The following is a 56,825-nucleotide window of genomic DNA, read 5'->3' as shown; positions in this document are numbered from 1 at the left end:
GCTCGGCGAGGTCTGCACCCTGGTGGCGCTGGTGTCGTTCGACGACGTGACGGGGTTCCGCGACGGCAGCGACATCGCCAACTACGGGCCGAACGATCCGCTGCGCAAGAAGCTGCGCAAACCGCTGGTCTCCGGCGCGCTGACCGAGCGGGAGGCGCTGGGCTTCGGCTGGGCCGCCGCCGGGTGCGGGGCGCTGCTGTGGCTGGCGGCCGCCGTCGTCGCCCCGCACCGTCCGATGTGGACGATCGTGGTGATCGCGGTGACCTTCGTGATCGCGCTGCAGTACTCCTACGGGCTCAAGCTCAGCTACCACGGCTTCCAGGAGGCGTTCCTCGTCGCGCTGGGCACCGTGCTGGTGCTCGCCCCGTACGGGCTGGCGACCGGCGAGTTCTCCGGGTTCGTGCTGGTGCAGGCGGTGCTGTTCGGCCTCGGGCCGCTCATGTTCGGGGTGTACTCCAACACCAACGACGTCGCGGGCGACCGGGCGGTGGGCCGGCCGACGGTGGCGGCGCTGACCTCGCCGCGCGGCAACGCGCTGTTCATCGGGGCGCTGTCGCTGGGCGAGTTCCTGCTGTGCCTGGGCGCGTCGGTCAGCGGGGTGGCGCCGTGGTGGTTCGCGGTGCTGCTGCTGCCCGGCAACGCGCTGCGCGCCCGGCAGTACCAGCTCGGGTTCCGCGCCGGTGACATCATGCGCGCCCGCAGGCTCGGGTTCCGGGTGCACCGGCTGTACGTGGTGCTGCTGGTCGCGGCGAACCTGCTCGCGGCGTTCGGGGGTGCCACCGGATGAGCGACGAGCTGGACGTAGCCGTGGTGGGTGCGGGCATGGCCGGGCTCACCGCCGCCACCGAGCTGACCCGCGCCGGGCTCGACGTCCGCGTGTACGAGGCCGCCGAGCACGTCGGCGGACGCACCGCGAGCGCCCGCGTCGACGGGTACACCATCGACACCGGCGCCGAGCAGCTGTCGCCCCGCGGCTACCGCGCGACGTGGGAGCTGCTGGCCCGGGTCGGCGTCGAGGACCACGAGATCCCGCTGATCAGCAGCCCGATCTCGATGTGGCGGGACGGCCGCGCGCACCCCGGGGTCGCCGAACCGCGCGGGCTGCTCACCGGTGCCGGGCTGTCCCCGCTGGCCCGGGTGGACCTGGCCCGGTTCCAGATGTGGCTGTCCCGCCGCCGCGGCGAGTTCGCCACCGACGACCCGCAGCACACCCCGCTGGCCGACAGCTCCGTCGCCGACTTCGCCCGCCGGTACCACCCGGACCTGCACGACTACCTGCTGCAACCCGTCGCGGGCACCTTCTTCGGCTGGGACACCGAACGGTCCTCGGCGGCGGTGATGGTGTCGCTGCTGCTGGCGGTCGGCGACGCGTCGAACTGGCGGACCTACCGCGGCGGCATGGACACCTTGGCGCGGCGGCTCGCCGCCGGGCTGGACGTGCGGACCGGGCAGCGGGTGCACCAGGTCGTCTCCACCGGCTCCGCGGCCCGGCTGCACGTCGGCGACGAGGTGGTGGCGGCGCGCGCGGTGCTGCTGTGCGTGCCCGCACCGGTCGCCGCGCGGCTGCACCCGGGCGCACCGGAAGCGGAGGCGGCGTACCTGGAGGCCTGCACGTTCACCCCGGCGCTGAAGGTGAGCTGCCTGCTGGACCGGCCGCTGGCGCCGGAGCACGGCGCCCCGCCGTACGTGCTGCTCACCCCGGAGGCCGAGGACGAGGTGCTCTCGGCGATCCTGTTCGACCACCAGAAGCATCCGGACCGGGCACCGGCCGGCGCGGGACTGCTCACGCTGATGCCGAACGCGCGCACCACGGCGGGCCTGCTGGACCTGCCGGACGAGGAGGTCGTGGCGCGGCTGACCGGTGCCGCGGCCCGATACCTGCCGGAGCTGCTCGCGGCGAACCGCCGCAACTTCGTGCACCGCCACCCGCACGGCCTGCCGGAGGCCACCCCGCAGGCGCTGGGCCTGCGGTCCCGGTTCATGGCGCGCCGCTTGCGCCCCGTCGACTACGCCGGGGACTGGGTGATGCTGCGCCCCGCCAGCGAGGGCGCGGTGCGTTCCGGCGCGCTGGCCGCCTCCCGGGTGCTGAGCAGGCTGCGCGCCCCGTTGAGCATTCCGACCCAGGCGAGGAGCCGACGCATTGAAACCGCATGACATGGGCGTCCTGTTCGACGAGTGCGCGCGGCGCGGCACCGCGACGGCGGTGCGGCTGGACCGGCCGTTCGACATCGCGCCGGACGGCGGCTCGTCCTACGGGGTCGCGGAGCTCGCCGACCTGGTGCGGACCGCGGCCGGGTGGCTCGCGGCGGCCGGTGCGGGGCGCGGGGACCGGGTGGCGATCGTCAAGGAGAACCACTGGGACTACGACCTGCTGGCGTGCGCGGCGGTGCGGATCGGGGCGGTGCCCGCGCAGCTGTCCGCGGAGCTGTCGACGACGGCGCTGGAGCAGCTGCTCAAGCGGCTGGACGCGGCGGTGCTGGTGACCTCCGGTGCGCTGGTGCGGCGGTGCGCGGAGCAGGGCCTGGACCTGGTGTCCGCCGCGCGCACCGCGCTGCTGCTCGACGGGGAGGCGCCGGGCGCGGTGCGGCTGGACGAGGTGCGCGGCCGGTCCGCTCCGGCGCCGCGGCTGCGCCCGGACGACGCACCGCTGGTCATCAACCACACCTCGGGGACGACGGGCGTGCCGAAGCTGGTGGTGCACTCCACCCGCACGATCATCGGGCAGCTGGCGCGGTTCGAGTCGAATCCGGTGCCGGTGATCGGGGTGCGCCCCGACGACGTGGTGGTCAACGCGAGTTCCTACGCGCACGGCCGGACGTTCTGCTGGACCGCGGTGGCGCTGAGCAGGCAGCCGCGCGAGCTGGTGGTGCTCAGCTCGGCCGATCCGGACCGGGTCGATCCGGTGCTGCGCGCCTACCCGCCGACGATCGTGGAGGCGCTGCCCGCGTCCTACGTGCGGTTCCGGGCGCTGACCGAGCGGCTGGACAACCCGTTCCGCCGGGTGCGGCTGTTCATCAGCACCTACGACGCGGTGCACCCGCCGACGATCCGCGCCTACCTGCACGCCTCCGCGCACCGGCGTCCGCTGTGGATGCAGGGCTGGGGGCAGACGGAGACGGGGCCGCTGACGTTCCGCTTCCACACCAGGCGTTCCGCTGCCGGGGCGCGGAACCTGGGCCGCCCGATCCCGGTGAAGACGCGGCTGCGGGTCGTGGACCCGGACACCTTCGAGCCGGTGCCGCGCGGCACGCCGGGCCTGGTGTTCGCGCGGACCGCGGCGCGCTGCCTGGACTACGCGGGCGAATCGGAGCGCTGGGCGGCGAAGGCGCGCGGGCCGTGGTGGAACACCGGTGACATCGGCGTGCACCACCGGGACGGCCACGTGTCGCTGCTGGACCGCGAGGTGGACCGGACGCCGCGGCTGAGCTGCCTGGGGACCGAGGACGTGCTGGAGGACCGGCTGCCGCAGGCGCTGGAGTGCGTGCTGCTGGGCCGTCCCGGCGACCTCCCGCTGCCGGTGGTGGTGACCGCGGACGGAGCGCTGCCGAGCGGAGCGTGGCGCCGCGCGATCCGCGGACTGCCCGCGCTGGCCGAACCGGTGGTGCTGACGTGGGATGCGGTGCCGCGCACCGGTACCGGGAAGGTCCGGCGCGCCCTGCTGCTGGAGCGGCTCACCGGGAACACCGACACGCCCGGATCCGGCCGGTGGACGTGACGGTCCGGACGCGCGGAGGAGGAAGCCGGTGGTGACCGGGATCTACGTCTTCGATCAGCGGCGGGCGCACGGGCGGCACCGGCACCTGTCGGCGGCGCACGACCCGCTCACCCGCGCCCGCCTCGCGGAGACCGGGGTGGGTGACGGGTGGCACTGCCTGGACGTGGGTGCGGGCGACGGCGAGATCGCGCGGTGGCTCGCGGACCGGGTGGCGCCCTCCGGCAGCGTGCTGGCCACGGATGTGCGGCCGAACCCGCGGTCGCGGCCGCCGGTCGTCGAGCACGACGTCGTCACCGATCCGCTGTCCGAGGAGGCGTTCGACCTGGTGGTGGCGCGCCTGGTGCTGCGCCACCTGCCCGAGCGGGAGGCGGTGCTGGCGAAGCTGGTGAGTGCGCTGAAACCGGGCGGGTGGTTGCAGATCGACGAGTTCGACACGTCCTACGAGCCGCTGCTGCTGGCCGGGGACGCGGAATCGGCGCTGCTGTACGAGAAGTTCCTCGCGGCGAAGGCGACCGCGATGCGGGCGGCGGGGGTGGGCACCGACTGGGGCAGGCAGGTGCCGCTGGCGATGCACCTGGCCGGGCTGGTCGAGATCGACCCGCATCCGCAGGTGCAGCTGCGCCACCCGGGCAGCCCGGACCTGCTGCTGCTCGTGCAATCCACTGTGGACATGCACGCGGAGCTGGTGTCGGCCGGGATGACCGCGGGGGAACTGGACCAGGTGCGGGAGATCGTGCGGCACCCGGACTTCCGCGCGACGTCCTGCCTGATGTACTCGGTGCACGGCCGGAAGCCGGCGCGGTGAGCGGGGTACCCACCTCGACGCGCTCGGTGGCGCGGGTCGCCGCCGAGGTCCGCGACGTCCTGACCGGCGGGCCGGTCGACCCCGCTGTGCGCTGCGAGATCGACTGGTCCGGGCCGGTGCGGGCGGTGCTGCCGGACGAGGCCGCGGTGCAGGCGGCCTGCGGCATCATGCACGTGCACGGCAGGGCCGCCGGGCGTCCCGCCGCGCTGGGCGTCGACTACGCCTCGGTCGTCGCGGGCGTGCTGGCGAGCCAGGGCGAACTGGCGGCGGCGATCGCGCGGGCCCGGGGCGCGCGGATGGCACGGGTGCGCACCTCGGTGGCGGCGGCCGCGCTGCTCAGCGTGCAGCAGTACCTGGCGGTCGCGGCCACCGACGCCGACACCGCCGAGGACGCGGAACCGCGGCCGGAGCCCGGTGGGGCGCGGCCGCCGTTCACCACCGCCGACGGGGTGCGTTGCGAGCTGGAGACGCTCGACGCGGACCCGTGGCTGCGGTTCTGGCAGGCTCTCGGTGCCGAGCACGCCGCGATCGCGCGCGGCTGGGGCCCGTTCCAGCGGCGCTTCGGCACGGCGTGCTGCGCGCTACCGCCCGCCCTGCACGCGGCGGTGGGCCGCGCCCGGTTCGCCGAGGTGCTGGCCGCGGCGGCGGAGTCCGGAGTGGCGGTGCTGCCGGTCCGGGAGGATCCGGTGCCGCCGTGGGAGGTTCCCGCCTGCACCACCGCTCCCCTGGGCCGGCCCGGTGCCGCCCTCCGCCCGCGCGGTGGCCCCGCGCCCCTCGACGGCCTCGTCGTGGTCGAGTCGACCCGGCGGGTGCAGGGCCCGGTCACCGGGCACGTGCTGCGGATGCTCGGCGCCGAGGTGATCCGCGTCGAACCGCCCGGGGGCGATCCGATGCGCGGCATCCCGCCGACCGCCGGGGGCACCTCGGTGCGCTACCGCTCGCTCAACGACGGCAAGCGGGTCGTCGAGGTGGACATCAAGTCCGCCGCCGGGCGGCGGGAGCTGCGCGAGCTGGTGGCGGGCGCCGAGGTGTTCGTGCACAACTGGGCGCCGGGCAAGGCCGCGCAGCTCGGGCTGGACTCCGCCGACCTGGCGCGCGCCCGGCCCGGGCTGGTCTACGCGTGGGCGTCCGGGTGGGGCGAGGCGGCCGGGCCGAATCCGCCGCTGGGCACGGATTTCCTGGTGCAGGCGGGCGGCGGGCTGGCCGCGGCGCTGTCCCCCGCGGGCGACCCGGTGCGCCCGTCGCTGATGACGTTGACCGATGTGCTCGGCGGGCTGGTGTGCGCGCAGGGCGTGCTGGGCGCGCTGCTGCACCGGGTGCGCACCGGGGAGGGCTCACGAGTGGACACCTCGCTGTTCTCCGCGGCCGGGCTGGTGCCCCGGCCCGGCCGGCGCGCGCCCGATCCGCTCGCGGCTCCATTGTGGACTGAGGACGGTTTCGCCGTGCTGCCGCCGGGAATCGACCCCGCCACCGCGGCCGCCGCGTTCGGTCCCGGCGACCTCACCACCCGGTTCCGCACGCGCCCCACCGCCGAGTGGGTCCGCCGCGGCGCCGAATCCGGGGTCGTCGTCACCCCGGTGTGCGCGGACCTGCGCGAGCTGACCACCGACGACCGGTTCGCCGCCGCGCTGGGCCGCGCCGACGACCACGTGTTCCCGTTACCTCCCTGGGAGTTCTCATGATCGACAGCACCGATCGGGTCGCCATCGGCGACCTGGTGCCCGCCGCGCTGCGCGCGCGGTGGGTCCGGGACGGGCACTGCCCGGGCCGCGACGTGCACGCCCTGTTCCGCGAGCAGGTCCGCGCCCATCCGCACCGGGAAGCGGTGCTCGACGCCGACGGCGTGCTGGACTACGCGGCGCTGGACCGCGAGGTGGACCGGGTCGCGGCGGCCCTGGACCGCGCGGGGATCGGCGCGGGCGACGTCGTCGGCATCCGGCTGCCCAACGGCAGTCGGATGGCCATCGCGGAACTCGCCGTCGCCGCCGTCGGCGGTGTGGTCCTCGCCTACCCGGCGGGGCGCGGATTCCGGGACACCCGCAGCCTGCTGGGCCGGTCCCGGGCGGCCGCGGCGATCTTCGGCACCACCGAGGACGCCGACGACGCACGTGCACTCCCCTACCTGCGCCGCGCCTTCACCTTCGGTGCCGGGGAATCCGGCCCGCGGTCGCTGGACGACGCCCCGGCGGCGCGGTGGGCGGCGCGGGAGCACGACCCGGAAGCGCCGGTGCGCATCCTGGTCACCTCCGGTTCCGAGGCGGAGCCGAAGATGATCGCCTACTCGCACAACGCGATGGCCGGGGGCCGGGCGAACTACGTGCGGGCCCTCGCGGAAGCCGGGCCGGTGCCGATGCGGGCGCTGCTGCTGATGTCGATGGCCTCGTCCTACGGTTCCTGCGCGACGCACGTCGCGATCGCCGCGCTGGGCGCCACGCTCGTGCTGCCCGGCGGTTTCGACGTGGCCCGCACCTTCGAGCTGATCGGGCACCACCGGCCCGGCCACGTGTTCGGGGTGCCGACGATGCTGCGCCGCCTCGCCGACCACCCGGCGGCCCCGGACGAGGATCTCTCCTCCGTGCGCGTCGTCGTGTCCAGCGGAGCCCCGCTGTCCGACGTGGCCCGGGATGCCGCCGCGGACCGGTTCGGCGCCCGGGTGATCAGCGTGTACGGCTCCTCGGACGGCATCAACTGCCACACCGCCCGCACCCCGAGCGCGCCCGGCACCGGCCTGCCGGACCCCGCCGTCGCCGAGATCCGCGTCGTCGACGCCGCCGAGGACGAGGTGCCGCGCGGGGAGAGCGGCCAGATCCTGGCCCGTGGCCCGATGACCCCGCTGAGCTACGTCGCCGACCCGGAGCTCGACGGCCGCTACCGCACCGCGGACGGCTGGGTGCGCAGCGGGGACCGCGGGATGCTCGACGAGCACGGCAGGCTGCACGTGCTGGGCCGGTTGCGCCAGGTCGTCTCGCGCGGCGGATACCACATCAGCCCGGCCGAGGTCGAACGCGAGATCGCCGCGCACCCGTCGGTCGTCGACGTGGCCTGCGTCGGGATCCCCGACGACGACCTCGGCGAACGGCTGTGCGCCTGCGTGAGCCACACCCCCGGCACCGCGGAGCTCACCCTCGACGCGCTCACCGGATTCCTGGAGCGAGACCGCGGCCTGGAACGCCGCAAGCTGCCGGAATTCCTGCTGGTATTGCCCGAACTCCCCCTGGCACCGACCGGCAAGGTCTGCCGCCGCACCGTCACCGCGCTCGCCACCGAGCGCACCACCGCACCGGGAGGAACCCGATGACCACGCTCACGCCCCGCCTCGACCTGCTCGCGCTCACCCCGGACGACTTCGCCGACCTGCAGCGGCTGGCCGAGCGGTCCGGTGCCGCCGCGCAGGACGCCGGTCTGGACCCGGTCCTGCTGGAGCTGGTGCGGTTGCACGCCTCGCAGCTCAACGGCTGCGCGTTCTGCACCGGCCTGCACACGGTGCGGGCGCAGGAGCTCGGCGCGTCCCGGCAGCGACTGGACGCGCTGGTCCGCTGGGCCGGCTCGTCCGAGTTCACCGCGCCCGAGCGGGCCGCGCTGCAGCTCGCCGAAGCGGTCACGCTGCTGCCCGGCGGACAGGTCCCCGACGAGGACTACCGGTCCGCCGAAACCCACTTCGACCAGGCCCAGCTCGCTCACCTGCTGTGGACGATCAGCCTGATCAACACCTTCAACCGCCTCGCCATCGGATCCGCGGGGGTGCGGGGATGAGAGCGGCCGCCCCCGACCGGCGGCCGCTGCGATCCCGGCGCTAGTGGAAGGTGATGTCGCCGTTGATCACACCGCCCTGGAACGACTTGCGGGACGATCCGTTGATCACGTTCTGCACGCTGGGCTGCGGGGATCCGTCCGGCTGCGGGGATTCCGCCGCGGCGCCTCCCGCCCGGCCGTCGTCCCGGGCATCGCCGGGGTGCGTCGGCCGGTCGTCCGGTGCGGAGCCGTCGGGGCCGGGCAGGAACCGCTGCACGAGGCCGGGGTCGCAGCCGGGCACGCGCACCCACGCGGTCTCGTCGTGCTCCTTGTTGCCGACGTGCAGCGGGACGAACTCGTCCTCCTGCAGCTCCCGCACGTGGTCACCGCTGAAGGCGACCTTCTTCGCGTGGTCGGACACGATGAGCGCGGTGGCGATCCCGCGCTCGGCGCGGCAGCGGCCGAACAGCTGCTTGAACGCGTCGGCGTCGAGCATCCGGGTCAACGTCACCTTCGACCGCTCGTAGTACGCGCCGCCGTGCACCGGGCCGGATTCCACGGCGACCCGCAGCAGGATCTCCGGTTTGCGCCGCTGGTTCCGGCGGATCGCGGCCGATTCGAGCTTCGCGGCCGCGTCGAGCACCGATCCCAGCAGGGAACCGGGCAGCGTCAGCAGCGCGCCGTCGCCGGTCGAGTCCCAGCTGAGCACCTCGTCGCGGCTGATCTCGGCCGTGGTCAGCGCGGTGTCGAGCAGTTCGGCGATGGCGGCGGGGATCTCCTCGGCGTGGTAGCCGGGGATGCGCGCGGAGCCGACGACGTCGACGCCGAGCAAGGTCCGGGTTGGGGACACGTGTGGCACTGAAATCCTCCAGACGAGTGATCACGTTCGGAGGAGCCATCGTGGAACGGGGTCACCGCCCGCACTCCCGGATTTCCGGGGGTATCAGCGATCCGGCTGGATCAGCTCGTCCAGCCTCGCCGGGTCGACGACCGTGAACGTGCACCGGGCGGTGCGGATCAGGCCTTGCTCGCGCAGTCTGCGCAACTCGTCCTCGACGTGCTGGCGGGACGCTCCGAGCACGCCCGCGATGTCCTCCTGCGTGAGCCCGTCGACGCGCGCTCCGGCGTCGGTGCGCCGCCCGAACCGGTCCGCCCAGAACCGGAGTTCCCGCGCGAGCCGCACCAGCAGCGTCCGGGTCTGCCACACCTGGCGCTCGTCGAGGATCTGCTGGCGCCGCCGCAAGGTCTCGTGGACCAGGTCGCGCACCGATCGGTGCTGGTCGTGCAGGTGCAGGAAACGATCCGCCGGGAGGCGCCACCCGTGCCCCGGGGAGAGCGCGACGACGCTCGCGGTGCGGACCTCCGCGTACATCGCACCGATGTCGCCGAGCAGTTCCCCTGGACCGCACACCCCGGCGATCGGCTGACCCCCCGCCCGGTCCGGCAGCACGATCTTGACCAGGCCGGCGCCGAGGAGCACCACGTCGGTCGCGGCATCGCCGACGCTCATCAGCCGGTGGTCGCGCCGGAACACGAACGCGCCGCCCGCGTCCCGGAGGGTCGTCCTGCCTTCGTCGGCTCGGTTGTCCCGCACGACCGGAATTGTCCGGCACCGGGGCCCCGATGACGACGACTCGCCGGACGACGCCGCGCACTCCACCCGGACGGCCCAGCAAGAGCCCCGGTGATCCCGTGCCGCTGCGGATTCCCGTCCCGCGGCGACGACGCCGGGCGGGCTCAGCAGTGGTCGAAGACGTGGGCGGGGTCCGCGGGCGGCACGAGGTCGTGGTCGCGCAGCGTGGTGGTGGCGGGGGTCTCCGGGTCGGCGCAGACCTCGGGGAAGGTGCCGCGCAGGTCGTCGGCGTACTCGATGTCGAGCACCAGGCCGCCGTAGTGCTCGGTGTAGTCCGCGCACTCGGTCCAGCGGTGGCAGCTCTCGGCGATCGCGAAGTCGTAGCCGGCCTCGTCCTTGCCGCGCACACCGAGGTCGGGGGCGTTCTTCTGCGCCACGGCGAGCCCGGCACCGTGCGCGGCGTCGACCAGCAGGCGCGCGAAGGTGAGGTTGTCGTCGGCGTCGAGCGCCCCGTCGGAGCGGGTGTAGGAGTCGAGGTTGTCCAGTTCCACGGAGTCGAAGCCGCGGGCGGCGCAGTCGGCCACGGTGGCGCCGATGATCTCGGCGAGCCGGGTGCGGTGCTGTTCGGTGGAGGTGTCCAGCAGGAGTTCGTCCGGCCAGTCCGGATCGATCACCGGTTCCCCGTCGGGCCCGGACAGCACCAGGTCGCGCCGCTGCTCCAGCCAGAGGTCGCGGTCGGCCGGTTGGGTCTGGAATCCGTTGACGTAGCAGATGTTGTGCAGCCCCGGCACCGGTTCCGCGGTGCTGTCCCTGGTCACGACGGTGACTCCGGCGGGCGGCGGGTAGGCGCCGCCGAGCTGGTAGTCGTGCACGCCGCCTACAGGTGGCGCGCTGCGGTCCGGGCCGGTGGGAGCTTCGGCGGCGATGTCGCGCACCACCGGCTGGTCCGGCTCGGTCCCGCAGGCGGCCAGTGCGAGCACTGCCGCGCCGAGCACGGCGCAGCGCGTCGCCAGCGGTGCGCAGCCCATTCGATCCACTCCTCGAGCGCAGGCCGCGGTGCCGATCACCGCGAACTCCGGAGATCAGCTTAGGCCGCGGCCCCGCCGCGCTCGCCAGGTCGAACGGCGCACCGGGTGAACGCCGCAGCTGCGCCGTCCGCCCGGTCGAACGACCCCGGATCGCAATCGCCCGTTCGGCCCAATCCGGGCGGCAGCCGCAGATTTCGGCGCCACGGTCAAGGAATCCGGCTCGACTCCACTCGAAGGGTGGGTGCTCGCTAGTACGCCGTCATGCCCGCCGCGGCGGCCGGTCCCACTGCTCGCCCCACCGACGACGCAGGGAGTGTGCGATGCACGAGGGATTGGTCGAGCGGGTTCGACAGCTGGTGGACGAGCAGGCACCGCGGGACCCGGAGGTGGCGGCGATCGAGCTGGACCTGCTGATCGCCAGGTTCGGCCGCACCGAGATCGCGGCGGCGCTGGCGATCGTGGCCCCGGTGGAGATCGCGGGCCTGGTCCGGCACGGCCGCTGACGTTCGCTCACCTCGCCCGCACGCGGCGCGGTGGCGCCACCGCGCGCCCCCGGGATCGGTCGGCTCCCGGGGGCGCGGTGCGGTCGAGGCGCCGGTAGACGAGTGCGGCGGCGAGCAGCGCACCGGCCAGCACCAGCCACGGCGCCGTGCCGGACACCGCGAACAGCACGGTGTTCAGCCCGGGTCCGACGGCGCTCGCGATCCCCCACACCAGCTGGTAGCAGGCGCCGTAGCGGCCCGCGCCCGAGCCGCCGGCGAAGTCGAGCACGATGACCATCGCCACCGCCCCGAACAGCGCCTGCCCGAGGCTGAACACCAGAACCAGCACCACCAGCAGCAGCGCCGCGCCGGACACGTTCCGGCCGACGAGCAGCAGGAATCCGCCGAGCGATGCGGCGACGAGCAGCGCGGACCGCGCCATCAGCCGCATCGGCGCCCGTCCCCTGCCCCAGCGCAGGACGACGGGCTGGAACGCGGGGATCGCCAGGCAGGACAGCACGTACGCGACCGGCGGCAGCCACAGCGGCAGCCCGAGCCAACGCAGGTAGATCGGCAGGATCGATTCGAACGCGACGGCGGCGAGGGTGAGCGCGAGGGTCGCGCCGGTGAACGCGAGGAACCGCCGGTTCGCGAACACCTCGCGGTACCCGCGGGTCACCGCGGCCGACGGCCGGTGCCGCGGGGCGCGCGCGCCGATGCGCCGGAACAGCAGGCCGGCGACGGCGAATCCGGCCGCGTTGAGCAGCGGTATCGCCGTCCAGAACACCGGCCCGGACCACTGCTCCAGCGCGGCGCCGACGGCGACGACCAGGGCGCCGAGCCCGAGTCCCATCGTGCGCAACCCGTTGAGCAGCGCGAAGAACCGGCGTCGCGCCTGCTCATCGGAGGTGATCCCGGCGACGAGCCCGCCGTGCGCGGCCCAGTAGAGCCGGTCGCCGAGGCTCACCCCGAACGCGATCACCACCACCGCGGCCGGGGTGTCGGCCCACAGGTAGGCGGGGAACACCAGCGCGCGGATCGCGCAGCTCAGCACCGCGGCCGGGTAGGGGCCGACGCGGTCGGCGAACGCGCCCGCGGCGAGCCCGCCGAGCACGAGCGCGGCGAGCGATCCGGTGCTGAGCGCGGTTCCGGCGGTGGCCAGCGGGATGCCGCGCCCTTCGGTGAAGTACAGCAGCGAGAACGTCACCCACACCCCGGAACCGATGGTGTCGACGACCATCGCGGTGAGGAAACCGCGAGGTCCTGCCCGGTGCGGCGGTACCGCGGTGCCGGGCCGGTTCGCCTGCTGCATCGGTCTCCTCCGGTCACCGGTGTCCGCCGCGCGCCGGGGCGCCGCGCGGTTCCGACGGGGTGGTCCCCCTGGCGGGCGGGGCCTCGGCGGGGCGCGATGCGGCGCGGTGGGGCCGGGTGCGGTGGCCGCGACGGCGTCGTCGGGCCTGGTTCGGGCGCGGCCGGGCGTTCGCCGCCTCCGGGGTGGCCGTCGATCGCGGCGGTTGCCGAGGATCGCGGGGGGAAGATCGCGGCCGCGCGCCGCTTCACGTTAACCGCGGAGCGGGTACCGATCCAGGAATGTCACACCCTCGGATCAATGGTGTCTGGAAATGAGATGGGGCCCGCTCGATGAATACCGTCTCGGCGATTCAGAAGTGACATCGCCGCAGTTCACAGCGCTTTTTGCGACCTTCGAAAAAGTGCGTCGGTCGCGTGGTGAATTCACCTCGGGTCGCCATTTTCGGATTCACCGAACGGCCGCTCTCCCGTTCGCGACGATGCGATCCAGCAAGAATTATCAGCCTCGCGGGAATTCCGCACGCCGCACTTCCGGCGGAGCCGGTGGCGACGCCGCGCCCCGCGGGGCGCCCGCCGCAGAAGTCGATCAAGATCCACAGTGGACCTCGCCCCACGATCACCCGCCGCACCGCGAGCCACCTGCGGTGCGACCGCACCCGCGGGACAACTTGACTCGTCAACCAGGCGTTTTCCCCGGTACCGCCACCCGCCGCCGCGTCCACGACCGGCCACAGTGGCGCGAACGCGGCCCGGACCGGGGATAACGAACCGGGTACCGCCGGACGTGAGACGATCTCCGTCCCTTACCCTCTCGCTCGTGAGGGAAGAACGAACTCTGCTGCACGAGCTGGTCGACCAGCTGCCGGACGACCGCCTGGGCCAGGCCGTCTCGCTGCTGGAGAAGCTGGTCAGCGTCTCGCTGCGGCGCAACTTCAAGACCGAGGACAAGTCGGAGCCGCACGACCAGCGCTGGAACTAGCGCGGGTCAGACCGGGACCAGCGCGGTCGCGGCGCGCGGAACGCACTCGCACACCACCGGCAGCGGCGCGAACCGCTCGCCGTCGGCGTACCCGACGACGCCTGGAGTGGACAGCCGCACCCGCCGCGCCCGGTAGGTCGTGACCTCCGGGCGCGCCACGTGCGTGCCCGGGTAGATCGTCGGCAGCAGCCGCACCAGCCGGGCCAGCGGGACCGCACCGAGGACGGTGACGTCGAAGAGCCCGTCGTCGGGCACCGCGCCCGGGCAGACCCGCATGCCGCCGCCGTAGCTGGCGCCGTTGCCGACCGCCACCAGGACACCGCTGGTGGACACCCGTTCCCCGTCGAGCTCCAGCTCGTAGTGCAGCGGCCGCAGCGCAGCCAGCTCGGCCACCAGCGCGAGGTTGTAGCGCAGCTTCCCGCGCGGCCAGCGCAACCGGTTGGTGCGCTCGGTGACCTTCGCGTCGAAACCACCGGCGAACACGGTGCCGAACCAGCGGTCCCCGGCGCGCCCGAGGTCGATCGGGCGCGCCACCCCGTCCAGCAGCACGCGGGCCGCGGCGATCGGATCGTGCCGCGGGACGCCGAGCATCCGGGCGTGGTCGTTGCCGGTGCCGGACGGGATCACCGCGAACGGCGTGCCGGTGCCCGCCACCGCTTGCAGCGCCAGGTTGACGATGCCGTCACCGCCGCACGCCACCAACGCCCCGGTTCCCGCCTCGACGGCCCGGTAGGCCAGCGCCTGCGCCTCGGCCGCGTCCCGGCCGACCAGGACCCGCACCGACACCCCCGCCCCGCGCAGGAAGTGCAGCGCGCGCAACGCGACCGCCGCGCCCCCACCCTGGCCCGAGCTCGGGTTGACCAGCAGCGCGATCTCGTCGATCACGGGATCAGCTTGCCCGGGTTGAGCACTCCGGCCGGGTCCACCGCGGACTTCACCGCCCCCAGCACCTGCACGCCGAGCTCCCCGATCTCGTCGGCCAGCCACGGCCGGTGGCCCAGGCCGACCGCGTGGTGGTGGGTGATGGTGGCCCCGACCCGGCTGATCGCCGCCCCCGCCGCGTCCTTCGCGCGGCGCCACTGCCGCACCGGGTCCTCGGCGCGGGCGCAGACGACGGTGAAGTACAGCGAGGCCCCGGCCGGGTAGACGTGCGAGAGGTGGCAGAGCACCAGCGGCGGCGTGCCCTGCGCCGCCAGCGCCTCGGTCACGGCCTCCTGCACGGCGGCGCGGGTCTCCGCCAGCCGGGACCAGGTGGTCGCCGTTTCGAGGGTTTCGGCCAGCGCGTTCACGTCCAGCAGCGCGTCCCGCAGGTACGGGCCGTGGTAGCGGCCGTGCGCCCAGCTCTCGGCGGGTTCGGCACCGAGCGGTTCGCCACCCGCCTCGGCCAGCAGCGCCCGCGCCCGCGCGGACACCGCGACCCGCGCGCCCTCGTACCGGGTGATCAGCAGGCAGCCGCCGGGGCCGCCGCCCTCTCCGACGTCGTGCGCCGCGGACAGGTTGATCCAGGTCTCGGTCTCGTCGGACAGCCGCGCGACGGTGGGCAGCGCCTCCTCCTGCGCCAGCCGCCGCAGCGCCGCCGAGCCGGCGTCGAAGTCGGGGAACGACCAGCCCTCGGACTCGACCTCGGCGGGCACCGGGTACACCCGGGCGGTCACCTCGGTGATGATCCCGAACGCGCCTTCCGAGCCGAGGAACAGCTGCCGCAGGTCCGGCCCGGCCGCCGACGCCGGCGCCCGGCCCAGGTCGAGCTCGCCGCCCGGGGTGGCGACCCGCATCCGCAGCACCGCGGCGTCGAAGCGCCCGTAGCCCGCCGAGGCCTGCCCGGAGGAGCGGGTGGCGGCGAAGCCGCCGATGCTGGCGTGCTCGAAGCTCTGCGGGAAGTGCCCGAGGGTGAACCCGTGCTCGGCCAGCAGCGCTTCGGCTTCCGGTCCGCGCAGCCCGGCCTGCAGGGTCGCGGTGCGCGAGTCGGCGTCGACGGCCACCAGCCGGTCCAGCCGTCGCAGGTCGAGCGAGATCAGCGAGGTGAAGCCGCCGCGCTCGGGCTCCACTCCCCCGACGACGCTGGTGCCGCCGCCGAACGGGACCACCGCGATGCGATGCTCGGCACAGCGGGCGAGGACCGCGCACACCTGGTCGTGGTCCGCGGGCAGCACCACCGCGTCCGGTGCGGCCCCGGCGTCGCCGGCGCGGCGGCGCAGCAGGTCGGGCGTGCTCTTGCCGCCGGCGTGCAGCAGCCGGGTCTCGTCGTCGGTGCGGATCGCGTCGTCGCCGACGATCCCGGCGAGGGCGGCCCGGGCCTCCGCGGGAAGCCGGGTCTCGCCGAGGCGCACTTCGGACCGGTCCACCGAGGGCGTGTCGCGGTGCTCGACGCCGAGGAACGCCTCCAGCAGGCCGCGCACCTGGTCGGACACCGGGGTCGCCGCGTCGGTGGTGCCCCAGGCGTTCCAGGCCAGATCCGGGGTGCGGTGCTCAAGCTCAGTCATGCGTTACAGTTTTACACATGACGTCAAGTCGTAACGACGAGGCGATCCTGGACGCCGCCGCGCAATGCGTGCTCGCCGTCGGGATGCGCCGCACCACCCTCGCCGAGATCGCTCGCCGCGCGGGCGTGAGCAGGCCGACGGTGTACCGCCGCTGGCCGGACGTGCGGACGCTCTCGGCCGACCTGCTCACCCGCGAACTCGTCGCGCTGCTGCCCGCCGACACCGGGGGCGGATCGCGCGCCGACGGCGTCGAGCGGATCGTGCGCACCGCCTCCGCCGTGCGCGACCACCCGCTGTTCCGGAAGGTCCTGGAGACCGATCCCGAACTGCTGATCACCTACGTGTTCGACCGGCTCGGCACCAGCCAGCACCACATCCTCGACGTCCTCACCGGCGCCATCCGGCACGGGCAGCAGGGCGGCTCGATCCGCGCGGGCGATCCGGACGAACTCGCCGCGATGGTGCTGCTGCAGGTGCAGTCCGCGGTGGTCTCCGCCCGCATCGTCTCCGACGTGCTGCCACCGGACCGGCTCGACGAACAGCTGCGCACCGCGCTCGACGCCTACCTGCGCCCCGAGGAGGGAGCACGATGACCGCCCTGAACGCCGCCCGCCGCACCCGCGAACTGGCCGAGCTCGCCGAACACCCCGAAGTGGACCTGCTCGTCGTCGGAGGCGGGGTGACCGGCGCCGGAGTCGCGCTGGACGCCGCCTCCCGCGGGCTGCGCGTCGTGCTGGCCGAGAAGCACGACCTCGCATTCGGCACCAGCCGCTGGAGCTCGAAGCTGGTGCACGGCGGGCTGCGCTACCTCGCCTCCGGAGCCGTCGGCATCGCCTACGAGAGCGCGGTCGAGCGCCGGGTGCTGATGGAGCGCACCGCCCCGCACCTGGTCCGCCCGCTGCCGCAGCTGCTGCCGCTGGTCGGCGGGATCGGCGCGGGCCGGGCGGCGCTGGTCGGGGCCGGATTCCTGGCGGGCGACCTGCTGCGCCGCGGCTCCGGCACCTCCGGGGCAACGCTGCCCGCGCCGCGCCGTGTCTCCCGCGTCGAGACGCGGCGCATGGTGCCCGCGGTGCGCCAGGACCGGCTGCGCGGCGGGCTGCTGTCCTGGGACGGGCAGCTGGTCGACGACGCGCGGCTGGTCGTCGGGATCGCGCGCACCGCCGCCGCGCACGGCGCGACGGTGCTCACCCGCTGCTCGGCCGAGCAGGTCACCGGCGAGGGCGCGGTGCTGCGGGACCACCTCGGCGGCGGCGAGATCCCGCTGCGCGCCCGCGCGGTGATCAACGCGGCCGGGGTGTGGGCCGGTGCGGTGGCACCCGGCCTGCGGCTGCGGCCGAGCCGCGGAACGCACCTGGTGGTCTCCGACGAGCTGTTCGGCGGGCTGGGCGCCGGGCTGACGGTGCCCATCCCGGGGACCACGAACCGGTTCGCGCTCGCGCTGCCCGCCGGGAACGGCCGGGTCTACATCGGGCTCACCGACGAGGAGCAGCACGGCCCGATCCCGGACGTGCCCACCGCCGACGAGCGGGAGGTCGGGTTCCTGCTGGACACGGTGAACTCGGTGCTGGCGCGGCCGATCCGGCGGGACGAGGTGCTGGGCACCTACTCGGGGCTGCGCCCGCTGCTGGACGGCGGGGAGGGTGCCAGCTCGGACCTCTCCCGCGAGCACGCGGTGCGCACCGGACCGGACGGGGTGATCAGCGTGGTCGGCGGGAAGCTGACCACCTACCGGAAGATGGCGCAGGACGCGGTGGACGCCGCCGGGATCGCGCGGCGGCCGTGCCGCACCGGGAACCTGCCGCTGCTCGGCGCCGCACCCCGCACTCGGTTGTCCACTGTGGATGCTCCGCGGGACCTGGTCGCCCGCTACGGCACCGAGGCACCGGCCGTGGTCGCCGCGGCCGACGGCGATCCGCGGCTGCTCGAACCGATCGACGGGCTCGGCGTCCGCCCCGCCGAACTCCGCTTCGCGGTGCGCAGCGAAGGCGCGCTCGACGTCGCCGACCTGCTCGACCGCCGGACCCGCATCGGCCTGGTACCGGCCGATCGCGAGCGCGCGGTCCCCGCCGCGGAGGAGGCGCTGCGGGCGGGCTGAAGACGGGCTCCCCGCCGCCGCACACGGCGAGGAACCCGACCCTTCACCCCGATCCGCGGACGCGCTCCCGCGGCTCGGTCTCCGCCCACCGCCGCGCGGCGGCGCGATCCAGCGCCCCGTCGGCGATGAGGACCCGCAACCCGCGCGCCAGCACGGCGCCCGGGGCGAGGACCACCGGTTCCCGGGACGCCAGCTGCGCGCCGACGCCCGGGTAGTCGGACGTGCGCACGAACCACGGGTCGGGTTCGGCGCCGGTGAACACCAGGGTGTGGTCCCGGCCCGCCCAGGCGAGCCACGGCGCGGTGCGGTCGTGCACCTCCGCCTCGCCCGCGGCGTCGGCGGTGAACGGCTCGCCGGCCCCGGGCAGGCGCCAGAAGAAACCGCCGTACCCGGCGCCCGCCCGGCCGTTCGTGGCGGGACTGCCGATCCTGATGTCCCGCCCGGTGGGGTTGGTGAGCTCGGCGCGCACGTCCAGCTCCCAGCCGTCCGCGGCGGGCAGGCTCCGCAGCAGGCGCCGTTCGGCCAGCAGCACCGAGCCGTCCGGCGCGCACCAGTGCAGCCGCTGCCGGAGCTCGTTCGGGCGGACCTCGTCGAAACCGAGGTGCTCGATCCGCCCGTGGTCGGCGCGCTGCACGTAGCCGAGCCCGCGCAGGTAGGTGGCGCCGCCCCACAGGTTCCAGCCGTCCACGTCCTGCGCGGCCAGGGAGAACCCGAGGTGCCACGGGTGATCCGCGGGCCGCACCGCGGTCACGGCGGTGCCGCGGAGGGTGCGCACCGGGTGCAGGTGCGGGCGCGGGCCGAGGTGTGCGGGCAGGTCCGCCCCATCGCGGTAGCCGGCGACGACCGCACCACCCAGCCGCAGGTCCGCGATCATCGCGCCACCGCCGGGAAGTCCACTTCGGACAGCAACCGGAGCTCCTCCGCCGCGCGGACCACGGCCGCGTCGACGCCGGGGACCACGCACCGGGGGTGCGGCCCGCTGCGGTCGACCAGGTGCGGGATCGGACGCGGTTCGGGCGCGAGCCGGACCGCTTCGAGCACCCGCATGAACGGCCGGGTGGCGGCGGGCGGGACCAGGAGCGGGACCGCCGGGTCCCGGACGTGCGCCACCAGGTTCGCGAGCAGGCCGGTGCCGCCGAGCTCGAACTCGCTCCTGCGGCCGGCGGAGTCGACGCGCAGCCTGCCGGTCCGGTATTCGAGGACGAGCCTGCCGCGGCTGCCGTGCACCACCACGTGCGGCTCGACCTCCCGTTCGGCGCAGAGCGTGCCCGCGACGGCGATGGTGGTGCCGCGCGCGGTGACCATCCGCAGCCCGGAGGTGTCGTCGGCCTCGATCGGATTCGCCCGGTGCAGCCGCACCTCCAGCTCGCGCGGCGGTTCGTCCCCGGCCGCGCCGTCGAGGGCGAGCGCGGTGGCGGTGGCGTGCGCGAACGGGTTGGTGAGCGCGCCGTCGACGACCGGCACGCCGTCCAGCTCCCGGCGCCCGGCCCAGCGGGCGCGCGCGTAGTACGCGGTGTCGCGCCGCCACGCCCCGGCCGCACCGATCCCGCGCACCTCCCCGACCGCACCCGCGGCGAGCAACCGGCGGGCGTGCGCGAGGGCGTGCGAACCGAGGCTCTGGAACCCGATCTGGCAGGCGCGCCCGGTGCGCTCCAGCCCCGCCGCGAGCCGGTCGAACTCGGCGAGCGTCGGGGCCGGTGGCTTCTCCAGCAGCAGGTGCGAACCGGATTCCGCCGCCAGCAGCGCGAGTTCCGAGTGGGTGTGGATGGGGGTGCACACGATCGTCACGTCCGGCCGGACCCGCGCCAGCAGCGCGCCGAGCTCGGCTTCGACCGGCACGTCGCCGATGAGTTCGCGGTCCGCGTCCGCGGGCGGCACCGGGTCGCAGATCCCGGCGAGCCGGACGCCGATGCCGCGCAGCCGCCGCAGTTGCCGCAGGTGCCAGCGGCCGTGGCCGTGCAGGCCCGCCAGCACGACCGTCGTCGTCTCGGTCATCGATCCTCACCTGGAGCGGGGGTCACCGGTGCGCATCGTAGCGAGCGGACCACGATCCTGGAAAGCGCATTCCACATCTCGCCACCCGTGGTCGGCGGTGGCGAAAACCGGGTGTTGACACCGAATCCCGCTGCCGGTTCCATCTGGAAAGCGCTTACCCAGACTGCGTGCGCCTCGGCCCCTCGACCGGTTCGGCCGCATGGCGGCCTGCACCCCGCTGAACGGAACAACGACGTCACCGCAGCACGCCGAGGAGGCACCCGTGAGCACCGACACCGGAGGCAGATCCGCCGCATCCCGCGGCACACCGCGCAGAGCGGCCGCCAGCGGATGGATCGGCAGCGCGCTGGAGTACTACGACTGGTTCGTCTACGCGCAGGCCGCCGCGCTGGTCTTCCCCACCATCTTCTTCCCCGAGGGCGACCCCACCGTCGCGCTGGTGGCCTCGCTGGGCACCTACGCGGTCGGCTACGTCGCCCGGCCCATCGGCGCCGTCGTGCTCGGGCACTGGGGCGACCGGCGGGGCCGCAAGAACGTGCTCGTGCTGGCGATGTTGCTGATGGGCCTGTCCACGTTCGCCGTCGCGCTGCTGCCCACCTACCACCAGGTGGGGATGCTGGCGCCCGTGCTGCTGGTGCTGCTGCGGTTCGTGCAGGGCTTCGCGGTGGCCGGGGAGCTCAGCGGCGCCAGCGCGATGATCGTGGAGCAGGCGCCGTTCGGCAGGCGCGGCTACTACGCGAGCTTCAGCCTGCACGGCACCCAGGCGGGCCAGGTCATCGCCGCCGCCATGTTCCTGCCGCTGTCGGCGTTCCTCAGCGACGAGGCCTTCGACGCGTGGGGCTGGCGGGTGCCGTTCCTGCTCAGCGCCGTCGTCGTGTTCGCCGGGTACCTGATCCGGCGCCGCGTCGCCGAGAGCGCGCTGTTCGAATCCGAGCAGCAGCGGCGGCGCCCGCAGCGGGCACCGATCGTGCAGGTGCTGCGGGAGAGCGGCCTCGACGTGCTGCGGGCGACCTGCATGACGCTGGTGAACGTGGTCGGCGTGGTGGTGTCGGTGTTCGGCGCCGCCTACGCCACCCAGCCCGGGTACGGGATCGAGATGGACAAGAGCGTCTACCTGTGGATCCCGGTGGTGGCGAACCTGGTGGCGCTGCTGCTCATCCCGTGGTTCGCGAACCTGTCCGACCGGTTCGGCCGCCGCCCGCTGATGATCATCGGTTCGCTCGGGTCGGGGGTGTTCTCCTACGCGTACCTGTGGTCGGTGGGCCAGGGGAACGTGGTGCTGGCGGTGGTGCTGGCGATCCTGGCCTGGGGGATCTTCTACCAGGTGTGGAACGCGACGTTCGCGAGCTACTTCCAGGAGCTGTTCCCGGCCCGCACCCGGGTGACCGGGTTCGCGATCGCGCAGAACCTCGGGCTGGCGATCACCGCGTTCCTGCCGAGCATCTTCGCGCTCGTCGCGCCGCCCGGGTCGGCGAACGTCCCGCTGGTGGTGGGCTCGTTGTGCTTCGGCATCACCGTCCTCGGCGCGGTGGCGGCCTGGTCGGCGCGCGAGACGCACCGCATCCCGCTGGCCGACCTGGGCGAGGCGGACGCGCGGCCCCTCTCGAAGGAGGACTTCGACCGGCTCCGCGCCCAATCCCGCTGACACCTCAGGTGAATGGCCCATCGGACCCACCACGACGGTCCGGTGGGCCATTCACCTGCGCGGTCCGGGCGCGCGGAGCTCCTCGACGACCTGGGCGGCGCGCAGCGCGAGGTGGTCGCACCAGGGCGCCGCGGTCAACTGGAGCCCGACCGGCAGGCCCGAAGCCGGGTGCACGCCGCACGGCACGCTCACCGCGGGCCCGCCGTACATCGACCACGCGTAGGTGAACCGGGCGATGGACCGGGTGGAGTCGGCCAGGTCCACGGCGTCCCGCCGCGGCACGTCCACCGGGATCGTCGGCGTCACCAGCACGTCGACCTCCGCGAACAGGGCGTGCACCCCGCGCTGGAACTCGCGGCGCCACTCCCGGCCGCGTTCGCGGCGCTCCGGCGGCACGTCGTGGCCGAGTCGGATGCGGCGCAGCACGTCCGGGTCGAGCGTCTCCGGCCGGTCCCGGACCCGGTCCGCGTGCACGGCGGCGGCCTCCGGGTACATCACGTCGAGCATCCGCGGCTGGGCGAGTTCGGCGCCGGGCACCCGCACCTCGCGCACCGGCCCGCAGGCGCGGCCGAGCGCGTCGATCGCGGCCCGGACCACCGCGTCGACCCCGGGGTCCACGTCGTCGAAGAAGAAGTTCACCGGTACCCCCACCCGCAATCCGGCCGCGCCGTCGGCCAGCGCGGAGAGCACCGGGACCCGCTCGGCGCGCACCGAGTGCGGGTCGGCGGGGTCCCAGGCGTCGAGGACGGCGAGCACCTCCGCGGCGGTGCGCACGTCGCGGGCGATCGGGGTGACGGTGTCGAAGGAGGTGCTCACCGGGAACACGCCCGCACCGGATACCCGCCCGAGGGTGGGGCGCACCCCGACGATCCCGTTGACGGCGGCCGGAACCCGGCCGGAGCCACCGGTGTCGGTGCCCAGCGAGGCCGCGCACATCCCGGCCGCCACCGACACCGCGGAACCGCTGCTGGAGCCGCCGGAGATCCGCGCCTCGTCGACCGCGTTGCGGCAGTCGCCGAAGGTCGCGTTGCGCCCGACCACGCCCATCGCGAACTCGGCGAGGTTGGCCTTGCCGAGCACCACCGCGCCCGCCTCGCGCAGCAACCGGCTCACCGTCGCGTCGGCCGCGGCCGGACCGGTGGCGTGGTGGCGGGTGCCCGCGGTGGTGGGCACGCCCGCGACGTCGATGTTGTCCTTGATCGTGGTGGTGAGCCCGTGCAGCAGGCCGGGTTCACCGGTGGCGGCGTCCAGCTCGTCGGCTTCGCGCAGCGCCGCCTCGTCCCTGGTGCTGATCAGCGCGCGCAGCCGCGGGTTCTCCGCCGCCGCCCGGTCCAGTCCCGCCCGCACCCGATCTCGAACCGCTCCCACGGCAGCGCTCCTCCTCGTTCCCACCGGCCCTCCTCGTTCCCACCGGCCCTCCTCGTTCCCACCGGCCTGCTCCGCGTTCCCACGGCCAGGCGCCGCGCGACGGCGGAACCCGCCGGGTGAACGGCCCGTCCGACCGCTGAGCCCGGACGAGCGGGCCGTTCACCCGGGGCGGAGCTCAGCCCGCCCGCAGCCGTTCCGTCGCCGCCCGGTCGACGGTGCCCGCGGCGAGGTCGACGACGACGCCATAGTGCTCGCGCGCGTCCTCGGCGGAGACGAAGTCGTCGAGGACGTCCTCCAGCACCGCCGCCGGGTCGCGCCGGAACGGGTCGCCGTAACCGCCGCCGGAGGGCAGCTTGATCTCCAGCGTGTCGCCCGCCGCGCACTTCTCCTGCGTCACCTTGGAGTACATCGGTTCCTCGGCCGAGGTCCCCGCGTTGCGGGTGAACGATCCGGCGCGCCCGTCGTGCCCGCCTTCCAGGCCCTTCGGCGGGTCGGTGCGGTTGTCGGCCTCGGAGCCGATGAAGGTGTCGGTGAGCATCCGCCACTTGCGCACGCTGCCGATGCCGCCCCGGTACCGCCCGGGCGCCGGGGGTTCGTCGCGCAGCTCGTAGCGCTCGGCGAGCATCGCGTGGTTGAGCTCCAGCTCCTCGATGGGGTTGTTCCGGGTGTTGGCCATCAGCGAGTCGACGCAGTCCAGCCCGTCCTTGCCGTTGCGCCCGCCGTAGGAGCCCTCGTTGATCTCGATGTACACCCAGTACGACTTCCCGTCCGCGGCGATCCCGGAGTAGGCGATCGCGCACAGCGCGGCGGAGGAGCCGGCGACCGCCCGGTCCGGCAGCACGTCGGCCAGCGCCAGGTTGATCGAGTCGAAGATCCGGTTGATCTGGGAGAACCGCGCGAAGCAGGACGCCGGGAAGTCCGGGTTGAACAGGGTGCCCTCCGGCGCGTAGGCCTTCGCGGGGCGGAAGCAGCCGTCGTTCTGCGGCACGAACTCCTCGGTCAGCGCCTCGTCCAGCAGCAGGGTGCGGACCGCGGAGGCCACCGTCGGCAGCACCGAACCCTCGAAGGGCACGTTGAACGCGGTGGGCACCTGGTCGTGCGAGCCGGTGAGGTCCACGACCACCTCGTCGTCCTGCACCTTGACGGTGACGGCGACCTTGAGCGGCACGTCCCGGTTCTTGCCGTCGTCGTCCAGGTAGGACGCGGGGGCGGTGTACTCGCCGTCGGGGAGCTCGCGGATCTTGCGGCGCAGCATGTCCTCCGAGTAGTCCATCCACTTCTCGGCGGCGGACATCACCACGTCCAGCCCGTAGCGCTCCAGCAGTTCCAGGAACCGCCGCTCGCCGAGCCGCGCGCAGGCGATCAGGGCTTCGAGGTCGCCCGCGTTCTGCTCGGGGGTGCGGACGTTGTCCAGGATGTGCTGGATGAGCGCCTCGTTGCGGACCCCGGCGTCGTAGATCTTCACCGCGTCCATCAGCTTGCCCTCGGCCCACACGTCCACGACGTCCATGCACAGCCCGGGGAAGTTCCCGCCGATGTCGGACACGTGCCCGGTGCAGCCGGCGAAGCCGATGTGCACGCCGCCGAAGAAGATCGGGATCATGATCCCGTAGTCCGGCGAGTGCGCGGCCCCGTGGTACGGGTGGTTGTGCAGCACCACGTCCCCCGGCCGGTAGGTCCCGGCGAGCTTGCGGTCGATGCCGCGGATGTAGGCGGGGATGGAACCGCAGTGCATCGGCGTGGAGTCCGATTCGCACAGCTCCCGGCCGTGCGCGTCGAAGATGCCCGCGCCGAGGTCCTCGGACTCGCGGATGAGGCTGGAGTACGCCATCCGGTAGAGGATCTGCGCCATCTCCTTGGCGATGCTGTTGAGCGCGCCGCCGATGACCCGCAGCGTGATCGGGTCGACCTCGACGGTGGTGAAGTTGCCGGGTGCGGTTCCGGCCAGGGACACGCCTGCCGGGTCGAGGGCGGTCATCGCTGGTCTCCTTCGCGTCCGGCGGCGGTGTCGATGATGATGTGGCCGACCCGGTCGATGGTGGCGGTCTGCTGCGGGCCGACGACGGTGGTGGAGTCGAACTGCTCGATGATCGCCGGGCCGGTCAGCTCGTGGCCCGCGCGCAGCAGCGCCCGGTCGTAGACGGGGGTGGCGAACGTCTTCGGCTGGTTGTCGGGGGTCCAGAACAGCGCGTCGGTGGTGGTCTTGATCGCCGCGGAGGCGTCCGGACCGCCCGCTTCGACCTCGGCGAGCGGCACGTGCCCGACGCGGCCGACCGCGGCGACGCGCACGTTGACCAGGTGCACCGGTTTGTCGTCGAAGCGCTGCGAGTAGGTGCGCTCGTGCACCTCGTGGAACGCGTCGGCGGCTGCGGCCATCCACGCTTCGTCGATGTCACCGGGCGGGGCGGGCACCCGCAGCTCGTAGCCCTGTCCGAGGTAGCGGCAGTCGAGGCTGCGCTCCAGCACGATCTCGGCGGGGTCGAGGCCGTCCGCGGCGAGCTGCTCGACGGCTTGGGCGCCGAGCCGGTCGAACTCGGCGGCGATCCGCGGCAGGTCCGGGTCCGCCGAGGACGTCCACACCGTCGCGGGCGTCTCGACCCGGATGTCGGTGCTGAGCAGGCCCATCGCGGAGGCGATGCCCGGGTGGTGCGGCACGATCACCCGCGGCACCCGCAGCTGCTCGGCGATGTGCCAGGCGTAGAGCGGTCCGGCGCCTCCTTCGGCGACCAGGGAGAAGTCCCGCGGGTCGTAACCCTTGCGGACCGAGTGCAGGCTGATCGCCTCGGTCATGGCGTGCGCGAGGATCTGCACGATGCCGATCGCGGCCTGCTCCACCGAGGTGTCCAGCCGGGTGGCGACGTGCTCCTCGATCGCCCTGGTGGCCAGCGCCGGTTCGACGTGCATCGAGCCGGACAGGAAGCTGTCGGCGCGCAGCCAGCCCATCGCGACCATCGCATCGGTGCTGGTCGGTTCGGTGCCGCCGCGCGCGTAGCAGGCCGGGCCGGGCGTGGCCCCGGCGCTGCGCGGGCCGACGCGGAACATGCCGCCCGCGTCGACGAACGCGATCGAGCCGCCCCCGGCGCCGATGGTGTCGACCTCCGCCATCGGCACCATCGCGTGGTAGTCGCCGATGCGGGTGTCCAGCAGGTGCTTCATCCGCAGCGCCCCGTCCGGAGCCACCCCGATGTCCGCGGAGGTGCCGCCCACGTCGAGGGTGATCACGCTCGGGTACCCGGAGGCCGCGCCGATCGCGCAGCCGCCGAGCAGGCCCGCGACCACGCCGCTGGTCAGCAGCAGCACCGGGTTGTCCGCGGCGCGGCGCGAGGAGATCAGCCCGCCCGCGGAGGTCATCAGCCGGATGTCGCCGCGCACCCCGGCGTCGCGGGTGGTCGCGGCGAGGTTGTCGATGTAGCCGGAGACCTTGGGGCCGACGAAGGCGTTGAGCGCGGTGGTGGAGAACCGCTCGTACTCCCGGTACTGCGGCGCGACCTCGCTGGAGAGCGAGACGAACACGCCGGGGCACTCCTGCTCGACGATCTCCTTGACGGCCTGCTCGTGCACGGGGTTGCGGTAGGCGTGCAGGAAGCACACGGCGATGGCCTGCACCCCGCTGTCGCGCAGCGCGCGCACCTGCTCGCGGGCCGCGTCGAGGTCCAGCGGCACCAGCACCTCACCGGCGGCGTCGATCCGCTCCGGCACGACCCGCCGGTTGCGGCGGCGCACCAGCTGCCACTTCTGCCAGGGCAGGTCCTGGTAGGAGGAGTAGTTCAGCGGCCGCTTCTTGCGCGCGATGTGCAGGACGTCGCGGAAGCCCTCGGTGGTGATGAGCCCGACGTCGGCGCCGTCGTGCTCCAGCACGATGTTGGTGGCGACGGTGGTGCCGTGCAGGAACTGGTCCAGGTCGCGCACGGAGATGCCGGTCCGCTCGGCGAGCTGCCGGACGCCGTCCACGGTGGCCAGCGAGGGGTCGTGGGGTGTGGACGGGACCTTGTGCACGGCGATCGAGCCGTCCTCGTCCCAGTACATGAGGTCGGTGAAGGTGCCGCCGACGTCCACTCCGATGCGTTTCATCGCCTGGTCTGCTCCTCGTCTCGGACGACGTTGTCCTGCGCGGGAGGTTCCGCTCGCCCGCGCGGCCGGGGTGCGAGCCACGTCACGTCCGGCCGGGCAGAAGTATGCTGGCTCACCGAGTCCGGAAGCAATACATCTGACATTTTCGGATGCCGACGTCCGCCGCACCGGATCGGGCCGTTCGCCCCACCGGGCTCGGCCGACCATCGCAAACGCGGCACGCCGAAGCGGCGCCGGACGAGCCCCCGTCCGGTGCCGAGCTTCGCGAGGAAAAACGTCTGACTTTTGCGGGCGAGCCCTGGCTCAGCGCCCGCGCAGCACCGCCCCGACCTGCCGCACCGCGTCCGCGGACGTGGAGGCGTGCGGGGCGAGCCGGACGTGCTCGTCCCGGCCGGTGGCGGCGATGCCGGCGGCGGCCAGCTCGGCGGCGACCTCGCGGGACGGGTGCCCCGGCAGGTCGAAGGTGAGGATGCCGCTGCGCGGCGGCGGTGCCGAGGTGATCCGCGCGCCCGCCGAGCGCAGCTCCTCCGCGAGCTCGCCGACCCGCTCGGCGATGCGGGCCTCGATCTCCGCGATCCCGGCCCGTTCCACCAGGTCGAGCGCGGCGGCCAGCTCCCCCGCCGACACCGGGCTGAGGTTCGTGATCGACCAGGACCCGGCGCCCGGCACCGGTTCCCGCACCTCCCCGTCGAAGCGGCCCGGGTCCCGCGCGCCGGTCCAGCCGGACAGCAGCGGGCGGTGCCGGTCCAGGGCGCGCGCCGAGAGCACCGCGAAACCGGTCCCCCACCCGGCGCGCAGCCACTTCTGCCCGCCCGCGACCAGCACGTCCGCCGCCGCCCAGTCCGCCCGGACGGCGCCGAGCGCCTGGATCGCGTCGACCACCAGCAGCCGGTCCCCGATCACCTCGCGGATGCCCGCGAGGTCGGCGCGGTGACCGGTGCGGAAGTCCACCGCGCTCACCGCGACCGCGGTGACCTCGTCGTCGAGCCCGGCGCGCACCGCCTCCGGGGTGACCAGCCCGTCCGGCGGGGACCACGGCCGCACCTGGATCCGGCCGGCCTCGGCGGCCCGGGACCACGGGTAGGTGTTGGCGGGGAACTCCGCGCCGGAGACCAGCACCGCTCCCCCGGTGGCGAACGCCGCCTGGAACAGCGCGGTGCTCGTGTTCGGCTGCAGCACCACCTGGTCGGCGGGGAACCCGCACAGCCGGCCCACCCGGGACCGCGCCTCGGCGTCCGCGCGCATCAGGTCGTCCACTGTGGAGTGATCGGCGGTGCCCGCCCGTTCCAGCAGCCGCGCCGCGGCCTCCCGCACCGCGCGCGACGGCGGGCCGAAGCGGGCGAAGTCCAGGTACCCGGGGCTCTCGGTGAACTGGTCGAGGTAGTCCTGCGGCAGCGGCATGGCGGCGAAACTACTCCGCGCGACCGGCCCGACCGGCCGCGGTCCACCTCGGACCGCCGCGCGGCGCGGTCACCCACCGGACGAACCGGGCGCTATCCTCGGAATACGCATTCCCGGGAAGGAGCGATGTGGCCGCACGAGCAGCGACCTTGACCGACGTCGCCAAGGAAGCGGGGGTCTCCCTCGCCACGGCCTCCCGCGCCCTCAACGGCAGCGAGCGGGTCGTCCGGGCCGAACTGCACGACCGGACGCTGGCCGCCGCCGCACGGCTCGGCTACACCCCCAACGCGCAGGCCCAGTCGATGGCCAAGGGCTCCACCGACCTGGTGGGGCTGCTGGTCAACGACATCGCCGACCCGTACTTCTCCACCATCGCCGCCGGACTGGCCACCGCCGCCGAGGAGCACGGGCTGCTGGTGATGCTGTGCAGCACCGGCGGCAGGCCCGAACGGGAGCTGGAGCTGCTGGCCGCGCTGCGCCGCCAGCGCGGCCGGGCGATCGTGCTGGCGGGCAGCAGGATCAACGATCGGGCGCACCTGCGGGAACTCGCGGCGCACGTGGAACCGTTCACCGCCTCCGGCGGCCGGGTCGCGGCGATCAGCGAACCGCGGCTGCCGGTGGACACCGTGGTGGTGGACAACCGGCGCGGCGCCCAGGACCTGGCGGTGCGGCTCGCCGAGCTCGGCTACCGGCGGCCCGCGGTGCTCACCGGCCCGGAACGCCTGCTGGTGTCCCGGGACCGGCGGGACGGGTTCCTCGCCGGGTGGCGGAAGTCCGCGGACGGCGAGCCGGTGTGCGCGGCCGAGGAGTTCAGCCGCGACGGAGGTGTCCGGGCGATGCACCGGCTGCTGGACGAGCACCCGGACGTCGACTGCGTCTTCGCGATCAACGACCTGATGGCGCTGGGCGCGATGGCCGCCTGCCGGGAGCGCGGGGTGCGGGTGCCGCAGGACGTGGCGGTGGCCGGGTTCGACGACATCGCCACGCTGCGCGACGTCACGCCCGGGCTGACCACGGTGCGGCTGCCACTGGCGGAGATGGGCCGGATGGCGCTGGACCTGGTGCTCGGCACCGAGCAGGAGAAACCGCGCCGCCGCAAGGTCCGCGGCGAGGTCGTGCTCCGGGAGAGCACCCCCGGCCGCTGACCCGTCCCTTCGACGAACGATCCACTCACCCAGCCCCCGTCCACCGGAGCGCCTGCGCGAGGTGAATGGCCCATTCGCCCAGCGCCGTTGGGCGAATGGGCCACTCACCTGAGCGCCACGGCACGAGAACGGTCCTGGTGGCCCGCTCGTTCGCGGTCCGCGCGGTGCTGCGGGCGGGCGCCCTTCGGGCGCGGCACGCCGGACCGATGGGGCGTCGTGCTGGGGCCTCGCGGGCGCACATCGCGGGAAGCGCTTTCCGATGCATCTTGTTCCGGGCCCCCTCTTGCACCTACGGTTTCGGTAAGCGCTTTCCAGAGGGGCGGTACTCGCATGACCGAGCGACGGCTGGGCGTCGTGATGAACGGCGTCACCGGCAGGATGGGGTACCGGCAGCACCTGGTGCGGTCGGTCCTCGCCCTGCGCGAACAGGGCGGGGTGCGGCTCTCCGACGGCACCCGGGTGCAGCTCGACCCGGTCCTCGTCGGCCGCGATCCGGCGAAGCTGGCGGAACTCGCGGCGCGCCACGGCCTGGACCGCTGGACGACGGACCTGGACACCGCGCTGTCCGCGGACGACGACCGGCTGTACTTCGACGCGCAGGTCACCTCGGCCCGCGAAGCGGCCATCACCCGCGCGATCGCCGCGGGCAAGCACGTCTACACCGAGAAGCCCGTCGCCTCGGACGTCGCGGGTGCGCTGCGGCTGGCCCGCGCGGCGCGCGATGCGGGGGTCCGCGCCGGGGTGGTGCACGACAAGCTGTACCTGCCGGGCCTGCTGAAGCTTCGGCGGCTGGTGGAGTCCGGGTTCTTCGGCCGCGTGCTGTCGGTGCGCGGCGAGTTCGGCTACTGGGTGTTCGAGGGCGATCTGCGCCCGGCGCAGCGCCCGAGCTGGAACTACCGCGCGGAGGACGGCGGCGGCATCACCACCGACATGTTCCCGCACTGGAACTACCTGCTGGAGAACCTGTTCGGCCGGGTCGAGGCGGTCACCGCGCGGGTCGTCACGCACGTCCCGCAGCGCTGGGACGAGCAGGGCCGCGGCTACACCGCGACCGCCGACGACGCCGCCTACGCGACCTTCGAACTCACCGGTGGGGTCGTGGCGCAGCTGAACTCCTCGTGGGCGACGCGGGTGCACCGCGACGAGCTGGTGGAGTTCCACGTCGACGGCACGCACGGCAGCGCGGTCGCCGGCCTGCACCGCTGCCGCGCGCAGCACCGCGCGCACACCCCGTCCCCGGTGTGGAACCCGGATCTGGTGGAGCCGACGCCGTTCCGCGCGCAGTGGCCGGAGGTCCCGGACGACGAGGTGCCTGCCAACGGGTTCCGCGCGCAGTGGGAGCAGTTCGTCCGCCACCTGCACGACGACGCCGAGCACCCGTACGACTTCCCGGCCGGGGTGCGGGGTTTGCAGCTCACCGAGGCCGGGCTGGCGTCGTCCCGCGAAGGCCGCCGCGTCGAGCTCGCCGAGGTGGTCCTGTGACCGCGCTGCTGCTGCCGACCGCGGACGGACGCCTGGTCGAGCACGTGCTCGGCGAACCGCGGGACTGGCCGAGACCGGACGGCCCGCTGCGGTCCCGCGTCGCGTACGCGGCCGCGCACGTGGTGCCGCGGGTGCTGGGCGAGAACGTGCCCGGCACGCCCGCCGACGTCGACTGGGACGCGACGCTGGCGGCCCGGCACCGGATCTGGTCCGACGGGCTCGGTGTCGCCGAGGCGATGGACACCGCGCAGCGCGGCGCGGGCGTCGGCTGGGCGCAGGCGGCCGAGCTGGTGCGCCGGTCCACCGCGGAGGCACGGGCCTGCGGCGGGACGATCGCGGCGGGCGCGGGTACCGACCAGCTGGACCCGGCCGCGCTGCCGTCCGGGCGCGCCGGGCTGGACGTGGTGCTGCGGGCCTACCGGGAGCAGATCGCGCTGGTGGCGGGCAGCGGTGCCGTGGTGATCCTCATGGCGTCCCGCGCGCTGGCGGCGGTGGCGCGTTCGGCCGAGGACTACGCCGAGGTCTACGGCGCGCTGCTGGCCGAAGCCGACGCGCCGGTGGTCCTGCACTGGCTGGGCCCGATGTTCGACCCGCGGCTGGCCGGGTACTGGGGCAGCGCGGACGTGGCGGTGGCGGCCGAGTCGTTCCTGCGGATCATCCGGGAGCGGCCGGAGAAGGTCGACGGGGTGAAGGTCTCGCTGCTCGACGCCGCGCAGGAGCTCGCGCTGCGCCGGGCGCTGCCACCGGGGGTGCGGCTCTACACCGGGGACGACTTCCACTACTCGCGGCTCGTCGTCGGCGACGGCACCGGGTATTCGGATGCGCTGCTGGGGATCTTCGCGGCGATCCACCCGGCGGCTTCGGCGGCGATCCAGGCCCTCGACCGGGACGACCCCGGCACGGCCAGGTCCATCTTGGACAGTACGGAACCGTTGGCCCGCAAGGTGTTCGAGCTACCGACGTTCCACTACAAGACCGGCATCGCGTTCCTGTCCTGGCTCAACGGGCACCAGCCGGGATTCGCGATGGCGGGCGGGCTGCACGCGGGCCGCTCGGTGCCGCACCTGGCGGAGGTGTTCCGGCTCGCCGACCGGGCGGGCCTGCTGGTCGATCCGGACCTGGCGGTCGCGCGGATGCGGTCCTTCCTGGCGGTGAGCGGGGTGGCGACGTGACGGGCCGGTCCCGGTTGTCGCTGAACACGGCGACGACGAAGGGCTGGACGCTGCGCGAGGCGGTGGACGGCGCGGCGCGAGCCGGACTGCCCGCGGTGGGGCTGTGGCGGGACCGCGTCGCCGAGGTCGGCGTACCGGCCGCCGCGAAGCTGGTGCGGGACGCGGGAGTGCGGGTCTCCAGCCTGTGCCGCGGCGGGTTCCTCACCGCCACCGACCCGCACGAGGTGCGCGCGGCGCTCGCCGACAACCGGGCCGCGATCGCGGAGGCCGCCGCGCTCGGCACCGACGTGCTGGTCGTCGTGGTCGGCGGCCTCCCCGCCGGGGACCGCGACCTCGCGGGCGCGCGAGCGCGCGTCGCGGACCGGATCGCCGACCTGGCCCCGGTCGCCCGCGAGCACGGGGTGCGGCTGGCCCTGGAGGCGCTGCACCCGATGTACGCCGCCGACCGCGCCGTGCTGTCCACAGTGGAACAAGCGTTGGACCTGGCGCGGCCGCATCCCCCGGACGTGGTCGCCGTCGTGGTCGACACCTTCCACGTGTTCTGGGACCCGCGGCTGGCGGCGAGCATCGCCCGCGCCGGGAGCGAGGGCCGCATCGCCGCCTACCAGGTCTGCGACTTCCTGCTGCCGATCGCGCCGGACCCGCTGCTGTCCCGCGGCATGATGGGCGACGGCGTCATCGACTTCGCCGCGCTCACCCGGCTCGTCGCGGCCACCGGCTACGCCGGGGACGTCGAAGTGGAGATCTTCAACGCCGACGTCTGGGCCACCCCCGGCGACGAGGTCCTCGCCACCATGACCGCCCGCTACCGGGACCACGTCCTCCCCCACCTCGACGGCTGAGCCGCCGCCCCACTTCCGGCGCACCCACCCCTCGCGGTGCGCCACCGCCACCTCCCGCGACCGTTCCGGATGCAGCAATCTTGCGCCGATCGGACGACCTCCCACCTGCGGAAACCACTACTCCGAACGTCAACCGAACGGAGGCCGACAGCGGGGTGCGAGTTGTGGTGAGTTGGGGTCGGTCCCGTTGATCACGATGCTGTGGAGGGTGTGTGAAGGCCCAAGCCGCGCTCAACAAACTCGGCCGGAAAGCGGACGTCATGTTCGAGTCGACGTCGTCCCTCAGCGCCCGGGTGAGCGAACGCGCCAACAAACTCGATCGCGACATCGTGAAGAAGGGGCGCGAACCGCACGCTCGGCCGAAAGCACTCATCCCGGTGCGGCACGGCCACCCCGTGGAGCTCACGCCTTGGCAAGTGCTGCACACGTTCGCTCGAACGGTCGCCCTCGCCGGGCAGGGTTCCGCTCGCGCGGTGGCACAGCACTGGGACTGCCTCCGCTACGTCACAGCGTTCGATTCGACGGCGCAGCACGCGATGCAGCTGAGCAGGAACGGGAACGACCTGAACTACCACCGGAAGGGAGCTCAAGCTCGCGATCTCGGGATCGCGTTCGGACTGGCAGCAGCCCAACAGATCTTGCGACAGGAGTTCCCCGGCTATCGGTTCGACGCGCTCGATTCCGAACTGGTGCTGACGGCGTTCTGCGGTTCGAGCAGCGAAAAACCGGCCGCAGGCACGAGCGCGACGAGGCCGAACTACCTGCTCGTCGGGCGCAAGCCCGGCGCGCCGATCCGCGTCATCGCCATTGACGCCCGGGGGTCGCACAGCAAGTCCGATCCCGCACCCACCGCGCTCGCGCAGTCCGCCCGGCGCGTGCACGGCCTGGTTCTCGGCGAATCGGACTTGTCCGGGAATCCCTTTCCCGGCTTGATGACCGCGACCTGGCTGCGTCGCGACGGCATCGGTGTCCGCCTGCTGGCCGCCGAAGGCGACGGCGTCCTCACCGTTCCGGATCCCTCCGTGCCCGCGCAGGACGACGCCATCCTTCCCTTGATCACCACGACCGTGAACGGAGAACGAACCCAGCGGCAAGGCTTCGCGGTGCGGGACGATCTGCACGATTGGCTCGCCCGTCTCTTGGTCCGCACCAGTGCCGCGTCCCTCCTCACCTTCGCCGGAAATCGGGCGGCGGCACGAGACCTGCTGACCGAACGCCAGCAGGCGCGGCTCGGAACGGCCGTCTCCTCCTCCGTTCCCGGGACGCAGGGCGATGCCCGCATCACGCTGGGCGGCATGTCGTTCGTGGGAACCGATCAGGTGTTCCGGCTCAACGGTGAACGGGTGGAGGTGTACTCGGCGCTTCTCGCCGACCAGTATCAACGCTTGAGCGAGGGACTCATCGACGAACACGAGGCCGGCATCCCGGACGCGCTGACGACCTGGCGCCGCAACAAGAACGCGGCCCACATCGAGTGGGGGAAGACCGGCCTCGTGCACATGGACGCGAGCGGGGCATTGCTGGCGATCCGCCCACGACTCCGGAACAGCAAGGTGCTGGGCTGATCGATGGTCGTCGGCTTTCGACCCTCACCTCCCCTGTTCCGATCACCTCCGTGACGGTGGCGACGGCCGAACGGCGAACCTCCGCACGCACCCCGCCGTCCCCCGGACCTACCGCCCCACCGCCGACAGCGGGATCTCGCCGGAGCCGCGGGCGGTGAGCCGCAGCGGGAGGGTCAGCGTGGCGCCGGTGCCCGCGGTGCCGTCGAGCTGCTTGAACAGCTCCTCGGTGGCGGTGCGGGCGACGACCTCCGGCGACTGGTCCACGACGGACACCGCCGGGTACAGCGAATCGGCCATCGGGAAGTCGCCGAAGCTGATGAACGCGATGTCGGTGCGCCCGCGCGCGTGCAGCGCGGGCACCACGCCCAGCGAGCAGCGGGCGTTGGAGGACAGCACCGCGGTCGGCGGTTCGGCGGAGCGCAGCAGCTCGTCCAGGGCGCTGCGCGCTTCGGCGGCGCTGGACAGGCCGGTCTTGACCAGGCCTTCGTCCACGCCGACCCGGGAGCTCTGCATCGCGCTGCGGTAGCCGCGGATGCGCTCGCCGGTCGTGTAGACCTCGGGCCGGTCGCCGATCAGCGCGATCCGGGTGTGCCCGGAGTGCAGCAGGTGCCGGGTGGCGGCCTCGGAGGCGCCGAAGTCGTCGCCGAGCACCGTGGTGCCCAACCCGGCCGCCGGTCGCGCCGGCCGGTCGGCGAACACGACCGGCGTGGTCCCGGCGACGGCGCGCAGGTAGCTCTGGTCCGCGCTGACCGGCACCATGATCAGACCGGAGACCTGGCGCTGCAGCAGGCTCTCCACCAGCGCGTGCTCCCGGTCCGGGTCGCCGCCGACGCTGGAGACGAGCACCGCGTGGCCGCGTTCCAGCGCGCACCGCTCGATGACGCTGGCCATCTCGGCGAAGAACGGGTCGGAGAGGGATTCCAGCACCACACCGATCGCCTCGTCCCGGCCGACGCGCAGCGAGCGGGCGTGGAAGTTGGGGCGGTAGTTGAGCTCTTCGATGACGGCCTGCACCTGATCGCGGGTGCTCACCGAGACGCCGGCCGCTCCGTTGATCACGCGGGAGACGGTCTTGGGGCTCACTCCGGCCGCGGTGGCCACGTCGTAGAGCGTGACGTTGCCTGCTGGCACGCCGGGTTCCTTTCCGTCAGGCCGCGGTGCAGCTCGGTGAGCTGCGCCGCGATCGGCCGGGTCGCGTCCACTCTAACGTGGGGCGTGCGCGGCGGGTCCGCGCGCGCGGCCCGGACCTGCGCCGGGTCGGCGAGCTTGGCCGCGTCCCGCGCGGCGGCCCGGGCGCGCATCCGTTCGAGCGCCACCTCGGGCGGGCAGTCGACCCACACCAGCACGGGTTCGGCACCGGCGGCGCGGAACCGGTCGGCGACCGCCTCCCACGCGGCGGGATCGGTGCGTTCGGCGGTGAACGGGGCGACGAGCACCGCCGAGGTGCCGGTGCGCACCGTGTCCAGCGCGGTGCCCAGCAGCGATTCGTAGCGGGCGGTGCGGGCGTGCTCCCGCATCCACGGGCTGTCGGGGGTGCCGGAGCCGCTGACCCGGCCGAGCAGCTCGGTGAGCGGCCCGGCCAGCACGTCCAGGTCCAGCAGCGCCGCGCCCCACCGGCCCGCGGCCACCCCGGCGAGCGTGGTCTTGCCGCTCGCCGGGGCGCCGCAGACGAACAGGGCGAGCGGGCTCATTTCCGGGCTCTGGCCCGCAGCAGGGCCTCGACCTCTTCCAGGGTGCGGCCGCGGGTCTCCGGCAGGTACTTCTTCAGGTAGCAGAAGCCGATCAGGCCGAACACCGCGTAGAGCCAGAACAACCCGCTGGGCGTGAACGCCTCGAACGCGCTGAGCACCGTCAGCGAGATGATCAGGTTCAGGCCCCAGTGGGTGAACATCCCGAAGCTGCCCGCCTTCCCGCGCAGCGCGGTCGGGAAGATCTCGCTGTTGATCAGCCACATGGCCAGCCCGATGCTCGCCGAGAACATCGCCTCGTAGGTGATCAGCAGTGCGACCAGCACCACGCCCCAGCCACCGCTGAGGTCGGTGACCGCGTACAGCAGCCCGATGCCGACCAGCGAGGCCACCACACCGCCGAGGCCGACCAGCAGCAGCGGCCGCCGCCCGATCCGGTCCACCAGCAGCAGCCCGACGAGGGTGAACACCACGTTCGCCACGCCGATGCCCACCGAGGACAGGATCGCCGCGGACGCCCCGAACCCGGCCTTGGTCAGCAGCGTCGGCGCGTAGTAGGTGATGGCGTTGACGCCGACGAGCTGGTTCACCGCCGCCACCCCGATGCCGAGGTAGATCGCCGGACGCATCGCGGGTTTGAGCACGTCCCGGTAGGTGACCGAGTCCTCGGCGGTGACCGCGCCGGACAGCGCGCTCAGCTCCGCCTCGACGCGGTCGGCGCCGACGACGCGCCGCAGCACGTCGCGGGCCTCGTCGATCCGGCCGCGCGCGACGAGCCACCGCGGGCTCTCCGGCAGCCCGAACAGGCCGAAGAACATGAGCAGCGACGGAATGCCCGCCAGCCCGAGCATCCAGCGCCAGGCGCCCGCTTCGGCGAGCAGGAAACCGGACACGTAGGACAGCAGGATGCCGGAGCTGATCATGATCTGGTTGATCGAGACCAGGCTGCCGCGCTTCTCCGGCGGGGCGATCTCGGCGATGTAGGCGGGCACCGACAGCGACGCGGTGCCGATCGCGAAGCCGAGCAGCAGCCGCGAACCCAGCAGGGTCGCCAGGTCCGGGGCCAGCGCCGAGATCACCGCACCGGCGGTGAACACGATGCTGGTGATCGACAGGGTGCGCCTGCGGCCGAGCGCGTCCGCGATGATGCCGCCCAGCCCGACGCCGACGATCGCGCCGACCAGCAGCGAGGCCACCACGACCTGCTGCCACAGCTCGGACAGCGCGAACTGCGGGGCGATGTAGAGCAGTGCCGCCGAGATGACACCGGTGTCGTAGCCGAACAGCAGCCCGCCGAGCGCGGCGACGACCGCGGCTCCGGTGACGGCCGCCGCGGGCGAGCGGGCAGGGGCTGGGGCGGGTGACGTGGTGGTCACGGTCGTACCTCGTTTCTCCGGCGACGCTGCCGGGAAAGAGCGGTGGCCGCCCGGCGGGGCGGCCACCGGGGGACGTCAGACTGCGGCGTACGGGGTGGCGCGGCCCTGGATGGCGGTCACGCACTCGTCGAGCCTGCGCCGCGCGGTGTCGGCGAGGAACGGGCGCCGGTCGGGCTGGTCGAGCAGCACGGCGTCCTTCCAGAACGCGCGGCCCGCGATGAAGCCGGACGCGCCGCCCTCGTCGCAGGAGATCCGCAGCACGTCCTTGAACTCGTCGAAGCCGACGCCCGCGGACAGCACCACCCACGGCACGCTGACGGCCTGCGCGATGCGGCGGCAGGCCGCGGCGGAGCCGGGGTACTCCAGCTTGAGCAGGTCGGGCTTGAGCTCGTCGAGGGCGCGGGCCGATTCGATGATCGCGTCGGCGCGCGCCTCGGGGCTCAGCTCGCCCTCGCCGGGCAGCGGGTAGATCAGGTTCTCGACGACCGAAGGCACACCCTCGGCGCGGCAGTCCGCGACGACCTCGGCGGCGGCGGCCAGCGCTTCGGCGGAGACGTCCCGGCCACCGAGCTCGCGGTCCCGGTCGGCGCGCAGCTGCACGAAGAACTTCACCGCGTGCCCGCCCATGTCGCGCACCCACTGCGCGTTCTGCGCGGGTTCGCGGCGGGTCAGCGGCTCGTCGCCGAACTTGCCGCGGTCGGACGGTTCGGCGGCGACCGCGAGTCCGGCTCCGGGTGCGAGGTTGCCGTCGGCGATGGCGGCCGGGACCCCGAAGTCGGGGTCGACGAGCAGTCCGCTGGCGCTGGGCGAGAGGCCGCCGATGACGTCGCCCTTGAACCCGCGCAGCAGGTCGTCGTCGATGGGCTGGCCGGCGGCGGTGAACATGCGGCGCAGGGTGTTGCGCTGGTCGAGGGCGACGATGGCGAAGGTGCCGTCGGACTGGGCGATGTCGGCGAGTGCCGCGGTCATAGTTCTGCTCCGATGGTGTCGAGGGCGTGCTCGGTGAACCGACGCGCGATGTCCACTGCGGACAGCGCGGTATCGCCGTCGCCGTGCGCGGCGGCGCGGGCGGCGAAGATGGCGGCGCCGTAGGCGCTGGGCTGGTCGATCCGCGCGTAGCGGACCGCCGGGAGGCTGCGTTCCTTCACCGCGCGGAAGCTGCCCATCCGGGTCCAGCCGCCCGCGGCGGTGACGTGCTCGTGCGGCCCGGCTTCGGCGGCCATCAGGGCGATGACCGCGTCGGTCTCGGCCACGGCGTGCGCGAGGGCCGCGGACCAGACGTCCAGCGGGGTGGCGTCGTCCCCGCCGAGCCGGACGTCGACGTGCTCGCTGCGGGCGTGCGCGCCGGTGATCCGCACCGAACCCGGTTCGGGGCCGCGGGCGAGCCAGTCGCGGTCGAGTTCGGTCCTGGCGGGTTGTTCCTTGCGGCCCAGCAGCGCGAGGACCTGGTCGAGCAGCAGTCCGCCGCGGGTGCCGCCGAGCAGCAGGTGGCGGCCGGGCAGCACGTGCAGGCCTTGCGCGATGCCCTCGGCGGTGAGCCGGCGGCGCTGCTCGTCGCGCAGCGGTGCGGACGCGACGCGCAGCAGCGCCTCGGAGGTGCCGCAGGAGTCGAAGAGGTGCTCGCCGTGCCACACGCCGCTGGCGACCGAGGCGACCGGGTGGTCGTGCCCGGCGACGGTCAGCACCGCGCCGCGCACCGCGTCCGGCGCACCGGGGTGGTCGACGGTGCCGATCGGCGTTCCGGCGGTGGTGAGCGGCGGCAGCACCTCGGCGGGCAGCGCGAGGTGCTCCAGCGCCGGGCCCCACGGCTTCTCGGTGGCCTGGTCCAGCAGCCCGGTGCGGGAGGCCAGCGAGGGTTCGGTGACGGCCTGCCCGCCGAGCGCGTGCGCCACGAATTCGGGGACGTTGAGCCAGGTCCCGGCCCGCTGCGGGGGCAGGCCGCGCGCCGCGAGCCAGCCGAGCTTCGCGAACGAGCACAGCGGGCTCAGCGGCAGTCCGGTGTGCGCGCTGAACTCGCGGGCCAGGTCCGCGGGCAGCGCGGCGAGTTCGGCGCCGCCGCGCTGGTCGAACCAGGCGATCACCGGGTGCATCGGCTCGCCGTCGTGATCGAGCAGCACGCCGGACTCGGCCATGCCGGTGATCGCGACGGACACCACGCGCAGCGCGCGGGCCGAGCGCTCGGCGACCTGGACCGCGTCGGTCACCGCGGATAGCACCCGGTCCAGCAGCAGCCCGGCGGGCAGTTCGCTGTGCCCGCCGGGGGTGCGCTGCCACTGCGTCGGGGTGCGGCGGAGGCTCAGCGCGACGCCGGCCCGATCGGCGACCAGCACCTTGATCTCGGTGCTGCCCACGTCGACGCCGACGACCGCTTCCGTCGCTGCGAAGTCCACCTCGGCACGCTCCTTCTGCCGCTGACACCGGCCTCGTCGCCGGTTGCAGGACACTGAACCGCGGCCATGTCATCGATGTCAACGCTTTCTCGATTCACCGTGGACATCGATGTCAATAACGACGCAACGTAACCGCGGCGGACATCGAGCGGAACCGCCGGGCACGGAGGCGGGCCGACCCGAATCCGGCGGTACGGTTGCCCCCACGACTGGAGGACCGACCGTGACCGCACCTGCCTGGCTCACCTCGGAGCCGATCGCCCACCGCGGCCTGCACGACGAGGACGGCGCGGCACCGGAGAACTCGTCGGCCGCGTTCGCCCGCGCCGTCGCGGCGGGCGTGCCCTTCGAGTTCGACGTCCAGCTCACCGCGGACGGCGTACCGGTCGTGCTGCACGACGCCGACACCGCCCGGATGACCGGACGGCCGGGACTCGTTCGGGAGCTGACGTGGGCCCGGCTGCGGCGGTTGCGGATCGCCGGGTCCGGCGAGCCGGTCCCCCGGCTCGACGAGGTCCTGGCCGCGGTGAACGGCGCGGTCCCGCTGGTGATCGACGTCCGCCGGTGGGGCCTCGACGCTTCGGCGGCGCTCGAACGGGCCGTCGCCGACCGGCTGCGCGGGTACGCCGGCGCCGCGGTCGTGCAGTCCTTCGACCCGCTCGCGGTCCGGCGCCTGCGGCGACTGCTCCCGGACCGGGCCACCGGCCAGGCGTCCGGATCACTGCCGTCCGCGGGACCGCTGAAGGCCGCGCTGGGCCGGATGATGCTCACGAACGCCGTGGTGCGCCCGGATTTCCTCACCTACGAGCTGGCCGCGCTGCCGGACCGGTTCGTCACCTTCTGGCGCGGGCCGCGGTGCCCGGTGCTCGCCTACACCGCGCACTCCCCGGCGGAAGCGGCGCGGGCCGCACGGCTGGCCGACGGCTACTTCTTCGCCGGGTTCGTCCCGGTCAGCGCGGCGTGAGCGGAGGGACGCGGGGCACGTCGTGCGTCGGGAACGCCATCTCGGCGAAGAACTGCTCCGCTTCGTGCTTGCGGATGTCGACGAGCCTGCGCATGAAGTCCCGCGTGATCTCCCGCTGCTCGGGGCTCGCCGAGTCGGCGTCCACGTCGGCCGCGTCCAGCCTGCTGTGCCACTCCCACCACGCCGCGGTGATCGCGCGCTCGGTGTTGCGCAGCAGGATCCACGACTGGTCCCACCGGTAGAACGCCCGCAGCGCGGTGATGCCCGCCATGATCACCCCCGCGGCCGAGATCACCAGGTCGCGGCCCGCGTAGTCCCCCGCGACCAGCAGCGGCAGCCCCGCACCGATGATGATCACGGCGATCCCGCTGAACCGGAAGAACCGCCGGTGCCACGCCGCCCGCGAGTCGTAGAAGGTGCGCAGTCGCAACGCGTACGACTCGACGGCCGCCGGATACCCCAGCGATCGGGGATCCGGCAGCGCGCCGGGATAAGGCGGTTGGAACTTCATCCGAAAAGCCCCCAGATCGTGCCACCACGAACATCGACAGCATGCCACCGAACGGGATGGCGACGGGCCGGATTCGGCACCTGCACCGCCGGACGCACCGCGTCGCTCGCCCGTTCCCCGGATACCGCGGCGGACGACCGCCCCCGGTCATCCGGCCGGTGAAAACGTTCTCTTGACGCCGCGAGTTCCGGACAACACCCTCCGGAAGTGATCAATCGGGCGCGGCCGCTCCGCCGCTCCCGGCGCTCCGATCCGCTTCGAGAAAGGCGTGGTTCATGACCGCAACGCTCCCCTCGCCGCACCGGTCCCGCGGCCGCCGGGCGCTGATCGCCGCGGCGGCGATGCTCGGGCTGCTCGCGGGCGGCGCGCCGGTGGCGCAGGCCGCCGACGACTCCTTCCAGCGCGGACCCGACCCGACCGACGAGAGCATCACGGCCCCGCTGGGGCCGTTCGACATCGCGCGGGACGTGGTGCCGCGCGGCGCCGTCACCGGCTTCGGCGGTGGCACGATCCACTACCCCACCGACACCTCCGAGGGCACCTTCGGCGCCGTGGCCGTCGCCCCCGGCTACACCGGCGACCAGTCCTCGATGGCCTGGTACGGCCCGCGGCTGGCCTCGCAGGGGTTCGTGGTGTTCACCATCGACACGCTCACTCCCACCGACCAGCCGGATTCGCGCGGTCGCCAGCTGCTCGCCGCGCTCGACCACCTCACCACCGCCTCGTCGGTGCGGGACCGCGTCGACGCGGACCGGCTGGGCGTCCTGGGCCACTCGATGGGCGGTGGCGGTGCGCTGGAGGCCGTCGTCGCGGACCCGGACCTGCGGGCCGCGATCCCGCTCACCCCGTGGCACACCAGGAAGGACTGGTCCGGCGTGCGGACTCCGACGCTGGTCATCGGGGCGGAGCGGGACTCAGTGGCGCCGGTCGGCTCGCACGCCGAACCGTTCTACGAGAGCCTGCCCGGCGACCCGGACAAGGCCTACCTCGAACTGGCCGGGGCCGACCACTTCGCGCCGAACTCCGCGAACACCACCATCGCGAAGTCGAGCATCGCCTGGCTGAAGCGGTTCGTCGACGAGGACACCCGCTACGAGCGGTTCCTCTGCCCGCCGCCGAGCGGCCCGGAGATCGCCGAATACCGGGACACCTGCCCGATCGGCTAGCGCGCCCGGGTCGTCGCCGGCCTCCCCGGCGACGACCCCGCGGCCCGGCTGGTTCCACAGTGGACGACCGGGCGTGCGGGCGGCGCCGCGCCCGCGCCGGTAGGTTGGCGGAGTCCGCACCGACCGCCGGAACAGGGAGGACCCGCATGTCCACGCCACCGCTGCCCGACGAGGCGATCGCCTTGCTGCGCAAGCCGAACCCGTCCACGATCGCCACCCTGCGCGCCGACGGCCAGCCCGTCTCCGCGGCCACCTGGTACCTGTGGGAGGACGGCAAGGTGCTGGTGAACATGGACGCGGGCCGCAAGCGGCTGGACCACGTCCGCCGCGACCCGCGCGTCACGCTCACCGTGCTCGACGCCGCGGACTGGTACACGCACGTCACCCTGATCGGCCGGGTCACCGAGCTGCGCGACGACCCGGGACTGGTCGACATCGACCGCCTCGCCCACCACTACCTCGGCAGCCCCTACCCGGACCGGGAACGGGCCCGCGTCACCGCCCTGATCGACGTCGACCGCTGGCACGGCTGGGGCGGCCAGAAGGACAACACCCAGGCGGGCTGACGGCGCCGTTCACCCGCTCCGGCCGCTCCGCAGCCGACCGCTGCGGAGCGGCCACCCGGGCGGGCTCGGGGCTCAGGACCGCCGCCGGGAGATCTCGCCGTAGTCGAGCCCGCCGTGGGTGAAGGTGGGCACGACCGGCCACTGCCGCTTCCAGTCGGCGCACTCCGAGGACGGGATGATCTGCAGCCAGCGCGGGTCGCGGGGCGAGCGCGAGGCCATCGTCTTCTCCTTGACCATCGAGTCGTACTGGTCGAGCGAGTCCTCCAGCGTGTTGGCGTTGAGCACCACTTCCCGGTTGAAGAACCGGGCCTGCTGCTTCACCCCCGGGATCTTGGAGAGCTCGGGCTGCCAGCTGTCGGCGGCCAATCCCGTTCTCGGAGGACACCCACACCCCGTCGGGCGTGTTGACCACCAGCGAGTGGTTGCCGTCGGTGTGCCCTGGCGTCCACAGCAGGCTGACACCGACGCCGAGCTCCACATCGCCGTCGAGCACTTCGAGGCGTTCGGCGGGCACGCCGTCCATGCCGCCGTCGACGTACCACGCCCACTGCATGGGGTGCGGTGATTCGAGGGTGGCGAGTTCCTTGCGGTGCACCAGCAGCTTCGCGCCGGGGAACAGCGGCGCGCGGGGCTCCCGCTCACCGGGGATGACCCGATCGCTGCCCATGATCATGCGCACGTCCTGGACGTGCAGGTGGTCGAAGCTGACGTAGTCCACGTCGGAGTTGCGCAGCCCCAGCCGCGGCAGCACCTCGTCGGGATCGTTGTAGTACTTGGCGAAGACCTTGTCGGAGAGGAAGTCACCCGCGATCCGCTGCAACTTCGCGTAGAACGGCGCTTCGACCGACCCGGCCGCCACCGTCGGCTCCCACACCAGGGTCTTGAGCTCCCCGTCGAAGCCCTCGAACTGGATCACGAACATCCGGTTGATGATGGAGATCATCGGGTTGAGGGACAGGTTGTAGCCCTGGAACGCGTACCGCGACGGGTACGGGGCGGCGGCGATGTCGATGCTGCGGATCGCCCGGATCGTGCCCTGCGAGAGGAACCGCTCCCGGTAGCGGCCGGCCGCCTCGCGCACCGCTTCGAGGCGGTCACCGCGGGGCCAGACGTCGTGCACGCCCTCGAACTCGGGGATCGGGCGGACGGTGGGCGTGGCGGTCGCCGTCATCGGGTCTCCTCGTCGGTTTCGGTGAGCGCGCGGTTCTGGTACGCGCTGCGGGTGGTGTCCCCGGCGACCGCGGCGACCTGGTCCGGCACCAGGACGCGCTGCAACCGGTAGCGGGCGGGGTCGGGCAGGACGCGGGCGAGCCAGGTCGCGAAGCCCAACCGGCGCGGGACGCTGAGCTCGAACCGGGGCCGCCGGACGACGCGGAGCACGGCTCGGCCGACCTCGGCGGGGGCGAGCCTGCGCACCGGGCCGGTGGCGGTGCCCGCGGCGAGCTCGGTGTCGACGACGCCGGGCAGCACGAGCGAGAGCCGCACGCCGCTGCCGTGCAGCTCGGCGCGCACCGCGTCCAGGTAGCCGTGGACGGCGTGCTTGGTCGCGGCGTAGGTCGCTTCGCCCGGTGGCGCGAACTTGGAGGCCCCGGAGGCGATGGTGACGATCTGCCCGCGCCCGCGCTCGCGCATCCGCGGGGCGGCGAGCCGGACGCCGCGGATGACGCCGTGCACGTTCACCTCCAGCTGGCGGCGCACGGCGTTCTCCGGTTCCGCGTCGAAGGGGCCGACCCACATCACGCCCGCGTTGTTGACGAGCACGTCGATCGGCCCCCACCGGTCGGCGACCGCGTCGAGGAAGGCCGCGAACGAGCCGGTGTCGGTGACGTCGACGGGGAACGCGGCGAGGCTGCCGGGCAGTTCGGCGGCGGTGCTCTCGGCGGCCGCCAGGTCGCGGTCCCCGATGGCGACGCGGGCACCCGCCGCGGCCAGCGTCCGCGCGATCTCGCGGCCGATGCCGCGGGCGCCGCCGGTGACCGCGATGACCATGCCGTCCGGTGCTCTCCGCACGTCCCCACCTCGCAAGTTGATCTGACACGACGTCGTGTCAGATGACTAAGGTAGCGGACGTCCTCCTCGCCGCGGAAGGGGCGCGATGACGAACCAGCCGAACCCGAGGGGCCGCCGCTACGCCGGTCTCGACCCGGCCGAGCGCGCGCGGCACCGGCGCGCCACCCTGCTCGACGCCGCCCAGGAGCTGTTCGGCGACCGCGGTTACCAGGCGACCTCGGTCAAGCAGCTGTGCGCGCACGCCGGGCTCACCGAGCGGTACTTCTACGAGTCCTTCCGCGATCGGGAGGCCGCGCTCGTCGCGGTGTACGACAAGCTCGTCGACGGGCTGCGCGGGACGACGCTGGCGGCGGTGGCCGACCACGAGGGCTCCGCCGACATGGCGCGGCACGGGCTGGACGCCTTCGTCGGGTTCCTGGTGGCCGACCAGCGGCGCGCGCGGATCGTGCTGGTCGAAGTGGTCGGGGTGTCGGCGGAGCTGGAGGCGCGGCGGCACGCGGTGCTCACCGAGTTCGCCGAGCTGCTGGCCGAGATGTGGCTGGGCGACGTCGAACCGGGCGCGCAGCGGCGGCTGACGACGATCGCGCTCGTCGGCGCGGTCAACCACCTGCTGGTCGACTGGCTGCTCAGCGGGCGGACCCGGCGGCCGGAGGAACTGGTGCGGGCGTGCGCCTCGCTGTTCGCGGGAGCCAGGGACCGGCTCCTCGCGGAGGGCTGATCGACTCCTGCCACCGGCCGAGTATTTAATCGTTACACACGCGTGGTTCGCCGAGCTGCACCCGGACGGCCGAGCCCGCTGATCGATCCGGCCGCGGCCGAACGTGTTCCGCATGACCGATCGCGACGCTACGGCCGATCGACCGGCGCCCGAACGGGCCTTGCCCCCGCACCGCATCGGCTCCTATCGTGCACGCCATCGATTGAAACGTTTTATGCATCCCGGGTGCCGCTCGGCACTCGAACCTGCGCATCAACGCCGATGGACAGGAGGGCCGATGGTCCGATTCGGGAGCAAGACCACGACCGGGTGGCGCGCGACCATCGCCGTGGCCATGTCGAACTACATCGAGGCCGGTTCGATCATCGCGATCGCCACCAGCCTCGGGCTCTGGCAGGACCGGTTCGGGCTGGACGACCTGGCCGTCGGACTGCTCGCCGCGCTCAGCGCGAACGCGTTCGGCGCCGCCGCCGGTGCCGCCATCGGCGGGCCGCTGTGCGACCGCTACGGGCGGAAGTTCATCTACACCTACGACCTGCTGCTCTACATGCTCGGCGTGCTCATCGCGGTGTTCGCCACCTCCTTCGGGATGCTGCTGACCGCGTTCGTGCTCACCGGCATCGCCGTCGGCGCCGGGGTCACCGCCTCCTGGACCTACATCGCCGAAGAGGCACCGCCCGAGCGGCGCGCCGCGCACGTCGGCGCCGCGCAGCTCGCCTGGTCGATCGGGCCGACGCTCGGCTACCTGCTCGCCGTCGTCGTCGCCCCGCTCGGACTGCTCGGCAGCCGGTTGATCTTCCTGCACCTGTTCGCGGTCGCCGCCGTCACCTGGTGGGTGCGGCGCGGCCTCGCCGAATCGGCGCTGTGGCGCAGCCGCAACGCCGAACCCGAGCGGGTCACCTTCGCGGACAGCCTGCGCGGGCTGTTCACCAGGAGGACGAACCTGCTGGCGATGCTGTTCCTGTTCGGCGTGTACGCGCTGTGGAACGGCGTCGCCGGGCAGGCCGGGATCTTCCAGCCCCGGATGTACGAGGCCGTCGGGCTCACCTCCGCCACCGAGCAGTACCTGCTGCAGGTGCTGGTGTGGGGCTGCACCAGCGCCGCCACCTACTTCGGGTTCATGCTGCTCGCCGACCGGATCAGCCGCCGGTGGCTGTACTGCGCCGGCGCCGCGCTGGGCGTGCTCGCCTGGGCCGCGCTGATCTACGCGCCCGCGAGCACCCCCACCCTGCTGTTCTTCGCCGTCGGCTGGGGCGTGTCCTCCGGCATCGGGGCGCAGGCGTTCTACGGGTTGTGGGCGAGCGAGCTGTTCGCGACCCGCTACCGGGCCAGCGCGCAGGGCGTGCTGTTCCTCGCCGCCCGGGTGCTGGTCGGGCTGCTCAGCGTCGGATTTCCCGCGCTGCTCACCCAGATCGGGCTGCGCGGGCTCGGCACCCTCATCCTCGGGCTGCTGCTCGGTTCGCTGCTGATCGGCACCATCTGGGCACCGCGCACCCAGGGCAAGAGCCTGGAGCAGATCGAGCGGGAGCGGTACGGCTCCGGGACCACCGGCGGAGCGGTGGTGGCGCCGTGACCCGCGTCTGCTTCCAGCTGCAGGTCGACCCGGACCGGCTCGACGAGTACCGGCGGCGGCACGCCGCGGTGTGGCCGGAGATGCTGCGCGAACTCGAAGCCTCCGGGCGGCGGAACTACTCGCTGTTCCTGCGGCCCGACGGGCTGCTGATCGGCTACTACGAGACCGACTCGGTCGCCGACTCCGACGCGCACCTCGCCGCCTCCCCCGTCGCCGCCCGCTGGGAGCGGTACATGGCCGACCTGTTCGTCGGCGACGGCGGCCGCGCCGACCAGAACACCACCGCGCTGCCCGAGGTCTTCCACCTGGCGGACCAGCTCGCCCGGCACGAACTCGCACGGCACGAAGGAGCACAGCCATGACCACCACGTTCCAGGAGATCACCCCCACCCTGGAGCGGCAGGCGATCGAACTGCCGAGCTGGGCGTTCGGCAACTCCGGCACCCGGTTCAAGGTGTTCGGCACCCCCGGCACGCCGCGCACCCCGCAGGAGAAGATCGCCGACGCCGCCACGGTGCACGAGTTCACCGGCCTCGCCCCCGCCGTCGCGCTGCACGTCCCGTGGGACGCGGTGGACGACTTCGCCGCGCTCGGCGCGCACGCCGAACGGCTCGGGGTGCGGCTGGGCACCGTCAACTCGAACACGTTCCAGGACGCCGACTACAAGTTCGGCAGCCTCACCCACGCCGACGCGGCGGTGCGGCGCAAGGCCGTCGACCACCACTTCCGCTGCATCGAGATCATGCACGAGACCGGGTCCACCGACCTGAAGATCTGGCTCGCCGACGGCACCAACTACCCCGGGCAGGGTTCGCTGCGGGACCGGCAGGACCGGCTCGCCGACTCGCTGGCCGAGATCTACGCGCGGCTCGGCGAGCACCAGCGGCTGGTGCTGGAGTACAAGTTCTTCGAACCGGCCTTCTACCACACCGACGTCCCCGACTGGGGCACCTCGTTCGTGCAGGTCAGCGCGCTCGGCGACCGGGCCTTCACCTGCCTGGACACCGGGCACCACGCGCCGGGCACCAACATCGAGTTCATCGTGATGCAGCTGCTGCGGCTCGGGAAGCTCGGCTCGTTCGACTTCAACTCGCGGTTCTACGCCGACGACGACCTCATCGTCGGCGCCGCCGACCCGTTCCAGCTGTTCCGCATCCTGCACGAGGTGATCGCCGGTGGCGGGCTGGACGAGGGCTCGCCGGTGCGGTTCATGCTCGACCAGTGCCACAACGTCGAGGAGAAGATCCCCGGCCAGATCCGCTCGGTGCTCAACGTGCAGGAGATGACGGCCCGCGCGCTGCTCGTGGACCGCGCGGCGCTGGCGAAGGCGCAGCAGGACCACGACGTGCTCGGCGCCAACGAGGTGCTGATGGACGCCTTCCACACCGACGTCCGCCCGGCGCTGGCCGACTGGCGCGCGAACCGCGGACTGCCCGCCGATCCGATGCGCGCCTACGCCGAATCCGGCCACCAGCGGCTGCTCGCCGAACAGCGCACCGGTGGCGCGCAGGCCGGGTGGGGAGCCTGATGCCCACCCGAGGAGAGGAGACCATGCCGAACCGCACCGTCCAGGACCTGATCGCCCGCAGCAACCGGTTGGGCGCCGACCCGCGCAACACCAACTACGCGGGCGGCAACACCTCCGCCAAGGGCCGCGACGTCGACCCGGTCACCGGGCAGGAGGTGGACCTGATGTGGGTGAAGGGCTCCGGCGGCGACCTGGGCACCCTCACCGAGCAGGGGCTGGCGGTGCTGCGGCTCGACCGGTTGCGCGCGCTGTCCGCCGTCTACCCCGGACCGGACCGGGAGGACGAGATGGTCGCCGCGTTCGACCACGTGCTGCACGGCAAGGGCGGTGCCGCGCCGTCCATCGACACCGCGATGCACGGCCTCGTCGACGCCTGCCACGTCGACCACCTGCACCCGGACAGCGGCATCGCCATCGCCACCGCCGCCGACGGCCCGGCGCTGACCGAGGAGATCTTCGGCGACCGGGTGGTGTGGGTGCCGTGGCGGCGGCCCGGCTGGCAGCTCGGCGAGGACATCGCCGAGATCAGGCGCACCCACCCGCGCGCCATCGGCACCGTCCTCGGCGGGCACGGCATCACCGCGTGGGGCGAGACCGCGCAGGAGTGCGAGCTGAACTCGCGGTGGATCATCGACACCGCCGCCGAGCACATCGCCGAGCACGGCAGGCCGGACCCGTTCGGCGCCGCCCTCGACGGGTACGAGCCGCTGCCCGCCGCGGAACGCCGGGCCAAGGCCGCCGCGCTCGCCCCCGTGCTGCGCGGGCTGGTGAGCACCGACCGGCGGCAGGTCGGGCGCTTCACCGACGGGCCTGAAGTGCTGGAATTCCTGTCCCGCGCGGAACATCCGCGGCTGGCGGCGCTCGGCACCAGCTGCCCGGACCACTTCCTGCGCACCAAGGTGGCGCCGCTGGTGCTGGACCTGCCCGCGACCGCGACCGTCGAGGAATCCGCGGCGCGGCTGCGGGAGCTGCACGAGCGGTACCGCGCGGACTACGCGGCCTACTACCGGCGGCACGCCACCCCGGACTCGCCGCCGATGCGCGGCGCCGACCCGGCGATCGTGCTCGTGCCCGGCGTCGGCATGTTCAGCTACGGCACCGACGCCCAGACCGCCCGGGTCGCCGGCGAGTTCTACGTGAACGCGATCAACGTGATGCGCGGGGCGGAGGCGTTGTCCACCTACTCCCCCATCGCGGAGGCGGAGAAGTTCCGCATCGAGTACTGGGAGCTGGAGGAGGCGAAGCTGCGGCGCAGGCCCGCGCCGAAACCGCTCGCCACGAAGGTCGCGCTGGTCACCGGTGCGGCCTCCGGCATCGGCAAGGCCACCGCCGCCCGCCTCGCCCGCGACGGCGCCACCGTGGTGCTCGCCGACCTCGACGCCGCGAAGGCCCGGGAGGCCGCGGCCGAACTCGGGGCCGCCGACGTGGCGATCGGCGTCGGCGCCGACGTCACCGACGAGGACGCGGTGCGCGCCGCCGTGGACGCCGCGGTGCTCGCGTTCGGCGGGCTCGACGTGGTCGTCAACAACGCGGGCCTGTCGCTGTCGAAACCGCTGCTGGAGACCACCGCCGCCGACTGGGACCTGCAGCACGACGTGATGGCGAAGGGCTCGTTCCTGGTCAGCAAGGCGGCCGCGCGGGTGCTGATCGAGCAGGGCCTCGGCGGCGACGTCGTCTACGTCGTGTCGAAGAACGGGGTGTTCGCCGGGCCGAACAACATCGCCTACTCCGCGACCAAGGCGGACCAGGCGCACCAGGTGCGGTTGCTGGCGGCCGAGCTCGGCGGGCACGGCGTCCGCGTCAACGGCGTCAACCCGGACGGGGTGGTGCGCGGCAGCGGGATCTTCGCCGGCGGCTGGGGCGCGCAGCGGGCGAAGGTGTACGGGGTCGCCGAGGAGGACCTGGGCGAGTTCTACGCCCAGCGCACCCTGCTCAAGCGGGAGGTGCTGCCCGAGCACGTGGCGAACGCGGTGTTCGCGCTGCTCGGCGGCGACCTCGCCCACACCACCGGGCTGCACGTGCCGGTGGACGCCGGGGTCGCGGCGGCGTTCCTGCGATGAGCGGGACCGTCGCCGCCGTCGACCTCGGCGCCACCAGCGGGCGGGTCGTGCTCGGGCACGCCGGGCCGGGCGAGCTGCGGATGCGCGAGCTCGCCCGGTTCCCGAACGCGCCGGTGCGGGTGCGCGGGTCGCTGCACTGGAACGTGCTGGAGCTGTACCGCCAGGTGTCCGCCGGGCTGGACCGGGCGGTGCGCGAAGCGGACCCGGTGAGCGTCGGCATCGACTCGTGGGCGGTGGACTACGCGCTGCTGCGCGGCGGCCGAGTGCTCGGGATGCCGCACCACTACCGGGACGAGCGCGGCGCCGCCGCCGTGCCCGACGTGCACGCGGTGATCGGCCCCGCGGAGCTCTACGAGGTCAACGGGTTGCAGCACCTGCCGTTCAACACGGTGTTCCAGCTGGCCGCGGACCGGCGCAGCGGGCTGCTGCCGATCGCCGAGCGGATGCTGCTGCTGCCGGATCTGCTGGGGTACTGGCTGACCGGCGAGCAGGTCGCCGAGCGCACCAACGCCTCCACCACCGGGCTGCTGGACGTGCGCACCGGCGAGTGGTCGGACGCGTTGCTCGCGCGCCTCGGCCACGACCGCGGGCTGCTGCCGCCGCTGGTGTCGCCGGGTGCGCGGATCGGCGAGCTCGACGACGGGCTCCCGGTCACCGCGGTCGGTTCGCACGACACCGCCTCCGCGGTCGTGGCCGTCCCGGCCCGCGACGAGTCGTTCGCCTACATCTCGTGCGGGACCTGGTCGCTGGTCGGGGTGGAGCTGGAGCGCCCGCTGCTGTCCGAGGCGGGCCGGGCCGCGAACTTCACCAACGAGCTCGGCGTGGACGGGCGCATCCGGTACCTGCACAACGTGATGGGCCTGTGGCTGCTGAGCGAATGCGTCGCCGAATGGGAGCGCACCGGCCCGGCCGTCGATCTGCCGGTGCTGCTGGCGGCGGCCGCCGAAGTGCCGGCCGGTTCGGTCGCCGAGTTCGACGCGGACGATCCGCGGTTCCTCGCGCCCGGCGACATGCCCGCGCGGATCGCCGCCTGGCTGGCCGAGCACGACCGGCCGGTGCCGGGCGGCCGCGCCGAGTTCACCCGCTGCATCCTGGAGAGCCTCGCCACGGCCTACGCGGACTCCGTGGCAAGGCTGGAGATCCTCACCGGACGTGCACTGTCCACAGTGCACATCGTGGGCGGCGGGGCGCGGAACGAGCTGCTGTGCCGGTTGACCGCCGAGCGCACCGGCCGCCCGGTCGTCGCCGGACCGGTCGAGGCCACCGCCCTCGGCAACGTCCTCGTGCAGGCCCGCGCCGCCGGACTGCTCACCGGCGGCCTCGACTCCCTCCGCGCGCTGGTCCGCTCCACCTGCGCACCCCGCACCTACCGCCCCGGCGAGCTCGCAGCGCGGTGATCCGCGAACCGTCCACTTCGGACAGCGACACGGCGGGTCAGCGGGGCGGCGAGGCGCGGGGCACGCCGCGCGCGTTCCCGCGTTCCCGCGGACACCGGACACCGGACACCGGACACCGGACACCGGACACCGGGACCGCGCCACCCCTCCACGCACATCCCGCATGATGCGAACAATCGTTGCAAAACAAGCCGATTCCACCGCAGAAATGCATCCCCCGCTCCCCCGCCATTCGAGACACGCGAATGCGCACGAAAAGATGACTCCATCCGGTGGAAGCACTTCCGGGCCGCTGGACGAGCCGCCGAGCCGTCGGTAGCTTCATCCACATCGCGGCACCGCACGAGTTCCACCTCGAATGCGGGCCGCCCACGGGGGAACGATTGGGGATCCGCACCTTGCTGAGTTCGGCATTTCTCGCCACCATCATCGTGATGATCATGGCTCCCGGCCCGTCGTTCGTGGTGCTGGTGGACACCACGGTCCAACGCGGCAGGGTCGGTGGATTGTTCGCGGTGGCGGGGAGCACCACCGGCCTGACCTGCTGGGCCGCGACCTCGGTGCTCGGACTCGTGGCGCTGCTGCGCGCGTCCGACCAGGTCTTCTTCGGATTCACGCTGCTCGGCGCCGGCTACCTGTGCTGGCTGGGCATCAGCACCCTGCGCGGGGCCTGGCGCGACAGGGGGCTGCCGATGGGCGCCGACCTGGTCCCGGACGGCCGGACCGCTCCGTCCCACTGGGGCTGCTACCGGACCGGGGCGATGACCAGCCTCGCCAACCCGAAGATGGCGGCCGTCTACCTGGCACTGTTCCCGCAGTTCCTGCCGCCGGGCGGGGGAACCGCCACGCAGGTCACCACGCTCGCCGGCGTGCAGATCGCGTTGAGCACGCTCTGGTACCTGATCGTCGTCGCGGGCATCGGAGCGATCCGCGCCCGGCTGACCCGACCGCGCTGGCGATCGGGCATGGCGGTGGCCAGCGGTTCGGTGCTCATCGTCCTCGGGCTGCACACCTTGACCCTCGCCTGACGGGCGATCACCCCCGAAGAACGCCGCGCGCTCGGCGCGCCCACCTGCCCGCGCGCCCTCGTTGCCGACTCAGCACGCGCACTGGAGGAAACACGCATGAACGCCGCCGAAAACGACGTCCGAATCAAACAGATCATGATCGAATCCTTGCGAATCGATCGCTCTCCGCACGAACTCACGAATGATCTCGTCCTCGACTCGGACGCGATCCGAATGGATTCCCTCAACCTGCTCGAACTCATCGTGCGAATCGAGCGAGAACTCGGCGGAGAAGTGTCCGACCGAGCGGTATTCGAAGCGAATCTGCGGACCGTCGGCGATCTCATCGACCTGGTCCGGATCGAGATCCTCGCGCCCGCCGCCACCTGCTGACAGGTCGCGGCACCGAAATTCCGACACACCACCCCGGGCAACTTCCCGCGCGTGGTCGGCCGATGCACGTGTGCAGGCCGTCGCACGCCGCGCAGCACTGCCCGCACGCGGAACGGAGACCGCCATGCCCGAGGAACCCGCCGACCACGACGCGGTGCCCACCCACTGGTACAACGTGCTGTCCGACCTGGCGGACGTCGAGGACGCGGCGCGGTTGCGGCGCGCCCGGCCGGACTCGCACGTCCACCGCCCCACCGGCGGCATCGCGCCCCAGATCCCGCTCTCCATGTACCGGCAGAGCGTCGGCGACGACCGGTTCGTGCCGATCCCGGCCGAGGTGCGCGAGACCTACCGCCGCTGGCGTCCGACACCGCTGCGGCGGGCCCGGCGGCTCGAGCGGTTCCTCGGCACTCCCGCCCGCATCTACTACAAGTACGAGGGGGCCAGCCCGACCGGCAGCCACAAGCTCAACACCGCGCTCGCCCAGGCCCACTACTACAAGCAGGCCGGGATCACCCACCTGACGACCGGGACCGGCGCCGGCCAGTGGGGGTCGGCGCTCGCGCTGGCCTGCCAGAGCTACGGGATCCAGTGCACCGTGTACATGGTCCGGTGCAGCTACGAGCAGAAGCCGTACCGGCGGGTGCTGATGGAACTCGCCGGTGCCGAGGTCATCGCGAGCCCGAGCACCACCACCGAGGCGGGCCGCGCCGCCGTGCGGCGCGATCCGGACACCGACGGCAGCCTGTCGATCGCCAACGCCGAGGCGTTCGAGCACGCCAGCACCACCGCGGGCCGCGGGTTCTCGGTGGGCAGCGGGGAGAACCACGTGCTGCTGCACCAGACGGTCATCGGGCAGGAGGCGCTGACCCAGTTGGGCGCGCTCGGCGAATTCCCGGACGTGGTGATCGGCTCGGTCGGCGCCGGGAGCAACTTCTCCGGCCTCGCCTTCCCGTTCCACGGGGAGCGGGTCCGGACCGGCCGCGACGTCCGGCTGCTGGCGGTCGAACCCGAGGCGTGCCCCAAGCTCACCAAGGGGCACTACGCCTGGGACTACAACGACTTCACCGGCATCACGCCCATGACCAAGATGTACACGCTCGGCCACCTGTTCGTCTCACCCGGCATCCACGCGGGCGGGTTGCGCTACCACGGTGCGGCGCCGCTGGTGAGCGCGATGCGCCACCAAGGCCTGATCGACGCCGTGGCCTACCCGCAGGGAGCGGTGTTCGAAGCGGGGACGGCTTTCGCCGAGCACGAGTGGATCGTGCCCGCCCCGGAATCCGCGCACGCCGTCCGCGCGGCGATCGACGAGGCGCTCGACGCCAAGGAGCAGCGCCGGGAGCGGGTGGTCCTGTTCAACCTCAGCGGGCACGGCCTGCTCGACCTCTCGGCCTACGACCAGCACCTCAGCGGCCGGATGCACGACATGGCGGCGACCGACGAGCAGATCGCCCGCTCGCTCACCGTGCTCCCGCGGATCGACGAGGAACGACCGGCCCATGCGCACCGCGCGCACGGCTGAGCGGGCGCGGGCGAACCCGGTCCGCCCGCGCACCCTGCTCGACGAGCCGGATGCCGTCCCGTCGGCCGCCGAGCCCGGCGCCGACCCGACACCGCTCCCGCCGCGACCGGCGGTCGCCATCGTCGGGCTCGGCCCCCGCGGGCTGTCGGTGTTCGAGCGCCTGATCGTGCACCTGCGCTCGCGCTCCGACCTCCCGATGCGGGTGCACCTCATCGAGGACGCGCACCTCGGCGGAGGGCGGATCTGGCAGCCCGATCAAGAGCGGTGGTTCCTGATGAACACCGTGGTCGGCGAGCTGACCCTGTTCTCCGGCGCGGCGGGACCCGGCCCGTGCCGGGCGGGCGCCGGCCGGTCGTTCCTGGAGTGGCTGCGGCACCAGGACGATCCCGAACTGGCCGCGCTCGGGCCGGACGACTACGCACCTCGCTACGCGTACGGCCGCTACCTGGGCCACGTCCACCGCTCGGTGCTGGCCAGCGCCCCGCCCTCGGTCGAGGTCGTCGAGCACCGCGGGCGCGTGGTGGCGCTGCACCGGGACGATCCGGGCTACCGCCTCGAAGTCCGGATCGACGGTGCGGTGCGGGAGCTCGACTTCGACGCGGTCGTCCTCGCCACCGGCCACGGCCGCTCCGAACCCACCGGAGCGGAACGGCGGCTGGCGGAGTTCGCCGCCCGGTCGCCGGGATTGCGCTACATCCGCGGGGACAACCCGGGAGAGCTGGGCCTGGACTCGATCCCGCCCGGGGCGCAAGTCGGGCTGATGGGTCTCGGCCTGTCGTTCTACGACGTCCTGCTGTCGCTGACCATCGGGCGCGGCGGCCGGTTCCACCGGGAGGACGGCGAACTCGGGTACCGGCCGAGCTCGCGCGAGCCGGTGGTGGTGGCGGGTTCCCGCAGCGGCCTGCCGATCGCCGCGCGAGCGGTGAACCAGAAGTCCGGGCGCGGCCCGTTCCAGCCGAAGTTCCTGCACCACGAGGCGATCAACGAGCTGCGGATGCGGGCGTGCGGCAGGCACGGGCGCGCCGATCTGGACTTCGACCGGGACGTGCTGCCGCTGCTGGTGG

The 56,825-nt window shown here is 73.5% G+C and carries 49 protein-coding genes and 1 pseudogene (2 of these 50 running past the window's edge); 30 read left to right on the top strand and 20 right to left on the bottom strand.

Going from position 1 to position 56,825, the window contains the following annotated elements; all coding sequences use genetic code 11:
* The 7 genes in view from ABZ805_RS07590 to ABZ805_RS07560 are tightly spaced (at most 31 nt apart) and all read left to right on the top strand, a layout consistent with a single transcriptional unit that may run on beyond the window.
* Positions 1 to 787, top strand: partial view of a UbiA family prenyltransferase gene (locus ABZ805_RS07590; RefSeq protein WP_358435851.1) — the 3' portion only. Its footprint begins 197 nt before the window's first position; the window shows 787 of its 984 coding nt (coding positions 198–984); its start codon lies off the left edge, out of view; its stop codon occupies positions 785 to 787.
* Positions 784 to 2,154: an NAD(P)/FAD-dependent oxidoreductase gene (locus tag ABZ805_RS07585; RefSeq protein ID WP_358435848.1), complete on the top strand. Its 1,371-nt coding sequence runs from the start codon at positions 784 to 786 to the stop codon at positions 2,152 to 2,154. The genes ABZ805_RS07590 and ABZ805_RS07585 overlap by 4 nt, the downstream gene beginning before the upstream one ends.
* A gap of 1 nt (position 2,155) precedes the next feature.
* Positions 2,156 to 3,715, top strand: a complete 1,560-nt coding sequence (locus ABZ805_RS07580) for an AMP-binding protein (protein WP_358435901.1) — start codon at positions 2,156 to 2,158, stop codon at positions 3,713 to 3,715.
* Positions 3,716 to 3,746: 31 nt separating this feature from the next.
* Entirely contained in the window at positions 3,747 to 4,520 is a 774-nt protein-coding gene (locus ABZ805_RS07575; RefSeq protein WP_358435845.1) for a methyltransferase domain-containing protein, read from the top strand.
* A complete protein-coding gene (locus ABZ805_RS07570; protein WP_358435843.1) occupies positions 4,517 to 6,202 on the top strand; it encodes a CoA transferase in 1,686 nt (561 codons plus the stop codon). Before ABZ805_RS07575 ends, ABZ805_RS07570 begins: the two co-directional genes overlap by 4 nt.
* A complete protein-coding gene (locus ABZ805_RS07565; protein ID WP_358435840.1) occupies positions 6,199 to 7,818 on the top strand; it encodes a class I adenylate-forming enzyme family protein in 1,620 nt (539 codons plus the stop codon). The genes ABZ805_RS07570 and ABZ805_RS07565 overlap by 4 nt, the downstream gene beginning before the upstream one ends.
* Positions 7,815 to 8,273 carry a carboxymuconolactone decarboxylase family protein gene (locus ABZ805_RS07560; RefSeq protein WP_358435838.1) on the top strand — a complete coding sequence of 153 codons (459 nt, stop codon included), beginning with the start codon at positions 7,815 to 7,817 and terminating at the stop codon, positions 8,271 to 8,273. The genes ABZ805_RS07565 and ABZ805_RS07560 overlap by 4 nt, the downstream gene beginning before the upstream one ends.
* Before the next feature lie 40 nt (positions 8,274 to 8,313).
* Here ABZ805_RS07560 and ABZ805_RS07555 read toward each other — a convergent pair whose 3' ends face one another.
* The 3 genes from ABZ805_RS07555 to ABZ805_RS07545 form a co-directional block, all read right to left on the bottom strand.
* A complete protein-coding gene (locus ABZ805_RS07555; protein ID WP_358435835.1) occupies positions 8,314 to 9,102 on the bottom strand; it encodes a hypothetical protein in 789 nt (262 codons plus the stop codon).
* A gap of 93 nt (positions 9,103 to 9,195) precedes the next feature.
* Complete coding sequence (locus tag ABZ805_RS07550) at positions 9,196 to 9,846, bottom strand: Crp/Fnr family transcriptional regulator (RefSeq protein WP_358435833.1); 651 nt, start codon at positions 9,844 to 9,846, stop codon at positions 9,196 to 9,198.
* 143 nt (positions 9,847 to 9,989) lie between these two features.
* Positions 9,990 to 10,853, bottom strand: a complete 864-nt coding sequence (locus ABZ805_RS07545; RefSeq protein WP_358435830.1) for an endo alpha-1,4 polygalactosaminidase — start codon at positions 10,851 to 10,853, stop codon at positions 9,990 to 9,992.
* 320 nt (positions 10,854 to 11,173) lie between these two features.
* Here ABZ805_RS07545 and ABZ805_RS07540 point away from each other — a divergent pair, with 320 nt between their 5' ends.
* Positions 11,174 to 11,356: a hypothetical protein gene (locus tag ABZ805_RS07540; RefSeq protein WP_358435828.1), complete on the top strand. Its 183-nt coding sequence runs from the start codon at positions 11,174 to 11,176 to the stop codon at positions 11,354 to 11,356.
* Between the two features lie 7 nt (positions 11,357 to 11,363).
* On the opposite strand, the gene ABZ805_RS07535 is transcribed toward ABZ805_RS07540, so the two are convergent.
* Positions 11,364 to 12,647 (bottom strand): MFS transporter, encoded by a 1,284-nt coding sequence (locus ABZ805_RS07535; RefSeq protein WP_358435825.1) that lies wholly within the window; start codon positions 12,645 to 12,647, stop codon positions 11,364 to 11,366.
* Between the two features lie 816 nt (positions 12,648 to 13,463).
* On the opposite strand from ABZ805_RS07535, the gene ABZ805_RS07530 reads away from it, so the two are divergent.
* Positions 13,464 to 13,625 (top strand): hypothetical protein, encoded by a 162-nt coding sequence (locus ABZ805_RS07530; RefSeq protein ID WP_358435823.1) that lies wholly within the window; start codon positions 13,464 to 13,466, stop codon positions 13,623 to 13,625.
* A gap of 6 nt (positions 13,626 to 13,631) precedes the next feature.
* On the opposite strand, the gene ABZ805_RS07525 is transcribed toward ABZ805_RS07530, so the two are convergent.
* Both ABZ805_RS07525 and ABZ805_RS07520 read right to left on the bottom strand, forming a co-directional pair.
* Entirely contained in the window at positions 13,632 to 14,510 is an 879-nt protein-coding gene (locus tag ABZ805_RS07525; RefSeq protein ID WP_358435821.1) for a diacylglycerol kinase, read from the bottom strand.
* The gene (locus ABZ805_RS07520; RefSeq protein ID WP_358435818.1) at positions 14,507 to 16,108 is read right to left on the bottom strand and encodes an FAD-binding oxidoreductase; all 1,602 of its coding nucleotides are present in this window, start codon (positions 16,106 to 16,108) and stop codon (positions 14,507 to 14,509) included. The genes ABZ805_RS07525 and ABZ805_RS07520 overlap by 4 nt, the downstream gene beginning before the upstream one ends.
* 17 nt (positions 16,109 to 16,125) lie before the next feature.
* Between ABZ805_RS07520 and ABZ805_RS07515 the strand changes: the two genes are divergently transcribed.
* Together ABZ805_RS07515 and ABZ805_RS07510 are read left to right on the top strand one after the other, a co-directional pair.
* Entirely contained in the window at positions 16,126 to 16,701 is a 576-nt protein-coding gene (locus ABZ805_RS07515) for a TetR/AcrR family transcriptional regulator (protein ID WP_358435815.1), read from the top strand.
* Entirely contained in the window at positions 16,698 to 18,203 is a 1,506-nt protein-coding gene (locus ABZ805_RS07510; protein ID WP_358435813.1) for a glycerol-3-phosphate dehydrogenase/oxidase, read from the top strand. Before ABZ805_RS07515 ends, ABZ805_RS07510 begins: the two co-directional genes overlap by 4 nt.
* Positions 18,204 to 18,246: 43 nt before the next feature.
* Here the strand turns inward: ABZ805_RS07510 and ABZ805_RS07505 are convergent, their stop codons facing one another.
* Complete coding sequence (locus tag ABZ805_RS07505) at positions 18,247 to 19,077, bottom strand: PmoA family protein (RefSeq protein ID WP_358435811.1); 831 nt, start codon at positions 19,075 to 19,077, stop codon at positions 18,247 to 18,249.
* Positions 19,074 to 20,198, bottom strand: coding sequence for a Gfo/Idh/MocA family oxidoreductase (locus ABZ805_RS07500; RefSeq protein ID WP_358435808.1), 1,125 nt, complete (start codon positions 20,196 to 20,198; stop codon positions 19,074 to 19,076). Before ABZ805_RS07500 ends, ABZ805_RS07505 begins: the two co-directional genes overlap by 4 nt.
* 262 nt (positions 20,199 to 20,460) lie before the next feature.
* Here ABZ805_RS07500 and ABZ805_RS07495 point away from each other — a divergent pair, with 262 nt between their 5' ends.
* Positions 20,461 to 21,843, top strand: a complete 1,383-nt coding sequence (locus tag ABZ805_RS07495; RefSeq protein WP_358435806.1) for an MFS transporter — start codon at positions 20,461 to 20,463, stop codon at positions 21,841 to 21,843.
* 51 nt (positions 21,844 to 21,894) lie between these two features.
* Here the strand turns inward: ABZ805_RS07495 and ABZ805_RS07490 are convergent, their stop codons facing one another.
* The 4 genes and pseudogenes from ABZ805_RS07490 to ABZ805_RS07475 all read right to left on the bottom strand — a co-directional run.
* Positions 21,895 to 23,211, bottom strand: a complete 1,317-nt coding sequence (locus ABZ805_RS07490; protein ID WP_358435803.1) for an amidase — start codon at positions 23,209 to 23,211, stop codon at positions 21,895 to 21,897.
* Positions 23,212 to 23,386: 175 nt separating this feature from the next.
* Positions 23,387 to 25,189: a hydantoinase B/oxoprolinase family protein gene (locus ABZ805_RS07485; RefSeq protein WP_358435800.1), complete on the bottom strand. Its 1,803-nt coding sequence runs from the start codon at positions 25,187 to 25,189 to the stop codon at positions 23,387 to 23,389.
* A complete protein-coding gene (locus ABZ805_RS07480) occupies positions 25,186 to 27,282 on the bottom strand; it encodes a hydantoinase/oxoprolinase family protein (protein ID WP_358435797.1) in 2,097 nt (698 codons plus the stop codon). The genes ABZ805_RS07485 and ABZ805_RS07480 overlap by 4 nt, the downstream gene beginning before the upstream one ends.
* Positions 27,283 to 27,621: 339 nt before the next feature.
* Positions 27,622 to 28,683: pseudogene (locus tag ABZ805_RS07475) on the bottom strand (aminotransferase class V-fold PLP-dependent enzyme); the annotation flags it as partial.
* 128 nt (positions 28,684 to 28,811) lie between these two features.
* On the opposite strand from ABZ805_RS07475, the gene ABZ805_RS07470 reads away from it, so the two are divergent.
* The 5 genes from ABZ805_RS07470 to ABZ805_RS07450 all read left to right on the top strand — a co-directional run bounded on the left by ABZ805_RS07470 (position 28,812) and on the right by ABZ805_RS07450 (position 34,889).
* The gene (locus ABZ805_RS07470; protein ID WP_358435795.1) at positions 28,812 to 29,828 is read left to right on the top strand and encodes a LacI family DNA-binding transcriptional regulator; all 1,017 of its coding nucleotides are present in this window, start codon (positions 28,812 to 28,814) and stop codon (positions 29,826 to 29,828) included.
* A 330-nt stretch (positions 29,829 to 30,158) separates the two neighbouring features.
* Positions 30,159 to 31,310, top strand: a complete 1,152-nt coding sequence (locus ABZ805_RS07465) for a Gfo/Idh/MocA family oxidoreductase (RefSeq protein ID WP_358435793.1) — start codon at positions 30,159 to 30,161, stop codon at positions 31,308 to 31,310.
* Positions 31,307 to 32,482, top strand: coding sequence for a dihydrodipicolinate synthase family protein (locus tag ABZ805_RS07460; RefSeq protein ID WP_358435790.1), 1,176 nt, complete (start codon positions 31,307 to 31,309; stop codon positions 32,480 to 32,482). The genes ABZ805_RS07465 and ABZ805_RS07460 overlap by 4 nt, the downstream gene beginning before the upstream one ends.
* Positions 32,479 to 33,324 carry a sugar phosphate isomerase/epimerase family protein gene (locus tag ABZ805_RS07455; RefSeq protein ID WP_358435788.1) on the top strand — a complete coding sequence of 282 codons (846 nt, stop codon included), beginning with the start codon at positions 32,479 to 32,481 and terminating at the stop codon, positions 33,322 to 33,324. Before ABZ805_RS07460 ends, ABZ805_RS07455 begins: the two co-directional genes overlap by 4 nt.
* A gap of 212 nt (positions 33,325 to 33,536) precedes the next feature.
* On the top strand, positions 33,537 to 34,889 hold the full coding sequence (locus tag ABZ805_RS07450; protein WP_358435785.1) for a hypothetical protein: 1,353 nt from the start codon (positions 33,537 to 33,539) through the stop codon (positions 34,887 to 34,889).
* 108 nt (positions 34,890 to 34,997) lie between these two features.
* Here the strand turns inward: ABZ805_RS07450 and ABZ805_RS07445 are convergent, their stop codons facing one another.
* The 5 genes from ABZ805_RS07445 to ABZ805_RS07425 all read right to left on the bottom strand — a co-directional run bounded on the left by ABZ805_RS07445 (position 34,998) and on the right by ABZ805_RS07425 (position 40,343).
* A complete protein-coding gene (locus tag ABZ805_RS07445; protein ID WP_358435782.1) occupies positions 34,998 to 36,020 on the bottom strand; it encodes a LacI family DNA-binding transcriptional regulator in 1,023 nt (340 codons plus the stop codon).
* Positions 35,969 to 36,580 carry an AAA family ATPase gene (locus ABZ805_RS07440; RefSeq protein ID WP_358435779.1) on the bottom strand — a complete coding sequence of 204 codons (612 nt, stop codon included), beginning with the start codon at positions 36,578 to 36,580 and terminating at the stop codon, positions 35,969 to 35,971. Before ABZ805_RS07440 ends, ABZ805_RS07445 begins: the two co-directional genes overlap by 52 nt.
* Complete coding sequence (locus ABZ805_RS07435) at positions 36,577 to 37,953, bottom strand: sugar porter family MFS transporter (RefSeq protein WP_358435777.1); 1,377 nt, start codon at positions 37,951 to 37,953, stop codon at positions 36,577 to 36,579. Before ABZ805_RS07435 ends, ABZ805_RS07440 begins: the two co-directional genes overlap by 4 nt.
* A 75-nt stretch (positions 37,954 to 38,028) precedes the next feature.
* A complete protein-coding gene (locus ABZ805_RS07430) occupies positions 38,029 to 38,922 on the bottom strand; it encodes a hypothetical protein (RefSeq protein ID WP_358435774.1) in 894 nt (297 codons plus the stop codon).
* Positions 38,919 to 40,343, bottom strand: a complete 1,425-nt coding sequence (locus ABZ805_RS07425; RefSeq protein WP_358435771.1) for an FGGY family carbohydrate kinase — start codon at positions 40,341 to 40,343, stop codon at positions 38,919 to 38,921. The genes ABZ805_RS07430 and ABZ805_RS07425 overlap by 4 nt, the downstream gene beginning before the upstream one ends.
* Before the next feature lie 223 nt (positions 40,344 to 40,566).
* Here ABZ805_RS07425 and ABZ805_RS07420 point away from each other — a divergent pair, with 223 nt between their 5' ends.
* Positions 40,567 to 41,307 (top strand): glycerophosphodiester phosphodiesterase family protein, encoded by a 741-nt coding sequence (locus ABZ805_RS07420; RefSeq protein ID WP_358435768.1) that lies wholly within the window; start codon positions 40,567 to 40,569, stop codon positions 41,305 to 41,307.
* Here the strand turns inward: ABZ805_RS07420 and ABZ805_RS07415 are convergent.
* Positions 41,294 to 41,818: a DUF4231 domain-containing protein gene (locus ABZ805_RS07415; protein ID WP_358435765.1), complete on the bottom strand. Its 525-nt coding sequence runs from the start codon at positions 41,816 to 41,818 to the stop codon at positions 41,294 to 41,296. The genes ABZ805_RS07420 and ABZ805_RS07415 overlap by 14 nt on opposite strands.
* Before the next feature lie 275 nt (positions 41,819 to 42,093).
* Between ABZ805_RS07415 and ABZ805_RS07410 the strand changes: the two genes are divergently transcribed.
* Together ABZ805_RS07410 and ABZ805_RS07405 are read left to right on the top strand one after the other, a co-directional pair.
* Positions 42,094 to 42,984, top strand: coding sequence for an alpha/beta hydrolase (locus tag ABZ805_RS07410; protein ID WP_358435762.1), 891 nt, complete (start codon positions 42,094 to 42,096; stop codon positions 42,982 to 42,984).
* 146 nt (positions 42,985 to 43,130) lie between these two features.
* On the top strand, positions 43,131 to 43,550 hold the full coding sequence (locus ABZ805_RS07405; RefSeq protein WP_358435760.1) for a PPOX class F420-dependent oxidoreductase: 420 nt from the start codon (positions 43,131 to 43,133) through the stop codon (positions 43,548 to 43,550).
* Here ABZ805_RS07405 and ABZ805_RS07400 read toward each other — a convergent pair.
* The gene (locus ABZ805_RS07400) at positions 43,480 to 44,721 is read right to left on the bottom strand and encodes a hypothetical protein (RefSeq protein WP_358435757.1); all 1,242 of its coding nucleotides are present in this window, start codon (positions 44,719 to 44,721) and stop codon (positions 43,480 to 43,482) included. The two genes, ABZ805_RS07405 and ABZ805_RS07400, sit on opposite strands and share 71 nt — an antisense overlap.
* Positions 44,718 to 45,560 (bottom strand): SDR family oxidoreductase, encoded by an 843-nt coding sequence (locus ABZ805_RS07395; RefSeq protein WP_358435754.1) that lies wholly within the window; start codon positions 45,558 to 45,560, stop codon positions 44,718 to 44,720. Before ABZ805_RS07395 ends, ABZ805_RS07400 begins: the two co-directional genes overlap by 4 nt.
* Positions 45,561 to 45,645: 85 nt before the next feature.
* Here ABZ805_RS07395 and ABZ805_RS07390 point away from each other — a divergent pair, with 85 nt between their 5' ends.
* The 10 genes from ABZ805_RS07390 to ABZ805_RS07345 all read left to right on the top strand — a co-directional run.
* Positions 45,646 to 46,278 carry a TetR/AcrR family transcriptional regulator gene (locus ABZ805_RS07390; RefSeq protein ID WP_358435751.1) on the top strand — a complete coding sequence of 211 codons (633 nt, stop codon included), beginning with the start codon at positions 45,646 to 45,648 and terminating at the stop codon, positions 46,276 to 46,278.
* A 277-nt stretch (positions 46,279 to 46,555) separates the two neighbouring features.
* Entirely contained in the window at positions 46,556 to 47,851 is a 1,296-nt protein-coding gene (locus ABZ805_RS07385; protein WP_358435748.1) for an MFS transporter, read from the top strand.
* Complete coding sequence (locus ABZ805_RS07380) at positions 47,848 to 48,213, top strand: L-rhamnose mutarotase (protein ID WP_358435746.1); 366 nt, start codon at positions 47,848 to 47,850, stop codon at positions 48,211 to 48,213. Before ABZ805_RS07385 ends, ABZ805_RS07380 begins: the two co-directional genes overlap by 4 nt.
* Complete coding sequence (gene rhaI / locus ABZ805_RS07375) at positions 48,210 to 49,379, top strand: L-rhamnose isomerase (protein WP_358435743.1); 1,170 nt, start codon at positions 48,210 to 48,212, stop codon at positions 49,377 to 49,379. Before ABZ805_RS07380 ends, rhaI begins: the two co-directional genes overlap by 4 nt.
* The gene (locus ABZ805_RS07370) at positions 49,379 to 51,439 is read left to right on the top strand and encodes a bifunctional aldolase/short-chain dehydrogenase (protein ID WP_358435740.1); all 2,061 of its coding nucleotides are present in this window, start codon (positions 49,379 to 49,381) and stop codon (positions 51,437 to 51,439) included. Before rhaI ends, ABZ805_RS07370 begins: the two co-directional genes overlap by 1 nt.
* Positions 51,436 to 52,836: a rhamnulokinase family protein gene (locus ABZ805_RS07365; protein ID WP_358435737.1), complete on the top strand. Its 1,401-nt coding sequence runs from the start codon at positions 51,436 to 51,438 to the stop codon at positions 52,834 to 52,836. The genes ABZ805_RS07370 and ABZ805_RS07365 overlap by 4 nt, the downstream gene beginning before the upstream one ends.
* Positions 52,837 to 53,270: 434 nt before the next feature.
* Positions 53,271 to 53,864 carry a LysE family translocator gene (locus ABZ805_RS07360; RefSeq protein WP_358435734.1) on the top strand — a complete coding sequence of 198 codons (594 nt, stop codon included), beginning with the start codon at positions 53,271 to 53,273 and terminating at the stop codon, positions 53,862 to 53,864.
* 96 nt (positions 53,865 to 53,960) lie between these two features.
* Complete coding sequence (locus ABZ805_RS07355) at positions 53,961 to 54,236, top strand: acyl carrier protein (protein WP_358435732.1); 276 nt, start codon at positions 53,961 to 53,963, stop codon at positions 54,234 to 54,236.
* A 124-nt stretch (positions 54,237 to 54,360) separates the two neighbouring features.
* Positions 54,361 to 55,761, top strand: coding sequence for a TrpB-like pyridoxal phosphate-dependent enzyme (locus tag ABZ805_RS07350; RefSeq protein WP_358435729.1), 1,401 nt, complete (start codon positions 54,361 to 54,363; stop codon positions 55,759 to 55,761).
* Positions 55,739 to 56,825 carry the 5' portion of an FAD/NAD(P)-binding protein gene (locus ABZ805_RS07345; RefSeq protein ID WP_358435726.1) on the top strand. It continues 962 nt past the right edge of the window, so the window shows 1,087 of its 2,049 coding nt (coding positions 1–1,087); its start codon is at positions 55,739 to 55,741; its stop codon lies beyond the right edge, outside the window. The genes ABZ805_RS07350 and ABZ805_RS07345 overlap by 23 nt, the downstream gene beginning before the upstream one ends.

This window comes from Saccharopolyspora sp. NPDC047091 (assembly GCF_040643635.1).
Classification (GTDB): Bacteria; Actinomycetota; Actinomycetes; order Mycobacteriales; family Pseudonocardiaceae; genus Saccharopolyspora_C.
The sequence above is the reverse complement of the archived record's forward strand: the minus strand, read 5'-3'. Positions and strand labels throughout refer to the sequence as shown.

Excerpts from the sequence above, each read along its gene's own strand:
- ABZ805_RS07415 (WP_358435765.1), bottom strand. The coding sequence starts at position 41,818 with ATGAAGTTCCAACCGCCTTATCCCGGCGCGCTGCCGGATCCCCGATCG.
- ABZ805_RS07385 (WP_358435748.1), top strand. The coding sequence starts at position 46,556 with ATGGTCCGATTCGGGAGCAAGACCACGACCGGGTGGCGCGCGACCATC.
- ABZ805_RS07430 (WP_358435774.1), bottom strand. The coding sequence starts at position 38,922 with ATGACCGCGGCACTCGCCGACATCGCCCAGTCCGACGGCACCTTCGCC.
- ABZ805_RS07365 (WP_358435737.1), top strand. The coding sequence starts at position 51,436 with ATGAGCGGGACCGTCGCCGCCGTCGACCTCGGCGCCACCAGCGGGCGG.
- ABZ805_RS07560 (WP_358435838.1), top strand. The coding sequence starts at position 7,815 with ATGACCACGCTCACGCCCCGCCTCGACCTGCTCGCGCTCACCCCGGAC.
- ABZ805_RS07500 (WP_358435808.1), bottom strand. The coding sequence starts at position 20,198 with ATGACCGAGACGACGACGGTCGTGCTGGCGGGCCTGCACGGCCACGGC.
- ABZ805_RS07535 (WP_358435825.1), bottom strand. The coding sequence starts at position 12,647 with ATGCAGCAGGCGAACCGGCCCGGCACCGCGGTACCGCCGCACCGGGCA.
- ABZ805_RS07510 (WP_358435813.1), top strand. The coding sequence starts at position 16,698 with ATGACCGCCCTGAACGCCGCCCGCCGCACCCGCGAACTGGCCGAGCTC.
- ABZ805_RS07505 (WP_358435811.1), bottom strand. The coding sequence starts at position 19,077 with ATGATCGCGGACCTGCGGCTGGGTGGTGCGGTCGTCGCCGGCTACCGC.
- ABZ805_RS07520 (WP_358435818.1), bottom strand. The coding sequence starts at position 16,108 with ATGACTGAGCTTGAGCACCGCACCCCGGATCTGGCCTGGAACGCCTGG.
- ABZ805_RS07405 (WP_358435760.1), top strand. The coding sequence starts at position 43,131 with ATGTCCACGCCACCGCTGCCCGACGAGGCGATCGCCTTGCTGCGCAAG.
- rhaI (WP_358435743.1), top strand. The coding sequence starts at position 48,210 with ATGACCACCACGTTCCAGGAGATCACCCCCACCCTGGAGCGGCAGGCG.
- ABZ805_RS07350 (WP_358435729.1), top strand. The coding sequence starts at position 54,361 with ATGCCCGAGGAACCCGCCGACCACGACGCGGTGCCCACCCACTGGTAC.
- ABZ805_RS07480 (WP_358435797.1), bottom strand. The coding sequence starts at position 27,282 with ATGAAACGCATCGGAGTGGACGTCGGCGGCACCTTCACCGACCTCATG.
- ABZ805_RS07565 (WP_358435840.1), top strand. The coding sequence starts at position 6,199 with ATGATCGACAGCACCGATCGGGTCGCCATCGGCGACCTGGTGCCCGCC.
- ABZ805_RS07370 (WP_358435740.1), top strand. The coding sequence starts at position 49,379 with ATGCCCACCCGAGGAGAGGAGACCATGCCGAACCGCACCGTCCAGGAC.
- ABZ805_RS07410 (WP_358435762.1), top strand. The coding sequence starts at position 42,094 with ATGACCGCAACGCTCCCCTCGCCGCACCGGTCCCGCGGCCGCCGGGCG.
- ABZ805_RS07440 (WP_358435779.1), bottom strand. The coding sequence starts at position 36,580 with ATGAGCCCGCTCGCCCTGTTCGTCTGCGGCGCCCCGGCGAGCGGCAAG.
- ABZ805_RS07545 (WP_358435830.1), bottom strand. The coding sequence starts at position 10,853 with ATGGGCTGCGCACCGCTGGCGACGCGCTGCGCCGTGCTCGGCGCGGCA.
- ABZ805_RS07360 (WP_358435734.1), top strand. The coding sequence starts at position 53,271 with ATGATCATGGCTCCCGGCCCGTCGTTCGTGGTGCTGGTGGACACCACG.
- ABZ805_RS07465 (WP_358435793.1), top strand. The coding sequence starts at position 30,159 with ATGACCGAGCGACGGCTGGGCGTCGTGATGAACGGCGTCACCGGCAGG.
- ABZ805_RS07585 (WP_358435848.1), top strand. The coding sequence starts at position 784 with ATGAGCGACGAGCTGGACGTAGCCGTGGTGGGTGCGGGCATGGCCGGG.
- ABZ805_RS07540 (WP_358435828.1), top strand. The coding sequence starts at position 11,174 with ATGCACGAGGGATTGGTCGAGCGGGTTCGACAGCTGGTGGACGAGCAG.
- ABZ805_RS07390 (WP_358435751.1), top strand. The coding sequence starts at position 45,646 with ATGACGAACCAGCCGAACCCGAGGGGCCGCCGCTACGCCGGTCTCGAC.
- ABZ805_RS07400 (WP_358435757.1), bottom strand. The coding sequence starts at position 44,721 with ATGACGGCGACCGCCACGCCCACCGTCCGCCCGATCCCCGAGTTCGAG.
- ABZ805_RS07355 (WP_358435732.1), top strand. The coding sequence starts at position 53,961 with ATGAACGCCGCCGAAAACGACGTCCGAATCAAACAGATCATGATCGAA.
- ABZ805_RS07485 (WP_358435800.1), bottom strand. The coding sequence starts at position 25,189 with ATGACCGCCCTCGACCCGGCAGGCGTGTCCCTGGCCGGAACCGCACCC.
- ABZ805_RS07515 (WP_358435815.1), top strand. The coding sequence starts at position 16,126 with ATGACGTCAAGTCGTAACGACGAGGCGATCCTGGACGCCGCCGCGCAA.
- ABZ805_RS07580 (WP_358435901.1), top strand. The coding sequence starts at position 2,156 with ATGGGCGTCCTGTTCGACGAGTGCGCGCGGCGCGGCACCGCGACGGCG.